Source organism: Comamonas avium (assembly GCF_014836675.1).
Classification (GTDB): Bacteria; Pseudomonadota; Gammaproteobacteria; order Burkholderiales; family Burkholderiaceae_C; genus Comamonas; species Comamonas avium.
In genome coordinates, this window is the sequence record NZ_JACSQK010000001.1 from 89,661 (window position 1) to 146,662 (window position 57,002).

50 protein-coding genes, 4 tRNA genes and 1 riboswitch are annotated in these 57,002 nt (G+C 56.6%); of the genes, 41 read left to right on the forward strand and 13 right to left on the reverse strand.

Translation table 11 applies throughout. The features are described from left to right. Nucleotides 1-128 precede the first annotated feature (128 nt). The 5 genes from H9646_RS00425 to H9646_RS00445 all read left to right on the forward strand — a co-directional run bounded on the left by H9646_RS00425 (nt 129) and on the right by H9646_RS00445 (nt 2,743). Nucleotides 129-204, forward strand: a tRNA-Val gene (locus tag H9646_RS00425). A gap of 53 nt (nt 205-257) precedes the next feature. After that, a tRNA-Val gene (locus H9646_RS00430) sits at nt 258-333 on the forward strand. Nucleotides 334-574: 241 nt separating this feature from the next. Next, nucleotides 575-2,476, forward strand: a complete 1,902-nt coding sequence (locus H9646_RS00435) for a SurA N-terminal domain-containing protein (RefSeq protein WP_191721366.1) — start codon at nt 575-577, stop codon at nt 2,474-2,476. Between the two features lie 65 nt (nt 2,477-2,541). Further along, a tRNA-His gene (locus tag H9646_RS00440) sits at nt 2,542-2,617 on the forward strand. A gap of 50 nt (nt 2,618-2,667) precedes the next feature. Beyond that, a tRNA-His gene (locus tag H9646_RS00445) sits at nt 2,668-2,743 on the forward strand. Nucleotides 2,744-3,174: 431 nt separating this feature from the next. On the opposite strand, the gene bfr is transcribed toward H9646_RS00445, so the two are convergent. Continuing rightward, nucleotides 3,175-3,651, reverse strand: coding sequence for a bacterioferritin (gene bfr, locus H9646_RS00450; protein ID WP_191721367.1), 477 nt, complete (start codon nt 3,649-3,651; stop codon nt 3,175-3,177). Nucleotides 3,652-3,838: 187 nt separating this feature from the next. Between bfr and lgt the strand changes: the two genes are divergently transcribed. The 3 genes from lgt to H9646_RS00465 all read left to right on the forward strand — a co-directional run bounded on the left by lgt (nt 3,839) and on the right by H9646_RS00465 (nt 6,497). Then, nucleotides 3,839-4,651: a prolipoprotein diacylglyceryl transferase gene (gene lgt / locus H9646_RS00455; protein ID WP_191721368.1), complete on the forward strand. Its 813-nt coding sequence runs from the start codon at nt 3,839-3,841 to the stop codon at nt 4,649-4,651. A 74-nt stretch (nt 4,652-4,725) separates the two neighbouring features. Further along, entirely contained in the window at nt 4,726-5,724 is a 999-nt protein-coding gene (locus tag H9646_RS00460) for a Bug family tripartite tricarboxylate transporter substrate binding protein (protein ID WP_191721369.1), read from the forward strand. Continuing rightward, on the forward strand, nt 5,721-6,497 hold the full coding sequence (locus tag H9646_RS00465; RefSeq protein ID WP_191721370.1) for an enoyl-CoA hydratase/isomerase family protein: 777 nt from the start codon (nt 5,721-5,723) through the stop codon (nt 6,495-6,497). Before H9646_RS00460 ends, H9646_RS00465 begins: the two co-directional genes overlap by 4 nt. 332 nt (nt 6,498-6,829) lie before the next feature. On the opposite strand, the gene H9646_RS00470 is transcribed toward H9646_RS00465, so the two are convergent. After that, complete coding sequence (locus H9646_RS00470; protein WP_191721371.1) at nt 6,830-7,273, reverse strand: universal stress protein; 444 nt, start codon at nt 7,271-7,273, stop codon at nt 6,830-6,832. A 110-nt stretch (nt 7,274-7,383) separates the two neighbouring features. Here H9646_RS00470 and H9646_RS00475 point away from each other — a divergent pair, with 110 nt between their 5' ends. The 9 genes from H9646_RS00475 to H9646_RS00515 all read left to right on the forward strand — a co-directional run bounded on the left by H9646_RS00475 (nt 7,384) and on the right by H9646_RS00515 (nt 15,502). Then, nucleotides 7,384-9,807: a heavy metal translocating P-type ATPase gene (locus H9646_RS00475; protein ID WP_191721766.1), complete on the forward strand. Its 2,424-nt coding sequence runs from the start codon at nt 7,384-7,386 to the stop codon at nt 9,805-9,807. A gap of 14 nt (nt 9,808-9,821) precedes the next feature. Then, nucleotides 9,822-9,959: a cbb3-type cytochrome oxidase assembly protein CcoS gene (gene ccoS, locus H9646_RS00480; RefSeq protein WP_191721372.1), complete on the forward strand. Its 138-nt coding sequence runs from the start codon at nt 9,822-9,824 to the stop codon at nt 9,957-9,959. Between the two features lie 64 nt (nt 9,960-10,023). Continuing rightward, nucleotides 10,024-11,463 (forward strand): cytochrome-c oxidase, cbb3-type subunit I, encoded by a 1,440-nt coding sequence (gene ccoN, locus H9646_RS00485; RefSeq protein WP_191721373.1) that lies wholly within the window; start codon nt 10,024-10,026, stop codon nt 11,461-11,463. A 16-nt stretch (nt 11,464-11,479) separates the two neighbouring features. Continuing rightward, on the forward strand, nt 11,480-12,112 hold the full coding sequence (gene ccoO / locus H9646_RS00490) for a cytochrome-c oxidase, cbb3-type subunit II (RefSeq protein WP_191721374.1): 633 nt from the start codon (nt 11,480-11,482) through the stop codon (nt 12,110-12,112). A 13-nt stretch (nt 12,113-12,125) separates the two neighbouring features. Continuing rightward, a complete protein-coding gene (locus H9646_RS00495) occupies nt 12,126-12,263 on the forward strand; it encodes a cbb3-type cytochrome oxidase subunit 3 (RefSeq protein ID WP_191721375.1) in 138 nt (45 codons plus the stop codon). Between the two features lie 26 nt (nt 12,264-12,289). Beyond that, nucleotides 12,290-13,204: a cytochrome-c oxidase, cbb3-type subunit III gene (gene ccoP, locus H9646_RS00500; RefSeq protein WP_191721376.1), complete on the forward strand. Its 915-nt coding sequence runs from the start codon at nt 12,290-12,292 to the stop codon at nt 13,202-13,204. Between the two features lie 71 nt (nt 13,205-13,275). Beyond that, nucleotides 13,276-14,706 (forward strand): cytochrome c oxidase accessory protein CcoG, encoded by a 1,431-nt coding sequence (gene ccoG / locus H9646_RS00505; RefSeq protein WP_191721377.1) that lies wholly within the window; start codon nt 13,276-13,278, stop codon nt 14,704-14,706. Nucleotides 14,707-14,776: 70 nt separating this feature from the next. Then, nucleotides 14,777-15,064 carry a FixH family protein gene (locus tag H9646_RS00510; RefSeq protein WP_225561159.1) on the forward strand — a complete coding sequence of 96 codons (288 nt, stop codon included), beginning with the start codon at nt 14,777-14,779 and terminating at the stop codon, nt 15,062-15,064. 186 nt (nt 15,065-15,250) lie between these two features. Beyond that, nucleotides 15,251-15,502 carry a hypothetical protein gene (locus H9646_RS00515; protein ID WP_191721379.1) on the forward strand — a complete coding sequence of 84 codons (252 nt, stop codon included), beginning with the start codon at nt 15,251-15,253 and terminating at the stop codon, nt 15,500-15,502. Nucleotides 15,503-15,612: 110 nt separating this feature from the next. Here the strand turns inward: H9646_RS00515 and fnr are convergent, their stop codons facing one another. After that, on the reverse strand, nt 15,613-16,338 hold the full coding sequence (gene fnr / locus H9646_RS00520; RefSeq protein WP_191721380.1) for a fumarate/nitrate reduction transcriptional regulator Fnr: 726 nt from the start codon (nt 16,336-16,338) through the stop codon (nt 15,613-15,615). Nucleotides 16,339-16,572: 234 nt separating this feature from the next. Between fnr and hemN the strand changes: the two genes are divergently transcribed. Further along, nucleotides 16,573-17,952, forward strand: a complete 1,380-nt coding sequence (hemN, locus tag H9646_RS00525; RefSeq protein WP_191721381.1) for an oxygen-independent coproporphyrinogen III oxidase — start codon at nt 16,573-16,575, stop codon at nt 17,950-17,952. 5 nt (nt 17,953-17,957) lie between these two features. Continuing rightward, entirely contained in the window at nt 17,958-18,671 is a 714-nt protein-coding gene (locus H9646_RS00530) for a sulfite exporter TauE/SafE family protein (protein WP_191721382.1), read from the forward strand. Between the two features lie 224 nt (nt 18,672-18,895). Here the strand turns inward: H9646_RS00530 and H9646_RS00535 are convergent, their stop codons facing one another. Next, nucleotides 18,896-19,423 carry a cell division protein ZapA gene (locus H9646_RS00535; RefSeq protein WP_191721383.1) on the reverse strand — a complete coding sequence of 176 codons (528 nt, stop codon included), beginning with the start codon at nt 19,421-19,423 and terminating at the stop codon, nt 18,896-18,898. Then, a complete protein-coding gene (locus H9646_RS00540; protein ID WP_191721384.1) occupies nt 19,420-19,632 on the reverse strand; it encodes a DUF904 domain-containing protein in 213 nt (70 codons plus the stop codon). Before H9646_RS00540 ends, H9646_RS00535 begins: the two co-directional genes overlap by 4 nt. Nucleotides 19,633-19,817: 185 nt before the next feature. Then, nucleotides 19,818-20,058, forward strand: a riboswitch (cobalamin riboswitch). 71 nt (nt 20,059-20,129) lie between these two features. Here H9646_RS00540 and H9646_RS00545 point away from each other — a divergent pair. The 14 genes from H9646_RS00545 to cobT all read left to right on the forward strand — a co-directional run bounded on the left by H9646_RS00545 (nt 20,130) and on the right by cobT (nt 34,351). Then, nucleotides 20,130-21,968, forward strand: coding sequence for a TonB-dependent receptor domain-containing protein (locus H9646_RS00545; RefSeq protein ID WP_191721385.1), 1,839 nt, complete (start codon nt 20,130-20,132; stop codon nt 21,966-21,968). Between the two features lie 64 nt (nt 21,969-22,032). Continuing rightward, the gene (locus H9646_RS00550; protein ID WP_191721386.1) at nt 22,033-23,421 is read left to right on the forward strand and encodes a cobyrinate a,c-diamide synthase; all 1,389 of its coding nucleotides are present in this window, start codon (nt 22,033-22,035) and stop codon (nt 23,419-23,421) included. A 12-nt stretch (nt 23,422-23,433) separates the two neighbouring features. Continuing rightward, nucleotides 23,434-24,030: a bifunctional adenosylcobinamide kinase/adenosylcobinamide-phosphate guanylyltransferase gene (locus H9646_RS00555; RefSeq protein WP_191721387.1), complete on the forward strand. Its 597-nt coding sequence runs from the start codon at nt 23,434-23,436 to the stop codon at nt 24,028-24,030. Further along, nucleotides 24,027-24,938 carry an ABC transporter substrate-binding protein gene (locus H9646_RS00560; protein ID WP_225213905.1) on the forward strand — a complete coding sequence of 304 codons (912 nt, stop codon included), beginning with the start codon at nt 24,027-24,029 and terminating at the stop codon, nt 24,936-24,938. The genes H9646_RS00555 and H9646_RS00560 overlap by 4 nt, the downstream gene beginning before the upstream one ends. Before the next feature lie 46 nt (nt 24,939-24,984). Beyond that, a complete protein-coding gene (locus tag H9646_RS00565; RefSeq protein ID WP_225213936.1) occupies nt 24,985-25,959 on the forward strand; it encodes a FecCD family ABC transporter permease in 975 nt (324 codons plus the stop codon). 3 nt (nt 25,960-25,962) lie between these two features. Next, nucleotides 25,963-26,754: an ABC transporter ATP-binding protein gene (locus H9646_RS00570; RefSeq protein ID WP_404813068.1), complete on the forward strand. Its 792-nt coding sequence runs from the start codon at nt 25,963-25,965 to the stop codon at nt 26,752-26,754. A gap of 57 nt (nt 26,755-26,811) precedes the next feature. After that, entirely contained in the window at nt 26,812-27,489 is a 678-nt protein-coding gene (locus tag H9646_RS00575; protein WP_191721389.1) for an energy-coupling factor ABC transporter permease, read from the forward strand. A gap of 117 nt (nt 27,490-27,606) precedes the next feature. Continuing rightward, nucleotides 27,607-28,176, forward strand: a complete 570-nt coding sequence (cobO, locus tag H9646_RS00580; protein WP_191721390.1) for a cob(I)yrinic acid a,c-diamide adenosyltransferase — start codon at nt 27,607-27,609, stop codon at nt 28,174-28,176. Between the two features lie 10 nt (nt 28,177-28,186). Beyond that, entirely contained in the window at nt 28,187-28,900 is a 714-nt protein-coding gene (gene bluB / locus H9646_RS00585) for a 5,6-dimethylbenzimidazole synthase (protein WP_191721391.1), read from the forward strand. Next, nucleotides 28,897-29,964, forward strand: a complete 1,068-nt coding sequence (gene cbiB, locus H9646_RS00590; protein WP_191721392.1) for an adenosylcobinamide-phosphate synthase CbiB — start codon at nt 28,897-28,899, stop codon at nt 29,962-29,964. The genes bluB and cbiB overlap by 4 nt, the downstream gene beginning before the upstream one ends. Further along, a complete protein-coding gene (locus H9646_RS00595; protein ID WP_191721393.1) occupies nt 29,957-30,979 on the forward strand; it encodes an aminotransferase class I/II-fold pyridoxal phosphate-dependent enzyme in 1,023 nt (340 codons plus the stop codon). Before cbiB ends, H9646_RS00595 begins: the two co-directional genes overlap by 8 nt. Then, on the forward strand, nt 30,976-32,463 hold the full coding sequence (locus tag H9646_RS00600; RefSeq protein ID WP_225213906.1) for a cobyric acid synthase: 1,488 nt from the start codon (nt 30,976-30,978) through the stop codon (nt 32,461-32,463). The genes H9646_RS00595 and H9646_RS00600 overlap by 4 nt, the downstream gene beginning before the upstream one ends. 131 nt (nt 32,464-32,594) lie before the next feature. Further along, complete coding sequence (locus tag H9646_RS00605; RefSeq protein ID WP_191721394.1) at nt 32,595-33,125, forward strand: hypothetical protein; 531 nt, start codon at nt 32,595-32,597, stop codon at nt 33,123-33,125. A 146-nt stretch (nt 33,126-33,271) separates the two neighbouring features. After that, nucleotides 33,272-34,351, forward strand: coding sequence for a nicotinate-nucleotide--dimethylbenzimidazole phosphoribosyltransferase (gene cobT, locus H9646_RS00610; protein ID WP_191721395.1), 1,080 nt, complete (start codon nt 33,272-33,274; stop codon nt 34,349-34,351). A 53-nt stretch (nt 34,352-34,404) separates the two neighbouring features. Here the strand turns inward: cobT and H9646_RS00615 are convergent, their stop codons facing one another. From H9646_RS00615 to H9646_RS00625, 3 genes are all read right to left on the reverse strand, one after another. Next, entirely contained in the window at nt 34,405-35,712 is a 1,308-nt protein-coding gene (locus H9646_RS00615; protein ID WP_191721396.1) for an NAD(P)/FAD-dependent oxidoreductase, read from the reverse strand. 287 nt (nt 35,713-35,999) lie between these two features. Next, on the reverse strand, nt 36,000-37,427 hold the full coding sequence (locus H9646_RS00620; protein WP_191721397.1) for a sensor histidine kinase: 1,428 nt from the start codon (nt 37,425-37,427) through the stop codon (nt 36,000-36,002). Further along, the gene (locus H9646_RS00625) at nt 37,424-38,119 is read right to left on the reverse strand and encodes a response regulator transcription factor (protein ID WP_191721398.1); all 696 of its coding nucleotides are present in this window, start codon (nt 38,117-38,119) and stop codon (nt 37,424-37,426) included. Before H9646_RS00625 ends, H9646_RS00620 begins: the two co-directional genes overlap by 4 nt. A 180-nt stretch (nt 38,120-38,299) precedes the next feature. On the opposite strand from H9646_RS00625, the gene H9646_RS00630 reads away from it, so the two are divergent. The 3 genes from H9646_RS00630 to H9646_RS00640 all read left to right on the forward strand — a co-directional run bounded on the left by H9646_RS00630 (nt 38,300) and on the right by H9646_RS00640 (nt 41,449). Continuing rightward, entirely contained in the window at nt 38,300-39,265 is a 966-nt protein-coding gene (locus H9646_RS00630; protein ID WP_191721399.1) for a Bug family tripartite tricarboxylate transporter substrate binding protein, read from the forward strand. A gap of 109 nt (nt 39,266-39,374) precedes the next feature. Beyond that, nucleotides 39,375-39,929 (forward strand): tripartite tricarboxylate transporter TctB family protein, encoded by a 555-nt coding sequence (locus tag H9646_RS00635; protein ID WP_191721400.1) that lies wholly within the window; start codon nt 39,375-39,377, stop codon nt 39,927-39,929. After that, nucleotides 39,929-41,449 (forward strand): tripartite tricarboxylate transporter permease, encoded by a 1,521-nt coding sequence (locus H9646_RS00640; protein WP_191721401.1) that lies wholly within the window; start codon nt 39,929-39,931, stop codon nt 41,447-41,449. The genes H9646_RS00635 and H9646_RS00640 overlap by 1 nt, the downstream gene beginning before the upstream one ends. Nucleotides 41,450-41,626: 177 nt before the next feature. Here the strand turns inward: H9646_RS00640 and nth are convergent, their stop codons facing one another. The 3 genes from nth to H9646_RS00655 form a co-directional block, all read right to left on the reverse strand. After that, a complete protein-coding gene (gene nth / locus H9646_RS00645) occupies nt 41,627-42,277 on the reverse strand; it encodes an endonuclease III (RefSeq protein ID WP_191721402.1) in 651 nt (216 codons plus the stop codon). 318 nt (nt 42,278-42,595) lie between these two features. Next, the gene (locus H9646_RS00650) at nt 42,596-44,296 is read right to left on the reverse strand and encodes a ShlB/FhaC/HecB family hemolysin secretion/activation protein (protein WP_191721403.1); all 1,701 of its coding nucleotides are present in this window, start codon (nt 44,294-44,296) and stop codon (nt 42,596-42,598) included. A 64-nt stretch (nt 44,297-44,360) separates the two neighbouring features. Continuing rightward, nucleotides 44,361-45,593 carry a collagen-like triple helix repeat-containing protein gene (locus tag H9646_RS00655; protein WP_191721404.1) on the reverse strand — a complete coding sequence of 411 codons (1,233 nt, stop codon included), beginning with the start codon at nt 45,591-45,593 and terminating at the stop codon, nt 44,361-44,363. Nucleotides 45,594-45,894: 301 nt separating this feature from the next. On the opposite strand from H9646_RS00655, the gene H9646_RS00660 reads away from it, so the two are divergent. Beyond that, a complete protein-coding gene (locus H9646_RS00660; protein ID WP_191721405.1) occupies nt 45,895-47,091 on the forward strand; it encodes an aminotransferase-like domain-containing protein in 1,197 nt (398 codons plus the stop codon). After that, nucleotides 47,088-47,315 carry a SlyX family protein gene (locus tag H9646_RS00665; RefSeq protein WP_191721406.1) on the forward strand — a complete coding sequence of 76 codons (228 nt, stop codon included), beginning with the start codon at nt 47,088-47,090 and terminating at the stop codon, nt 47,313-47,315. The genes H9646_RS00660 and H9646_RS00665 overlap by 4 nt, the downstream gene beginning before the upstream one ends. A 270-nt stretch (nt 47,316-47,585) precedes the next feature. Here H9646_RS00665 and H9646_RS00670 read toward each other — a convergent pair whose 3' ends face one another. Next, complete coding sequence (locus H9646_RS00670; protein WP_191721407.1) at nt 47,586-50,177, reverse strand: [protein-PII] uridylyltransferase; 2,592 nt, start codon at nt 50,175-50,177, stop codon at nt 47,586-47,588. A gap of 174 nt (nt 50,178-50,351) precedes the next feature. Continuing rightward, on the reverse strand, nt 50,352-51,167 hold the full coding sequence (map, locus tag H9646_RS00675) for a type I methionyl aminopeptidase (protein ID WP_191721408.1): 816 nt from the start codon (nt 51,165-51,167) through the stop codon (nt 50,352-50,354). 248 nt (nt 51,168-51,415) lie between these two features. Between map and purL the strand changes: the two genes are divergently transcribed. The 3 genes from purL to H9646_RS00690 all read left to right on the forward strand — a co-directional run bounded on the left by purL (nt 51,416) and on the right by H9646_RS00690 (nt 56,971). Further along, nucleotides 51,416-55,426, forward strand: a complete 4,011-nt coding sequence (purL, locus tag H9646_RS00680) for a phosphoribosylformylglycinamidine synthase (RefSeq protein ID WP_191721409.1) — start codon at nt 51,416-51,418, stop codon at nt 55,424-55,426. Nucleotides 55,427-55,871: 445 nt separating this feature from the next. Continuing rightward, nucleotides 55,872-56,351, forward strand: coding sequence for an NUDIX hydrolase (locus tag H9646_RS00685; RefSeq protein WP_191721410.1), 480 nt, complete (start codon nt 55,872-55,874; stop codon nt 56,349-56,351). Nucleotides 56,352-56,434: 83 nt separating this feature from the next. After that, the gene (locus tag H9646_RS00690; RefSeq protein ID WP_191721411.1) at nt 56,435-56,971 is read left to right on the forward strand and encodes a P-loop NTPase family protein; all 537 of its coding nucleotides are present in this window, start codon (nt 56,435-56,437) and stop codon (nt 56,969-56,971) included. The last annotated feature ends 31 nt before the right edge of the window (nt 56,972-57,002 follow it).

A 57,002-nucleotide genomic window follows, 5' to 3' on the forward strand; every position in this document is an offset into this window, starting at 1 on the left:
TGCTTAGCTCAGTTGGTAGAGCGGCGCCCTTACAAGGCGTAGGTCAGCGGTTCGACCCCGTTAGCACCCACCACTTCCCACTGTAAAAAGCATATAGAGTGATCTAGATGCTTTTTTTATTTCACAGCGGGTGCTTAGCTCAGTTGGTAGAGCGGCGCCCTTACAAGGCGTAGGTCAGCGGTTCGACCCCGTTAGCACCCACCATTCGCTGTGTGAACATTCTGGCAATCGGATGTTCTGTTTTTTTAGATTGCAGTGGGTGCTTAGCTCAGTTGGTAGAGCGGCGCCCTTACAAGGCGTAGGTCAGCGGTTCGACCCCGTTAGCACCCACCACTTCAATCCCCAAAAGCACCTTTGGCATAAGCCGAGGTGCTTTTTTGTTGTCTATTTGCAGTCTGTGATCGCTGCTACGCAGAGTTGATGCAACTGCTGAATGCATGGAAGGGTTGAGCAGGTAGAATCTTTGAGTTTCCTTATTTGGTTTGCGTGCTGCAAAACGTTTGCGTCTGCGCTATTCCATTAAAAAGGCGAGCGTGGGTTCGCCTTTTTTTATGTATCCTCAGAAAGATTGACTATGCTCGAATCAATCCGCAAGCACTCCAAGTTCGTCATGATCTTGCTGTTCTTGCTGATCATTCCCTCGTTCATTTTTGTCGGTATCGACCAGAGTTACTTCTCGGGCTCCAGCCCGACAGTTGCGCGTGTTGATGGGCAAGACATTACCCAAAATGACTGGGACAACACGCATCGCTACGAGAGTGACCGGCTGCGTGCAGAAAACCCAGGAATGGATTCCAAGCTATTGGACTCGCCAGAAGCGCGCTATGCCAGCTTGGAGCGGATGGTGCGTGACCGGGTATTCCAGATCGCTGCACAGAAGATGCACCTGGTGACCAGTGATGCAGCGCTGGCGCGCACACTGCAGGGCATTCCTGCGATTGCCAGTTTGCGCAAAGCGGATGGTAGTTTGGATGCGGATGGATACCGTGCTTTGCTGGCTGCTCAGGGCATGACGCCAGAAGGTTACGAGGCTTCGCTGCGCCGTGATATGTCCTTGGGGCAGGTCGTTGGCAATGTGATGAATACTGCATTGGCAACCCCCGTGGTGGTGAATGCTGCGATGGACGCTTTTTTGCAGCGTCGCGAAATTCAAGTCGCACAATTCATGGCCAAGGATTTCGTTGGTCAGGTCAAGGTGAGCGATGAGGATCTGAAGGCTTATTACCAGGCGCATCTGGCGAAGTTTCAGCAGTCAGAGCAAGCGAAGGTGGAGTACGTAGTCTTGGATTTGAAGACGGTGCGTGACGGCATCGAGCTCAATGAATCTGATCTGCAGACCTACTACAAAGAAAATGCAGCCCGTTTGGCGGGTGGCCAAGAAGAGCGTCGAGCCAGTCATATTTTGGTGAACGCTCCTAAGAGCATGCCTGCGGCTGAGCGTGAGGCAGCCAAAGCCAAAGCGCAAGCCATCTACGACAAGGTCAAGGCCAACCCTGCCAGTTTTGCCGAAGTTGCAAAAACTGAGTCCCAGGATACGGGCTCTGCAGCGCAGGGTGGTGATTTGGGATTCTTTGCACGTGGTGCCATGGTTCCTGAGTTTGAGCAGGCAGCCTTTTCTATGGAAAAGGGCGCCATCAGCGCGGTTGTGGAGTCGGAGTTTGGATTCCACATCATTGAGCTGACAGATGTGAAGCAGCCTCCTGTTCCAAGTTTTGCATCGGTACGCGAAAAGATTGCAAATGATCTCAAGGATCAGCAGGCGCAACGTAAATTTGCCGAAGTTGCCGAGGTGTTTGCTAATACGGTGTATGAGCAAGCGGAAAGTCTGCAACCTGCGGTAGAGAAACTGGGCCTGAAGTTGCAAACTGTGGATGGCGTTACGCGTGAGCCGCGACCTGATGCCCAAGGGCCTCTGGCCAGTCAGGCTTTCCTGGATGCTTTGTTCTCCGCAGACAGCATTGACAACAAGCGCAATACCGACGCAATTGACCTGGGTGCCAACCAAATGGTCGCTGGCCGTGTAGTCAGCTATCAGCCCACGAAGCAGCTGTCATTTGATGAAGTGACAGAGCGCGTGAAAACTTTGTATATGGACCAGCAGGCCGTCGTACTGGCGCGTGAAGCTGGTGAAGCCAAGCTCAAAGAGTGGCGCGCTGATCCAGCCAAGGCGCAAGGGCTGCTGCCAGCCGTCGTAGTTGCGCGTGACAATCCATTGGGCATGCCGCGTCAGGTGCTGGATGCAGCGCTGCAAGCTAAAACCGATGCTTTGCCTGCTTGGGAAGGCGTTGGTCTGGGTGATGCAGGGTATGCCATCGTGAAAGTGAATAAAATTCTGCCCTCCACGGACAGAAGTGCTGATTCAGCCCGCCAAGCCTCGCTGCAGTATGTACAATTGATAAGTACTGCAGAGGGCGCTGCTTACTATGAATTGCTCAAGAAGAAATTCAAGGTTCAGTTCAAGGTTCCGCGCCCCTGAGTGAAAAAATCATAGCTGGTTCCCATAAGGGGTAAATAAACCAGCTATAATAATAATCTCTTCCGGTGGCTGTAGCTCAGTTGGTAGAGTCCAGGATTGTGATTCCTGTTGTCGTGGGTTCGAGCCCCATCAGCCACCCCATTTTAAGTGTCCAGGTCGCTTTTTAAAGCGGGCTAGATGCACAAGTTACGGCGGTCATAGCTCAGTTGGTAGAGCCCCGGATTGTGATTCCGGTTGTCGTGGGTTCGAGCCCCATTGATCGCCCCATAAAAAAGCCCTAGCAGCAATGCTGGGGCTTTTTGCTTTTCCACAGCTGATTCATTGTTGGTATGTGGCTTGGGATAGCTGCTCACCCCCCGAATGGGCTATGGATGCCTTGCAACTTTTCACCCTGCACAGTACGGAATTTTTTCTCCTGCGATGCAGTTCGGCGAGGCATTCTGCGGGCTCATGCTGCATGCAATCCCAGTGAACTATGGCGATGCATTCCTGCAAAAACACAATGCAAGCCTCCGTTGTGCTTTTGATGATGAGAGCGTGATCTCTGAGTCGTGTGTGAAATGCGTTGGTCACGGCTGCTTGCAGCCGGATCGCTAAACCTGCATGCCGACTTGACATTGATGCGCAGCCGCGGTGGTGCTGCGCGGGCGACTTGCACACAGTAAAAACTTGCCACTGATTTTTACTGTGTGCACTGATTAGGCCGTGGAGCCTATTTGAGATTGCAGGTAGTTGGCTAGACCCATCATGCGAATAAGCCCAAGTTGCTTTTCTAGCCAGTAGGTGTGGTCTTCTTCGGTATCTTTAAGCTGCGCCAGCAACAAATCTCGCGATTGGAAATCATGGTGTTTTTCGCATAGCACCATGGCATTGCGCAGATTGTCACGCACCTGGTACTCCACAGCCAAGTCTTTTTGCAGCATTTCTTCGACGGTATTGCCCGCCGTAAATGGGTGTGGGCGCATATCAGGCTTGCCGCCTAAAAATAGGATACGGCGCAAGATCATGTCCGCATGAGAGGTTTCCTCTGCCATTTCATGATCGATGCGCTGATACAAGCGCATAAAGCCTTGATCTTCATATTGGCGGGAATGGATGAAGTACTGATCGCGGGCCGCCAACTCGCCGCGCAACAATTCGTTCAGGCAGGTGATGACTTCAGGATGACCTTGCATAGTTCTGTTTTCTTATGGGTAGCTGAAGCCACAAGTATGGTGGGGTGTTTGGTTTACTCCAAATTGCAGATTTATAAACCCTAGCCTGCCGCATTGCATGCATGCGAAACGCAGAATCATTCGCGATTGGTTTTTTATGGCACGCATGTGTCATCGCGGTGTTACCGGCTGCGGCACAATGCATAGCATGCTGATGTACCCACAGATTGATCCCGTAGCCCTGCAGTTGGGGCCGATTGCCATCCATTGGTATGGCTTGACATATTTGGCCGCCTTTGGCTTGTTCATGTGGCTGGGCATATGCAGGTTAAAGCATCCTCCTTTCAATCGTTTGCAAGGCAATGCTGCGTGGACGCGCAGGGATGTAGAAGACTTGCTGTTTCAAGGCGTAATCGGCGTGATTGTGGGGGGCCGCTTAGGCTATTGCCTGTTTTACAAGCCTGCTTACTACCTGAGTCATCCTTTAGAGGTTTTCGCAGTGTGGGAAGGTGGAATGAGCTTTCACGGTGGCTTGTTGGGCGTGATCGGGGCTATGTGCTGGTTTGCCTATTCGCGCAAACGATCGTGGCTGTCGGTTGTGGACTTTGTCGCGCCGTGTGTGCCCACAGGTTTGGCTGCAGGGCGTATTGGTAACTTTATCAACGGTGAGCTGTGGGGGCGTTTCTCGAACCCTGATTTGCCCTGGGGGATGGTCTTTCCACAAAGCGGCTCAATGCTGCCGCGCCATCCTTCGCAGATTTATCAGTTTTTACTGGAAGGCGTTTTACTCTTCTTGATGCTATGGATATACGCGCGAAAGGAGCATAGGCCAGGTCAGGTTGCTGCTGCATTCTTGATCGGCTACGGGAGCTTCCGCTTTATCGCAGAGTACTTCCGGGAGCCTGATGCATACCTGGGTATCCTGTCTATGGGTATGAGCATGGGTCAGTGGCTGTGCATTCCGATGATTGTGGGTGGTGCAATGATGTGGATATGGGCACAACGACGTTCAGCGGTGTAAAGGCGAGGTTCTGGCCAAAATAATAGAAAGAAAGTGAGCCCTGCGTGTTAGATCGGCGTGCTTATTTGCAATGCTTGGCCACACTGGCGGCCATGCCGCCCGTTTGGGCACAAAGCGTCAATGGCGCAAGGCCCTCCTTAAATGCATGGCCAAACAAACCAGTTAATTTGATTGTTCCTTTTCCTGCTGGCGGGCCCAGTGCTATTTTGGCAAAGCAGTTGGCGCAGTCATTTGAGCGCAAGACGCAGCAGCCGCTGCGTTTGATATATCAAAGTGGTGCTGGAGGTGTGCAAGGTGCAAACTTCGCGTCAAAAGCTGCGGCAAACGGACAAAATTTATTGCTTGGTGGCAGCTATTTGGCCGTGGCACGTGCACTGACCAGCAAAGATGAGTTTGATTTTATTGATGACTTGCGGCCACTCGCCATGGTGGCGGCCGTTCAGCAAGTAATTTTGGTTAATCCAGCACGCATGCGCTCGCGCACAGCGATGGAGCTGCTTTCAGATTTAAGTCGTAAGCCCGCACGCTATCGTATGGCGACTGCTGGCATTGGCTCGTCTAGCCATATCTCTTCCGAAATCTTGAAACATCAAGAATCCTTGCATTTTGAGTTCGTCCATTTCCGTGGGGCAGGCCCGGCCCTGCAGGATTTGCTTGTGGGCTCCGTGGATATGATGATTGATGGCCTCGTTTCCTGTTTGCCACATATTCGCAGCGGTCGCCTAAAACCACTGATGATCACGGGAACTCAGCGTGCCAATGTTTTGCCGGATGTGCCATGTGCGCAAGAGCTCGGTGTTCATTCCCTTGAGAGAGTGACATGGTATGGATTATTTGCACCGCAGCAATTATCTGATGCGCAAGCTGCCACTATGGTGGATGTTTTTGAGCGTATGGGCAGCGACACGGTGATGTCTTCCAATTTCGAGGCGATGGGCATCCGGTGGGGGGGCGTGTATGGCGACGCTTTTACTGCGCTGGTAAAGCAAGACACGATGCAATGGGCTCAGCGTCTGAAAAGTATGGGGCTGACGAATCTTTTTTATAAAAACTCTGAAGAGGCTGGCGCATGAGTGGAGAAATCACTATTGAGCCATGGTCACAGATTCAGGGTGAGGATGCGGGGATATTCAGTGTTGAAATAGTCAATCCTGAAAAATTAAATGCTATGACGCGCAAAATGTGGCGTCAATTGAAAGCTATATTCGAGGATATTCAGAAAAACCACATGGCACGCTGCATCGTCGTTCAAAGCCATGGAGGAAATTTTTGCGCGGGAGGTGATATTGCAGAATATCCCGCATTTCGATTTGACCCTGATAGTCTGGCTGCATTTCATGAAGAAGACGTATGGGGGGGCTTGAATGCCATGCTGTCCTGTGATGTGCCGATTGTGGCAAGCATTGCTGGGGTTTGTATGGGGGCAGGCGTTGAAATTGCCAGTTGCTGCGATGTGCGATGGGTTTCAGAAAATGCTAGCTTTGGTGCCCCGATTGCTAAGCTGGGTTTTCCTATGGCACCCAAAGAGCTGCATTTGGTCGCTTCTGCTGTGGGAGCGCATACTGCAAAACGCATGCTACTGGAGGCGGCAGTGTTCTCTGCCCAAGACATGGCCGCGACGGGATGGTGCGCACAGCCTTTACCGGCGCTGCGATTGCACGAACGGGTGGAAGGTGTGGCAAGGCGCATTGCAAGCTTGTCACCACAAGCGGCGCGTTTGAATAAACAGGCTATGCGAAGTCTGTCCCTTAATGAAGCTGTACCTGCTCCTTATGCTTACGCTGCGTCGGCAGAACACTGCGAAGGCGTGACGGCATTTATTGAAAAGCGCTCAGCGAATTTTTGAGCATCGGATGTATTTTTTTGCTTGTGTGAAAAATAAATGTCGTTGTGGTTGAATTTATTTTTCAGAAGAATGGTATTAATTTCGTGTAATTTTGGTAATAGAGATTCTGCGAATTATATTTTGAATTCTCTATTTTTATTGTTGATGCCCGTGATGACGTTGCGATAGTTTTTTAACGTATCTTGCTCACATATTCTTCAAAATTTTGAAGCAGGGTTCGGTAGCAATGTGTCTGAGTTTTTTTTCGATTTGGTCCTTGGCTTTTAGCTTTTATAAATTTGCATGCGTAAATAAAAAAAGGTCCATAAGGACCTTTTTGCAAATTGGCTTATTTAGCGTAAGACCAAGACGGGCACTTGAGAGTGCGTCAGTACGTGCTGTGTTTCGCTGCCTAGCAGCAGACGCTTGATGCCTTTGCGCCCATGTGATGCCATCACAATCAGGTCAACGTTTTGTTTATCAGCCGCGGCAATGATTGACTCTGCAATCAGATCAGATTTTGCAACGCTGGTCTTGACGGTAACACCCATTGCTTTTCCGTCCGCTTTGATCTTGTTCAGTACGGACTGTGCTTGGTCTGCCCATTGCGCTTCGATGCGCTTGATTTCTGACAAGTCAATCGTTGCACCGCCCTCCAAATAGCTGCGGGGATAGCGTGGTATGACCTTTAAGGCAACGACAGAGGCTCCGCTCAACTTTGCAAGCTCCATGGCATGGCTGACAGCCTTGTCGGACAGTGAGGAGCCATCGGTAGCAACCAGAATGCGTTCGTACATTTTTTATCTCCAAGTTTTCATTACTGACGTTTTAAAGCATAAATCGTGTGGCTTGGTCGGTCTTGATGTAAGTCAATGTCTCTAAGTGGTTTGTGGGTACCCTTGCGGGCATGCCCCAAGACCTTCCGCAGTCTCCTTTTGCTCAGGAGCAAACAGCATCTGATGCAGACGTTTCTTCAGCCAGCAGTGGTCTGCATCTGCTCGATGATCCTGCGGAGTGGGTGAGTTTCGGCAAGCCCTATGGAGAGCAGAAAATCCAGGCGTTCAAGCCGCAAGACATCGAAGTGTGGGATTCACAGGTTGCCATAGAGGGCATGTATTGCGCAACTTGTGCTCTAGTGATTGAAGATGCGCTGCGTGCTGTTCCAGGGGTTGTACAGGTTGACGTAAGCGCTGCGGCCAAACGCGCGCGCCTGGTATGGCGGCCCTCTCAAGTGCTTCCTTCGCAGTGGATGGCGGCAGTGCAAAAAGTTGGTTATCGGGCAGTACCGGCGCGAGATGCAGTGGCTCGTGAAATGCGGCAGGCACAGTATCGCAAAGCCTTATGGCGCTGGCTGCTGGCAACGTTTTGCATGATGCAGGTCATGATGTATGCGTGGCCGTCGTATAACGCGCAGCCGGGTGATTTGCTCATGGAGTTTGAGCGGCTTTTGCGATGGGCCTCATGGGTTATTTGTATACCCATGCTGATCTTTGCGTGCGGCCCATTTTTTAGTGGTGCATGGCGCGATTTAAGAAATCGTCGCGTGAGTATGGATATGCCTGTAGCTCTGGGCATGATCATCACATTTATTGTTAGCACGATTGGCACATTCTCCCCTGAAGGTATTTTTGGTGAAGAGGTTTTCTACGACTCTTTGACCATGTTTGTAGCTTTTTTGCTAGCAGGGCGTTGGTTGGAAATTCGATTGCGTGACCGTACTGCCGGGGCGCTTGATGCTGTGCTTAATCGGCTGCCGGACAGTATTGAAAAACAGGCTTGTGATGGTCAGTTTCACCGCGTTGCGCTGAGAAACATTGGGGTGGGTGATGTGCTGCGTATCCTGCCGGGAGAAGCATTTCCTGTAGATGGTGTCGTTATAAAAGGCCATACGCAGGCAGATGAGGCTTTGCTGACTGGAGAGTCACGCCCTGTGTCTCGCGCTGAAGGCGATCAGGTTATTGCAGGCAGCTTTAACCTGACAGCGGTTGTAGAAGTGCGGGTCGAGCGAATTGGGGGGCAGACCAAGTTCGCACAGATTGTTGATTTGATGGAAAGCGCGTCCACACAGAAACCGCGTTTGGCGCAACTGGCGGACAAGGTTGCGGGGCCTTTCTTGGTGGTGGTGCTTGTTTTGGCTATCGCATCTGCAGTGTATTGGTGGCCCGTAGACCCTGGGCGGGCTCTCATGATTGCGGCTGCAGTTTTGATCGTCACCTGCCCCTGCGCACTTTCTTTGGCAACACCTGTGGCCATGTTGACGGCTGCCGGAACCCTTGCTCGTCATGGCGTGTTGGTGCGCAATTTGCAGGGGCTGGAAGTATTGGCATCAATTGACACATTGGTCTTTGACAAGACTGGAACTTTGACACGCGATGGGATGCAGGTTTCCCGCATGTCAGTGCTGGATGAGTTAGATGCCTCCTTGTGGCAGGGCTTGGCCGCGGCCGTGGCGAAAAATTCAATGCATCCGGTGTCCAAGGCAGTCGCAGGCTTTGGAATGTCCTGCGTGTCCAAGTGGAAAGTTCTGTCAGTGCAGGAGCTCAGCGGGCATGGATTGAGGGCGCAGGTTCAGGCCGCGACAGGAGATGATGAAGCACCTATATGGGTGCGGTTGGGATCACGTTCCTTTGTCGCTGGAGCCAGTGCTTGGCCAACCGGCGTACAAGCTGTGTATTTGGCATTGGAAGCATCGCCAACAAACATTCAAGTCCTTGCTTCTTTTGAATTGGACGAAGGTGTGAGAAGTGAGGCGATCCAGGTACTAGATGGGCTGCGACAGCTTGGCGTAGGTGTGCAACTGCTTTCTGGTGACGGGCCGCATGCCGTGTCGCGGGTAGCCGCAGAGCTGGGTATTGAGGACTACAAGTCAGAGTGCTCTCCGCAATCCAAGCTGGAGCGCATTCGTGCTGTCCAGGCAGCGGGGCAATGCGTTGGCATGGTTGGAGATGGCTTGAATGATGGCCCTGTTTTGGCTGGTGCTAACGTCTCATTCGCTTTTGGTCGATCTGTGCCGTTGGCTCGGGCGCAGTCAGATTTTGTGGTGCTGGGTGATAACTTGGAGCTGGTGCTGCAAACCGTTTTGCTGGCACGCAAGACGCTGCGTGTGGTGCGTCAAAATTTATTTTTCTCTGCGTTGTACAACGCAGTTTGCATCCCTTTAGCCATGGCGGGATTGATGCCTGCCTGGCTGGCAGGGCTTGGAATGGCTTTGAGCTCTGTACTGGTGGTGCTGAACGCAGCCCGGCTGGTGAAACCATTGCCGCTATCGGGTGCTGCGAATGCGGATGAGCAGCCCGTACAGGCGCTTGGTGTGAGTGCCGTGGCTGCCTGATTGAAAGTCCTGTCGTGGAAATTCTCTATCTCTTAATTCCGATGTCCGTGGTTCTTGTCCTGATCATCGCCGCAGGCTTGTGGTGGGCGATTTACCGCGGACAGTTTGAAAGCGTCGAGCAAGAGGCTGAACGCATTCTTCGAGACGATTGATGTTTGTCAACAACGTAAAAACCATAACAGTGAACACTTTCGACTGCATATTAAGAGGTGCCCGATGGATTCTCTAAAAACTAGTGCTGCACACTACAGTGATACCGTAGTTAGGCAGTTTTCTATCATGGCCGTGGTGTGGGGGGTCGTAGGCATGTTGGTCGGCGTTTTTATCGCTGCCCAATTGGCCTGGCCCGAACTCAACTTCGGTATTTCTTGGCTTAGCTTTGGACGCCTGCGTCCATTGCATACAAATGCGGTAATTTTTGCGTTCGGCGGATGCGCCTTGTTCGCAACAAGCTACTACGTGGTGCAGCGTACCTGCCAAACCACGTTGTTTCTGCCAAAGCTGGCTGCCTTCACCTTCTGGGGCTGGCAATTGGTGATCGTGGCTGCAGCAGTGTCTTTGCCTCTGGGCTTTACTTCTGGCAAGGAGTACGCTGAGCTGGAGTGGCCTATCGATATCTTAATCACCTTGGTGTGGGTGTCTTACGCCATCGTGTTCTTTGGAACGATTGGCACACGCAAGGTCAAGCACATTTACGTGGCCAACTGGTTCTTTGGTGCCTTCATCATCGCCGTAGCCTTGCTGCACGTTGTGAACAGTGCAGCCATTCCAGCAGGCTTCATGAAGAGCTACTCTGCCTATGCCGGCGTGCAAGACGCGATGGTGCAGTGGTGGTACGGACACAATGCGGTGGGCTTCTTCCTGACCGCAGGCTTCCTGGGCATGATGTACTACTTCGTACCCAAGCAAGCAGGTCGTCCTGTGTACTCGTATCGCCTGTCGATCGTGCACTTCTGGGCTTTGATCTTCACTTACATGTGGGCCGGTCCGCACCACTTGCACTACACCGCGTTGCCTGATTGGACGCAGTCCGTGGGCATGGTGTTCTCGCTGATTTTGCTGGCACCTTCCTGGGGCGGCATGATCAACGGGGTGATGACGTTGTCTGGCGCCTGGCACAAGCTGCGTGAAGATCCCATCTTGCGTTTCCTGATCGTGTCCCTGTCGTTCTATGGCATGTCCACGTTCGAAGGTCCCATGATGGCCATCAAGACTGTGAATGCGCTGTCGCACTACACAGACTGGACGATCGGCCACGTGCACTCTGGTGCTTTGGGCTGGGTTGGCCTGATCACCATGGGTTCGTTGTATTACCTGATTCCACGCTTGTTCGGTAAGACCGAAATGCACTCCAAGTCGGCCATTGAGCTGCACTTCTGGATGGCAACCATCGGTATCGTGCTGTACATCGCTGCGATGTGGATCTCCGGTGTGATGCAAGGCCTGATGTGGCGTGCTGTGAATGCTGACGGTACTTTGACGTACACCTTTGTGGAAAGCGTGAAGGCTTCTTATCCCTTCTACGTAATTCGCATGATCGGTGGTCTGCTGTACTTGATCGGTATGCTGATCATGGCTTGGAACGTTATGAAGACAGTGGCTTCGGGTCGTTCTGTGAAGGTGGCAGTGCCTGCCGTTAACCCTGCTCACGCCTAAGTACGAGGAGCCAAAAATGTCTGTAAATAACGATAAGGCCTCCAAAGGTTTTACCCACGAAAAGGTAGAAACCAGCAACTTTTTGATGATCGTTCTGATCTTGCTGGTAGTTGCTGTGGGTGGCCTGGTGGAAATTGTGCCCCTGTTTTTCCAAAAATCGACCACAGAAGCTGTGCAAGGTGTTGAGCCTTACCAGCCACTGGAGTTGATGGGTCGTGATGTCTATATCCGCGAAGGTTGCTATAACTGCCACTCGCAGATGATTCGTCCCTTCCGTGCAGAAACCATGCGCTACGGCCACTACTCTGTTGCTGGTGAGTTCGTGTATGACCACCCCTTCCAGTGGGGCTCAAAGCGCACTGGTCCTGACCTGCACCGTGTGGGCGGCAAGTACAGCGATGAATGGCATCGTATTCACTTGAACAATCCTCGCGATGTGGTTCCAGAGTCGAACATGCCTGAGTACCCATGGCTGGAAAAAAATGCGGTGGATCACACTGTGGTTGCACAGCGCATGACAGCGTTGCGTACGGTTGGCGTGCCTTACACCGATGAGCAAATCGCCGGTGCTGCTGAGCAAGTCAAGGGCAAGACCGAGATGGAAGCAGTGATTGCCTACCTCCAAGGTCTGGGCACCGCGCTTAAGTAAAAAGGATCAGTCTATGGACATCACCACCATGCGCATTGTTGCAACGTTGGTTTCGATGGCGCTTTTCATCGGTATCTGGTGGTGGGCGTATGCCCGCCGCAATCAGGCACGTTTCGATGAAGCAGCGCAACTGCCGTTCCAACAAGACTGATTTCTCCACCAGAACGAGAACATCCCATGAGCGATTTCGTAAATAACTTCTGGTCGGTCTACGTCGCAGGCATCACCATTGTGGGCATCGTCGCCTGCTTGGTGCTGCTCATCATTACTGCCCGTAAAAAGGTGGTCTCTGATGGCGACAACACGACTGGCCACGTGTGGGACGAAGACCTGCGCGAACTGAACAATCCTATGCCACGCTGGTGGATCTGGATGTTTGTGATCACCATCGTGTTTAGCTTGCTGTACCTGCTGGCATACCCCGGTTTGGGTGCTTATGCTGGCAAGATGCAGTGGAGCCAAGTGGGTGCCTATGAAGCCGAGGTGGAGAAAGCCAAAGCTGAATTGGAGCCTATGTATGCACGTTTCACGGCCATGAGCACAGAAGATGTAGCCAAGGATGGCCAGGCTATGGCAATTGGTGAGCGCTTGTTCATGAACAACTGCGCTCAGTGCCATGGCTCTGACGCACGTGGCGGCAAGAGCTTCCCTAACTTGACTGATGCTGACTGGCTGCACGGTGGTGCACCAGAAAATATCAAGCAGACCATTACCCAAGGCCGTATGTCCATGATGCCGCCTCAGGCTGAAGTGGTTGGTACCGCCGAGGATGTGCGTAATTTGGCGCACTACGTCTTGAGCCTGTCTAACAGCCCCCATGATTCTTTGAAGGCATCGCTGGGCAAGTCGAAATTTACGGCTTGCGCGGCTTGCCATGGCATGGATGGCAAGGGCAATACCTTGTTAGGTGCGCCGAATCTGACGGATGACATCTGGCTTCACGGCTGGGGCGAAAAAGCCATTGTTGACATCATCACGAATGGCAAGATGAACGAAATGCCTGCGCAGGACAAGAAGTTGACACCTGCACAGATTGACGTTCTGACCGCATATGTTTGGGGCTTGTCTAACAAGCCTGGAACAGCTAACTGAGCATCGTAATGATGTCTAAGGCGGCACTGTGTGCCGCCTTTTTCTTTGGTGCGATTTAGGGAGTGTGACCCATGAGTTCCGAGCAGAAAAAACCGCAAAAAACCATTCCTATCAAAGCGGAAAGCCAGGAAAAAACCGTATCGTTTTTTGAAGCGCATAAAAAGATTTATCCGCGCTCCATCAGCGGAAAATTCATGAACTGGCGCTGGGCAATGGTGTGGCTGACGCAGTTGTTTTTTTATGGTTTGCCGTGGCTGGAATGGGGGCAGCGGCAGATGGTCTTGTTTGATCTGGGTGCCCGCCGTTTTTATTTGTTCGGCTACGTGCTGTATCCGCAGGACTTCATCTACCTCACAGGCTTGCTCATCATTAGTGCTTTGGCGCTGTTTCTGTTTACGGCGGTAGCGGGTCGGCTGTGGTGTGGTTTTGCATGCCCGCAAACTGTGTATAGCGAAATCTTCATGTGGATTGAGCACAAAGTCGAAGGCGACCGTAGTGCGCGTATCCGGTTGGATCAATCCGGCTGGACCTTGGAGAAGGTCTGGCGCAAGACGCTCAAGCAGTTTTTGTGGATTGCCATCGCTTTATGGACAGGGTTTACTTTTGTTGGCTACTTTGTACCTATCCGTGAGCTGGGTGGCGAGTTGTTGGCTCTGGAAGGTGGCTGGCAGATTTTCTGGGTACTGTTTTATGGCTTTGCCACTTACGGCAATGCCGGCTACATGCGTGAGCAAGTCTGCAAATACATGTGTCCTTACGCACGCTTTCAGAGCGCGATGTTTGACAAGGACACTCTGGTTGTTAGTTATGACGCACTGCGTGGTGAAAATCGGGGTCCTCGCAAAAAAGAAGTAGATTACAAGGCGCAAGGACTGGGCGACTGCATTGACTGCAAGCTGTGTGTCCAAGTCTGCCCCGTCGGCATTGATATTCGTGATGGTCTGCAGTACGAATGTATTGGTTGTGGCTTGTGTATCGATGCATGTAATAACGTCATGGACAACATGCATTACCCACGGGGCCTGATTCGCCTGACCACACAAAATGCAGTCAGCAAAGGTTGGCCAGGCTCCCAGATCTGGAGACGGATTGCACGCCCCAGGGTGTTGATTTATGCAGCCATCTTGCTGGGACTGTCCGCGGCAATGGTGTTTAGCATGGCGGTGCGAGAGCCATTGAAAGTCGATGTGATCCGAGATCGTGCATCGCTGGCGCGTATTGCGGCGGGCGGGAAGCTGGAGAACGTATACCGTCTGCAAGTCATGAATGCCACGGAAGAAGCGCAAACCTATACGGTGACTGTGGATGGCCTTGAAGGCATTGAGCTGGTAGAGGGGCGCGAGGTGGCTGTGGATTCGGCGCAGACGCGTGGCGTTGCTGTACGGGTGCAAATTCCGTATGGAACTGCAGATTCAGGCTCGCATCCAATTGAGTTCGAGATTTCTGCGCAAAGTGGAAAAGGTCACGTACGAGAAAAGTCTGTTTTCTTGGTGCCCCGCTAAGAAAGTGTTATTTGCGGTGAGCAGGGCGCAAGCTCTGCACACCATGTCTAAAGATGAAAGAAAGTTTGGCATGTCTCAGAACGTAAAAAAACTGGAAACACGATCTGGCCCATGGTGGAAATATGGCCACGTGTGGCTGGTCTTGTCTGGACCGGCGATTGTGGTGGTGGCTGGTATTTTGACGGCGGTGATCGCTGCGCGTGGTGCTGATCCAATTGTCGATGCGGATTACTACCAAAAGGGTGTGAACATCAACGAACAGTTACGCAACCAGGACAAGAGCTATGCGCCAGCCAATGCGGTGCGCAATCACGCAGTAACACCGGATGCGGATTTGCCTGATTTAACACCTAAATAATTTAAATTTACTGCTAAAGATAGCTGCTTGCGCTTATGTTTCAAGGGATTCAGGTATTAATGACTTTGAAATCCTTTGTTAATAAGCGCAAGCAGCTATCTTTTTTATTTGGTATTTGTCCCACGCTGATATTGAAAATACTGTGTGCACAATAAAAGCGTTAAACCAAACCACAAAGGAAGACATATGTTGGCACAACGCTGGATGTGGATTGCTTGGCCTGCTTTTTTGGCAGCAGGTGTGATGGAAATGCTGGTTTTTTCTGTGTTTGATCCTATGGATATGTCTTGGTGGGGGCAAAGTGTTGAGTTATCACGCAGCGCTGTCTATACGATTGCCTTCTTTATTTTCTGGGCAGTATTTTCAGTGGCGGGCTATTTGACAATGCTGCTGTCCATACCCGCAGCGAAGGTCAACGGAGAACCTTCCATATCCTGAGGGAGGTCCTCGATGTGTTCTATCGATGCCAGGTAGGGCAGCCATAAAAAAAGCCTCCCAAAGCGATAGCGTGGGAGGCTTTTGGGCTGGCTGAACCAGCCTGCAATTTCTTATTTATTGCTTTCGTGCTGGCTGTTCACCAGACGCTGCAATGCTGCGGTGTCCAGAATGCGGACGTGGCGTTGCTTGACTTCGACCATGCCTTCTTCCACAAACTTGGAGAAGGTGCGGCTCACTGTCTCCAGCTTGAGGCCCAGGTAGCTACCGATTTCCTCGCGTGTCATGCGCAGCACCAGCTCTGACGAGGAAAAACCCCGAGCGTGAAGGCGCTGTACCAAGTTCAAAATAAATGCTGCCAAGCGTTCTTCAGCACGCATGCTGCCAAGCAGGAGCATGACGCCGTGCTCGCGCACAATTTCCCGGCTCATCACTTTGTGCACATGGGTTTGCAGGGCAGTCACTTCGCGCGAAATTTCCTCCAGCCCATCAAATGGCATGACGCAAACTTCCGCATCTTCTAGTGCGACGGCATCGCAAGTGTGGTGATCATTGACGATGCCATCCAGGCCGATGATCTCGCCTGCCATTTGAAAGCCCGTCACCTGATCCCGGCCATCTTCGGTTGCCACGCAAGTTTTGAAAAACCCCGTACGAATGGCATACAGCGACGTGAAGGCTTCTCCGTTGCGAAACAGCGTTGCTCCACGTTTGACTTTGCGGCGCGTTGCCACAATGTCATCAATGCGCTGCAACTGCTGCTCGCTCAGGCCCACGGGCATGCAGAGTTCGCGCAGATTGCAGTTGGAACAGGTTACTTTGATGGATGGTGGAGTCATGTACTCAAAAGCCCATATGTCTATGAGTAAGACGTAGGCTAGATGTTAAAAAATAGAAACGGAACTATCAGAGTGAAGAGCGCAGCCATGAATGATTTGAATCAAAGTGTGGCATTGGTTTTACGAATGATATGAATCAAATTGTGGCATTGCTTTTACATCGCCCTCTTGATTCAAGTCAAGGATAAACGTGGCTTATTGTTGCAAAGTAGGGGCAACAAGGAAAAAAGATTCATGACTGTAGTCACCCCCGAACTCTTGCGACGCTATGACGTGCCTGGTCCACGCTACACCTCTTACCCCACTGCTGACAGGTTTGTGGAGGCATTTGGTGATGATGACTATATCTTGGCGTTGAAGCAGCGCAAAGTGACCGCTGCGGCAAAGCAGCCAATGTCGCTCTACGTGCACATTCCTTTTTGTGAGTCCCTGTGCTACTACTGCGCCTGCAACAAGATTATTACCAAACACCATGAGCGTGCTGTCACCTACATGCGCTATTTGGAGCGCGAGGTGGATTTGCACCTGCAGCACTGTGGTCGTGGGCAAGTTGTCAGCCAGTTTCACGTCGGTGGGGGTACGCCCACTTTCCTTACGGATGAAGAGTTGCGCGAGCTGTGGCGCATGCTGGGTCAGCGTTTTGACTTTGATCCTGCTGGCGAATATTCGATTGAGGTAGATCCAAGGACGGTGACGCGTGAGCGCTTGGCGGTGCTCAAAGAGATCGGGTTTAACCGCCTTAGCTTTGGTGTTCAGGATTTTGATCCTGAGGTTCAAAAAGCGGTGCACCGTGAACAGCCTGCAGAGCAGGTGTTTGATCTGGTGGCAGCATCTCGTGAGCTGGGCTTTGAGTCGATCAATGTCGATTTGATTTACGGCTTACCCAAGCAGAATGCAGAGTCATTTGCCCGCACATTAAAGCAGGTTGCGGCGTTGCGCCCAGATCGTATTGCCCTGTATGCCTATGCACATTTGCCCGAGCGTTTCAAGCCGCAGCGCCGTATCTTGCAAGAAGACCTTCCTTCTGCGCCCGACAAAGTAAGCATGCTGTCTTCTTCCATCGAGAGCTTCATCGCTGCAGGCTATGTGTATGTGGGGATGGATCACTTCGCCTTGCCTGAAGATGCGCTGGCGATTGCTAAACGGCAAGGACGCCTGCACCGTAACTTCCAGGGCTATAGCACGCAACCGGATTGTGATTTGATCGCGCTGGGTGTGTCTGCAATTGGTCGTGTTGGGGCCACTTACAGTCAGAATGCGAAGACCTTGGAAGAGTATTACGACTTGCTCGATCAAGATCGTCTGCCCGTTGTTCGAGGTTTGGCGTTAACGCGAGACGACACCATTCGCCGGGCCGTAATCATGACCATCATGTGTCAAGGCGAAGTACTCTATGAATCCATTAACAGCGCTTGGCTGATCGATTTTAAAAAGTACTTTGCGACAGAGATTGAAGCTCTGGCCTCTCAGCAAGAAGAGGGTCTGGTTGAGATCGTGGACGACTGTATCAAGGTAACAGCCAAAGGCTGGTTCTTTGTTCGCGGAGTTGCCCTGGTGTTTGACCGTTATTTGCAAGCAGACCGCACCCGCGCAAGGTTCTCGCGGATCATCTGATCCTTATGGAATTTTCACTGGTCTGGACTGCATTTTTCATGGGGCTTGTTGGGGGGCCTCATTGTCTTGCAATGTGCGCTGCCCCTTGCCATGCAGTCATACACGGGCATCACAAAGCCGTGCAAATGCACAGCATGCAGCAGAGCCATCCGGCGGCATTCAACTGGAGTGCCTTTCAATTTCATAGTGGACGTCTCGTAGGCTATGGCCTGCTGGGTGCGATTGCTGCATTGGCCATGGAGCAGATTGCATGGCTGTCTGATCGAACGTCTGCTTTGCATCCAGTGTGGGTGCTGATGCATCTGGCTATTTTGGCGTGGGGCCTGCTGATGCTGTTTCAGGGGCAGCAGCCTGTCTGGCTGGAACGCGCGGGCAGGGCGATGTGGAAAACCGTTCAACCGCTCCTGTCGATGCGCGGGGGTGTCCTTTTTGCGGGCATGGCTTGGACACTGCTGCCCTGTGGCCTGCTTTATTCCGCAATTTTGGTGGCAGCTCTCAGTGGCACCGCGTTGACGGGAGCGGCCAGCATGGTAGCTTTTGCTTGTGGCGGGGCGCTGTGGCTGATTGCTGCGCCTTATGCATGGCGCTGGCTGAGTGGGCGATTGAGCCTCTTGCGCTCTGGCTGGGGCGTGCGTGCAGCGGGGTTTATGCTGGTTGCTGTTTCTTTGTGGGCGCTGTGGATGGACTTGATTTATAAGCCATCAGTGTGGTGCCGCTAGATGGGCTGTCACTCAGCGAGAGTTTGCTGAAAAGCAGTGAAAGGTGTCTGCAAAGCCACCGGGCCCTCAACCTGAACCGGGGGTTCAGGTGGGCGAGAGCAGCCCAGCGTTGGGTTCGTCTAACGCGAGACGATCACGCTTGCTAGGCAATATATCAAGCCCGTGCTCAATGAGCATTGGTTCAAGGCAATATAAAGCCCGGCGGTTTGCAGACAGGATCGATTTTACAGACTTTTTGATGCAGGCTGCACCAAGTCCATGTGCATGTCGTTGTCTAAGCTGGCACTAACCGTTTCCAGATCAGCACGGGGTGCAGATGCCACATTCTGCGACTCAGGATTCGCTGTTTCATCCAAATTTGCAGACGTTGTGCTGGCGGTTTCACTGTCCAGCACCTGGTTCAAACGTTGCAACAACTGATCTGCTACTGTGAGATCGTGGGCGGCCTGTAATTCCAGGCTGGTCAAGCGCTGCGCATCAATTTCTAAATCATTGCTTGGCATCGTGCCTTGCAGGGTTGCCAGCTGTTGCTGGAGAGCCTGAAGCTGATGGCGCAGTTCCAGATTTTCATAGGCCAAGTTCACGGCCAGCAAAACGCCCACACGCTCGCGCGAGCGCAGTTTGCTGCTGTCGCGCATTTGTTGGAACTGCTGGTCTACGCGTTCCACTGCCTCCATCAACTGTGACTCGTGGCCGTCAGGGCAGGTGAGCAGGTAGTCTTGGTGCAGGATCTGAATTTCTAGCTGGCTCACGGGGTCTCCTGATTGGCAGGCAGACGTTCAATCAAGTCACCCACGCGTGCGCGCGCTGCCTTTAGGCGCGACCGAAGCGAATCTCGCTCTTTATGCAAAGCTTCAATCTCTTGGTTGAGCAAGTGATTAGCGTGTTGCAGCGCTTCATACTTTTTCAATAGCAGCTCTACGCGCTCAGCAATGGGCTCAAGAATAGATGGTGTCGTCATGGATTGCTCTAATTGTAGGACTGCCACTTTGGCGTGAATTGCAAATTTATGGCAGATGGCAAGATATAGCTACCTGAGCTTGTTTCAAGCTGTCAATTGAGCCGCTGTTTTGCGCTGCTAAGTCAGGTGCCAATGTTGTTCACACGCACACATGCTTGGTGCCTGGTCTTGTCTGCCCCGTTAGAATCGACGTCTCAAATGTTGGTGCTCGCAACTTGGTTCACAAGTTTGCAGTTCAACGGGAAGCAGGGTGATGGTGCTGGCCTTCAGCGCCACCTAGCCTGCGCTGCCCCCGCAACGGTGAGTTCTTAGCGTTAGTCATACGCTCACCCATCATTTAAGCCACTGAATGCCTTGAACAAGCATTTGGGAAGGCGATGGCGTTGATGAACCAGCCCGGATACCGGCCAACACAGGTGTGTCTATTTTTGATGGACATGGTATTACCCATTGCTGGCGGGGAGGTCAGTACGGGTGGATTTCTCTGAATTTCTCAAATGAGTTTGTTTGAACAACGACGCTTGTGCGTCGCGTCGTCGTGTGCCTTGCGCCCTGTGAGCTTGGCGGTTGTCTTGGCTGCAGCACCATGGATCTCGTCCATGGCCGCTTCGCTGGATGAGGTGGTCGTCTCTGCCACACGCACAGAACAGCGTTTGTCAGACGTGCTGGCTGACATGACGGTGATTGGCCATGAGGAAATTGAACGCAGCGGCTTCAGCGATCTGGCGTCGATCTTGGCCCGTCAGCCAGGTGTGCAGCTGGTGCGTACTGGTGGTATGGGCTCGAGCACCAGCTTGTTCATGCGCGGCGCTAACAACCAGCACACAGCGGTGTTTGTGGACGGGATTCGCGTGGACTCTCAGTCCACAAGTGGCGGTATGGACTGGCAGACCATTCCCTTGGCAAGCATTGATCGCGTGGAGATATTGCGCGGGCCTGCGGCCGCTGTCTATGGCTCTGATGCCGTGGCAGGTGTGATTCAGATTTTCACTAAAAAGGGTGAAGCCGGTTTCTTGCCGCATATTGCGATTGGTTTCGGCAACCAAGGTACCCGCAAGGCAGATGCCGGGCTGTCGGGGGGGCAAGGCGCGTGGGACTACGCAGTTGGCGTGCAAACCGAGCGTACTGATGGTTTTGATGCAAAGACGACTGCCACCAGCAACCCGGATAAAGATGACTATCGCCTGCATGCAGCCAACGCGAAGCTGGGGTTTCAGCTGAACCGCGACCATCGCTTGGAAGCCACTGCGTTAACCAGCCAGTCCAATAGTGGCTACGACTCCACGCTGGCAGATGATCGCAGCAAGCGCAAGCTGGAAACTTTGGGGCTGTCATGGGCTGCGCAATGGAACCCGCTCTTGTCGAGCCGCATTTCCGTGAGTGAATCGAATGTGAAGTACGAGACTGTGACCAAGAGTCCCAGCTACACCGAGACAACGCTGCGTAATTATTTGTGGCAAAACGTTTTCAAGCATGGCAATGCAACGTTGACGGCCAATTTAGAGCGCCGTGAAGACAACTTGCAAAACAAGGATCTGGACGTGTCTGAGCGGGAACGTTCGCAAAATGCGCTGGCCCTGGGTTGGGGTTACCAGGGCAGTGTTCATTCGCTGCAATTGAATGTTCGCCACGACGATGACAGTGAATTCGGCGGGCAGAACACGGGCAGTGCAGCGTACGGGCTGGCGTTGTCTCCCACATGGCGTGCAACGGCCTCTGCGGGAACTTCTTTCCGTGCGCCCACGCTGTATCAGCGCTTTCACCGCATCTATGGTTCTGCTTCCCTGCAGCCTGAAGAAGGAAAAAATGCCGAAGTCGGACTGCATTGGAAGCAAGGTGGTGACAGCTTCTCTATGGTGGCCTATCGCAACCGTTTGACAAACCTCATCGAATACAACAGCAGCAGTAAAAAATACCAGAACGTTGCGCAGGCTGAACTGCAAGGCATCACCTTCGCCGCTGCCACACACTGGCTGGATGTGGACTGGACGGCTTCTGTCGATTTCCAAACACCACGCAACCAAGAGACGGGGCGCATTCTGGATCGACGAGCCAAGCGTTACGCCAATGTCAGTGCATATAAGCAGTGGCTGGGCTGGATGCTTGGCGCCGAGATGCAGCTGGTGAGCAAGCGCAGTGAATTTGATTCCAAGAACAAGCGGTATGACTGGGCGGGTTATGGCTTGTTCAATCTGTCTGCTTCCAAGCCACTTGCCAGAGATTTCACGCTGACAGCACGTGTCGACAATTTGATGGATCGCGATTACGTGCTTGCCAAAGATTACGCTGCGGCAGGGCGCACTTTTTATGTGGGTCTGAAGTGGATGCCCCAGTAACTTAGCAAGGGCTGAACGCAGCAAGGCATGCTGTCATGCCCTGCTGCGAAACGAACAAGCGCGTATGAATTCCTCTCTTTCCTCTCATCGCTGTGTGGCACTGCTGGTGGCTGCGCCAGCCTCTGGGCAGGGCAAAACCACCGTGACCGCTGCTTTGGCGTGTTGGCATACGCGGCAAGGGCGCCGTGTTCGAGTGTTCAAGTGCGGGCCTGATTTTCTCGATCCTTACTGGCACCAGCTGGCCAGCGGTGCGACGGTGCACAACCTGGACGGCTGGATGGTCGGGATGGATGAAGTGCGTGCGCGTCTGTCGGCAGCAGCAGCAGAAGCTGACGTCATCTTGATTGAAGGCGTGATGGGGCTGTTTGATGGCAGTCCGACAGCGGCAGATCTGGCGGTGCAGCTGGGTATTCCCGTGTTGCTGGTGGTTGATGCATCAGCCATGGCTGGCAGCTTTGGTGCCTTGGTGCTGGGCATGCAGCAGTACCAGCCGGATGTGCCTTGGGCGGGCGTGCTGGCCAATCGTGTGGGCAGCAGCATGCATGCACAGATGCTGCAAAACAGCTTGCGTGATCCAGCGCTGTGGCTGGGGGCAGTACAGCGAATGGGTTCAGGCAAAGATGCTCAGTTGCTGCCCGAGCGACATTTGGGTCTGGTGGCTGCGCATGAGCTGCCTGATGCCATGGCGCGGCTGAATGCGGCCGCCGATGCGCTGGCTGAAACCCCGTTGGGGCAGATGGACTGGACAGATTGGCAGCGCTGGTCGGTGGAGTTTTCAGTGCCGGCCGATGGTGCCCTCACTCCACCCGAGCCTTGGCTGCAAGGGCGCACGGTGGCCGTTGCCAGTGATGCGGCGTTTAGCTTTATCTATCCTGCAAATCTGGATTGTTTGCATGCGATGGGGGCTAGCCTGGCCTTCTTTTCCCCCTTGGCGGGTGAGCGGCTACCTGTGTGTGATGCTGTGTGGTTGCCTGGTGGCTACCCAGAGTTGCATGCCGATAAATTGATGGCCAATGTGGCGCTGCAGGCGGATTTGCTCGCCCATGTGCAAGCGGGCAAGCCCGTCTGGGCAGAATGCGGTGGCATGCTGGCGCTGGGCCATGGCATTGCTGATGCGCAAGGTGAGCATTCGCCCATGTGGGGTATTGTGCCGGGCACCGCACAGATGCAGCCACGTCTTGCCGGCTTGGGTATGCAGCAATGTGCGCTGCAAGCGGGCGTGCTGCGGGGGCACACCTTTCATTACTCGCGGTTTGTGTGCCAGGCCCCTGAAGTGGCGCGCACCAGTCGTGCTAACCAACGGGTGCAGCCCGACAAGGGCGAAGCCGTGTACCAGTACGGCAGCGTCTATGCCAGCTATTTTCATGCATGGTTTCCATCGCACCCACGAGCTATTGCAGCCTTGCTGGGGGCGGAAACTGTGCAATGGGATGAGCCCGTGCCGTCTGCATAATTGACAAACGATATGAATACTCTCAATAACAGCGCGATCGAGCCTTGGCAGGAATTGATTCTGGGCGGCCAAAAAAGTGGGAAAACCCGCCGTGCAGAGCAGGCAGCACGCGCATGGATGGATGGTGCGCAGGGACGGGCGGCGGTGTATGTGGCAACGGGCCAGGCTTGGGATGCTGAAATGCAGCAGCGCATTGAGCGCCACCAGGTTGACCGTGCAGCCCGTGTGCCGGGTATGCGTACGGTAGAGGTGCCACGGCAACTCGCGCAGGCATTGCAAACCCACAGCACACCACAGACCTTGGTGGTTATCGATTGTTTAACGCTGTGGCTGACCAATTGGATGATGCCCATGGACATGGAAAGTAATGAAGACACCCAGCCGCCAGTCCATGACTGGAGCACGCAACGTGCTTTGTTTTTAGATGTTCTGCCGCGTTGCCCCGGTCCGGTGGTTGTGGTGGGCAATGAAATCGGTTTGGGCGTGATTCCCCTGGGTAAAGAAGTGCGTGCCTTTGTCGATGCCCTGGGCACTTTGAACCAAGACGTGGCAAGCGTATGCAAGCGCGCAACTTTGATGGCGGCCGGATTGCCAGTGCCACTGAAATGATCAAATTCGTACGCACTGGCCTGGGCGTGGCTGCCATGGTATGGGCGGCTGTACTGGGCAGCGCCCATGCGGCAGATGTCACCCTGGATGCACAAAAAGATGACCGAGGTCGCCCGGTTGTCATGGCGCAGCCCCCGCAGCGGATTGTGAGTTTGCTGCCTTCGTTGACCGAAACCGTATGTGCCCTGGGGGCCTGTGAAAAACTGGTTGGTGTGGACCGGTATTCCAACTGGCCTAAAACACTACAGACCACGCTGCCCGTACTGGGCGGTGGGCTAGATCCTAACGTGGAAGCGATTGTGGCGCTCAAGCCCGATGTGGTTCTGCTGTCCAACTCTTCGCGGGTGGTCGAACGGCTGGAGGCGCTGGGCTTGCGCACGGTGGCTCTGGAACCCCGCACGCAGGCGGATGTATACCGCGTGCTGCACAGCATCGGTATGCTGCTGGGATTGCCGCCTGAGCAAGGTGCTGAGCGCGAGTGGCAGCGCTTGCAAGCCGGTGTGGACGCCGCTGCGAAGTCTGTGCCTGCCGGGGTGCAAGGGGCGCGCGTGTACTTTGAAGTCAGTCGTGGCCCTTATGCTGCGGGCCCATCCTCTTTCATCGGCGAGCTGCTGACGCGCATGCACGTGGACAACGTGGTTCCAGCAGAGATGGGGCCCTTTCCCCGTTTGAATCCTGAATTTATTTTGCGTGCCCGGCCCGATGTCATCTTGATGGGCAACTACAGCATGCAGCTGGCTCATGCCTATCCGGGGTGGGCGTCGCTGGATGCTGTGAAGCACCGGCGTGTGTGTGCGTTCAATGCGGAAGAGTCCACCACCGTTGTGCGCCCTGGCCCGCGCATGGATGAGGCGGCCCGCATCATTGCCCGCTGTTTGGCTGAGAAAGCACCGCGTCGTGTCAACTAGAACCTCCAACGTGCCGACAGCAGCGGCCCGCAGTCACTGGCTGGCAATGCTCTTGGTGGCGGTTACCGCTGGTTTGGTTGTGCTGGGTGTGTGTGTGGGCAGCACAGGGTGGGAGAGCGTGTGGCGCATGCGCAGCGACCCCGTTGCGCAGCAAATTGTGTGGGACATCCGTTTTCCTCGCACCTTGGGTGCATGGCTTGCCGGGGCCTTGCTGGGGCTGGCGGGTGCGGTGGCTCAGGGGCTGTTTCGTAACCCGCTGGCTGACCCATATTTGCTGGGCAGTGCCTCGGGCGCTGCACTGGGTGGGGCAGCTGCCATGGTGTTCAGTGGCACAGCGGCCATTGGCATGGAATGGATGCAGCGTCTGGGTATGACTGGCATGGCTTTTGCCGGCGCTGCGATTGCCGTACTGCTGACGCTGACACTGGCGCAAGGTGTGCAAAACAGTTTGCGCATGCTGCTGGCGGGTGTGGTTGTGGGGGTGGTGCTGGGGGCTGTGCGCGACATGCTGGAGTTGCGCTACCCAGACATCCTGCAGCCCATGAAGGCTTTTGGCCTGGGCAGCACCGCTTTTATTGGCTGGGCCGCGTGCCTGCTGATGGTGGGGGCTTGGGCATTGTGTGCTCTGGCGGCATGGTGCCTGTCCAGAGTGCTGGATGGTTTGACCCTGGGTGAATCTACGGCGGCCAGTCTGGGTCTCCCTTTAGCGCCCATGCGCGCTGGCTTGATCGCCGTGATGGCGTTGGCCACTGGCACTGCGGTGGCGCAGACAGGCTTGATCGCTTTTGTCGGTCTTGCAGCACCGCACCTGGTGCGCAGCATGGTCAACGTGGGGCATGCCCGCAGCACGCTGCTGAGCAGTTTGATGGGCGGTGTGGTGCTGCTGACAGCAGATATTTTGGCGCGCTGGGTGATGGCTCCAGAAGAGCTGCCTGTCGGTGTTTTGACGGCCTTGCTGGGCGGCACCTACTTGCTGTGGCTGATGCACCGTGGCCATGCCGCACGGCAAGGAAGGGGCTGAGCAATGACATTGCCTGTAATGCATGGTGCAACGGCTTTGCAAGCCCGGGATCTGTTTGTCCAGATCGGCAAGCAAAACCTGCTGCATGGGGTGAATGTGCAGTTGCCTGCCCAGCAATGGACGGCGATTGTGGGCCCCAATGGCGCGGGCAAATCAACGCTGCTGCGCGCTTTGGCGGGGCTGCACCCACGCAAAGGCTGGCAGGGGCAAGTGGAGCTGCTGGGTCAGCCGCTGGCTGCGTGGCCAGTAAAAGATCGCGCCCGTACCTTGTCCTGGATGGGGCAAAACGAAGCCGTGTCTCAAGAGCTGTGCAGTTACGACGTGGTCATGCTGGGGCGCTTGCCACACCAGCCATGGCTGGCACCCCCCAGTGCGCAAGACCATATGGTGGTCGAAGCCTGTCTGCACACCACACAGGCCTGGGATTGGCGCCACCGGCCTTTGGCTGAACTGTCTGGCGGAGAGCGACAGCGTGTCTTGCTGGCGCGGGCCTTGGCAGTGCAGGCGCAGGTTTTGCTGATGGATGAGCCTCTGGCCAATCTGGATCCACCGCATCAAAGTGAGTGGATGGACACGGTCAAAGGTCTGGTCATGCATGGGCACACCGTGGTCAGCGTGCTGCACGAGTTGAGTATTGCCCTGCAATCAGACCACATGGTGGTCATGCAAGCTGGCGCTGTGCTGCATCAGGGTGCAACCCACGATGTCACCACGCATGCCGCTTTGGAGACGGTGTTTGACCGCCGCATCCGCATTCGGCAGATTGAAGGCATGTGGATGGCTTTACCCGGCTGAACGTTTTATTTTTGAAACCCACTTCTTCGTAAGCCCTAACCTTGAAGGAAATTTGCCATGCATATTGAACCCGGTTTAGTAGATGGAACCAAGCTGCTGCTCAGTTACGCCACTGCCACGGCGGCGCTGGCTTACACGGCCAAACTGGCCTGGGGCATGGTCAAGCACAGCGGTGCTGCGGCTTTGCTGTTGCGCTCGGTCATTGCTTCGGTGCTGGTATTTGTCTTTTTTGAGGTATTTCCGCACCACCCCGTGGGAATCTCAGAAGTGCATCTGATTTTGGGGACTACGCTACTGCTGATTTTTGGTGCAGCTCCAGCTGCGATTGGACTGGCAACTGGATTGCTGGTGCAAAGCGTGTTTTTTGCACCGCAAGACTTGCCCCAGTACGGCATGAATGTGACCACCTTGCTGGTGCCGTTGTTTGCCACCGTGGTGCTGGCGCGCAGGGTGATTCCAGAAAATATGGCCTATGTTGATCTGAGCTATGCCCAGACGTTCAAGCTGTCCGTGGCTTACCAGGGCGGTATCGTGCTGTGGGTGGGCTTTTGGGCTATTTATGGCCACGGCGTAGGTGCTGAGAACCTGACCAGCATCGGCAGCTTTGGAGCTGCTTATATGACCGTAGTGCTGCTGGAGCCCCTGATTGATCTGGGTGTGCTGGCCATGGCCAAGTCTTGGCGCCGCCTGCAAGGCAGTGCCGTGCTGGAGCGCCGGGTGTACCAGGCGGCTTGATGGGCTGTGATGCGCCTGCTGCTTTGGCAGCGCGCAGATTCCGACTTTGTTTTTTCTTGTGCCGGGCGGGCTGCTCAAAGGCCCGCTCTTTTTTTGAATTTCAGGCTGATCCGAACCATGCAAATTGAAACCCCACCTTCCACCAAACCCTACGAAAAGCCAGAGGGCGAGCGTCGTGGGCTCATTTTGGTCAACACCGGTGACGGCAAAGGCAAGACCACAGCGGCTTTTGGCCTGGCATTTCGCGCCACAGGCCGTGGCAAAGCCGTGAAGGTGTTCCAGTTCATGAAAGTGCCGACGGCGCGTTTTGGCGAGCACCGTCTGGCTGATCAGGTGGGCATGCCCGTGCAAGGTCTGGGCGATGGTTTCAGCTGGAAGAGCAAAGATCTGGAGCAGTCAGGCCAGATTGCCCGCGATGGCTGGGAGCATGCCAAGGCCGCCATTTTGTCGGGCGAGTATTTTCTGGTGGTGCTCGACGAGGTGACGTACCCGCTGATTTATGGCTGGTTGCCCCTGCAGGAAGTGCTGGACACCTTGAAGGCGCGTCCGAAAGATGTGCATGTCTGCGTGACGGGCCGCCGCTGTCCGCAAGAAATCATTGACATAGCCGATACGGTGACCGAAATGACGTTGATCAAACACGCTTTTAAGGCGGGCGTACCCGCGCAGCGGGGCATTGAAGACTGACAATCAGGGCATGAGCGAAACACACGATCTGGGGCACTACCAAACCATTGCAGCCACGCCTTTTTCACAGCAAGAGCGTGCTGCGGTGTACCGCGCCATCCATGAGCGGCGTGATATGCGTCACTTTGTGCCGGGCGCAGTCAGCGATGAGGTATTGCTGCGCCTGCTGCGAGCAGCGCACCATGCGCCCAGTGTTGGGTTCATGCAGCCATGGCGCTTCATCCGCGTGCGCGATTGCAGCATGCGTGAAGGCATTCATGCCCTGGTGGAGCAAGAGCGCGTGCTCACGGCCCAGGCGCTGGGCGTGCGCCAGGAAGACTTCATGCAGCTGAAGGTGCAAGGCGTGCTGGATGCCGCCGAGGTGCTGATCGTCGCCTTGCCGCCGGGCCGCGAAGCCCATGTGTTTGGCCGCCGCACCATGCCCGAGATGGATGTGGCCTCTGCAGCCTGCGCCATCCAGAACATGTGGTTGGCGGCGCGGGCTGAAGGGCTGGGCATGGGCTGGGTGTCGATTTACGACCCGCAAGCGCTGGCGCAACTGCTTGAAATGCCCCAGGGCAGCTACCCGCTGGCGGTGCTGTGTCTGGGGCCTGTGCAGGCCTACTACGCCGAGCCCATGCTGCAGCAAGAAAAATGGGCGCTGCGTGCGCCCCTGCAGGACATGCTGTTTGAGGAGCGCTGGGGTCAGTCACCAGCTCCGGATCAGACGGTGGGCCCGGCATGACGGAGATTCACCTGACGGCGGTTTTGGCTGTCGCTTTAAGCCCGCTGGCCTGGGTGTACCAATGGTGGGACGCAGACAGTGCTGGGCAGGCCTTTTGGGCACAGCAAATCATGGCAGGCACTTTGGCCGTGCTGGTGGCCTTGCTGCTGGATCGCATGTGGGGCGAACCCCCCGTGTGGCTGCACCCGGTGGTGTTGATGGGAAAATTGCTAGGGGCTTTGGGTAAATGGATAGCGCCTAGCGTATATAAACCAAGGGATTTCAAGTCTTTTGTATTGGGAATGATTGCCTGGTGTGCGTTGGCAGCTCTCTTTTTTGTGGTTTATGCATTATGCCAATGGCTGTTGCCACCCTCGCAATGGTGGTGGCAGGGGCTGGTGCTGGGCGTGCTGCTCAAACCGCTGCTGTCGTGGCGCATGCTCAAAGAAGAGGTGCTGGCGGTAGAGGCTGCGCTGCAGCAATCCCTGCCTGCTGGGCGCGAGCGGCTGTCGTGGCTGGTCAGTCGCGATACCTCACAGCTGGATGCAGGCACGGTGCGGGAAAGTGCGATAGAGACGCTGGCGGAGAATTTGAGCGACTCCGTCATCGCGCCGCTGTTCTGGTTTGCATTGCTGGGCCTGCCCGGGGCAGCCGTCTACCGTCTGGCCAACACCGCCGATGCCATGTGGGGCTACCCCGGCTGGCGCGGGCAGGGCGCACAACGCCGTTATTGGCAGTGGGCTGGCAAGTGGGCAGCGCGGGCCGATGATGTGCTCAACTGGCTCCCTGCACGGCTGACCGCATTGCTGATAGCTTCCATGGCACGCGGCCTGCCGTGCAAGGCATTGCGCCAGGATGCACGCGTCACGCCGTCGCCCAACGGTGGCTGGCCCATGGGCGCCATGGCGCTGGCTTTGGGCGTGCGCCTGGGCAAGCCCGGCGTGTATGTGCTGAATGCACAAGGCGATGTGCCCGGTGCTGCACATGTTGCGCAGGCTGTGCGCTTGGCAGCAGGTGTGGTCACCATGGTTGCGCTGCTCAGCACTGCGCTGCTGGTGGCTGCGTGCGTGGTGGCCTATGTCTAAGGGCTGGGTGCACGGCGGCACAGACGCTCTGGGCGTGCCAGCCCATGATTTTTCAACCAACCGCAACGCCTGTGGCCCTTGCCCGCAGGCTGTAGCCGCTTTGCAAGCGGCGCATTGCGCGCAATACCCTGACCCCAGCTATACCGAGCTGCGCCAGCAACTGGCGCGCTTTCATGGGGTGGATATGCAGCGCATTGTGGTGGCTGGCAGTGCCAGTGAATTTATTCACCGCATCACCATGCATGCCGTGCGCCAGGGCGCACAGTACGTGAGCTTGCCGCCGCACCACTACGGCGACTATCCCCAGGCCGCGCAGGTCTGGGGCTTGCCGGTGGTGGACCGTGCCAGCCATGCTGCAGGCCCTGGTCTGCATTGGGCCTGCGCTCCATCCAGTCCTTTGGGGCTGAATGAAAACCTCGACATGCATTGGACAGATACCGCGCCGGCTGCTGCCTGGCGTGTGCTGGACTGCGCCTACGCACCGCTGCGCCTGGTGGCCGGGCCACGATTGCCGTTTTTAGACAGCGTGTGGCAGATGTGGACGCCCAATAAAGCCCTGGGCATGACCGGAGTGCGCGCAGCCTATGCGATTGCCCCGGTGCATGCCGACGCACATGAGCTGGCAGCACTTCGGCAGTTGGCCGCGTCCTGGGTGGTTGGTGCCCACGGTGTGGCCATGCTGCAAGCGTGGATCACACCAGCTGTGCAGCAATGGCTGCAAGCCAGTTTGGAGCAGTTGCGGCACTGGAAAGCACAGCAACTGCAGCTGTGTGCAGACTTGGACTGGACGGTATTGCCCGGCCATCAGGCCAATTACTTTGTCGCACGCTGGTCAGCCAGGCTGCATGCCCGCATGCCAGAGCATTTGGCCGCCTTGCGCGGACAGGGCATCAAATTGCGCGATGCCACCAGCTTTGGTTTGTCCGGTTGCGTGCGCATGGGGGTCTTGCCGCCTGCATCACAGCAGGCCTTGGCACTGGCATGGACGCAACTTCAAGAGAGGGAAATGGCATGAGCCAACGGATGCAAGCAGGCGTGAATTTGCCGCTGCCGCAAGCAGGGCAGGCCACCGCTTTGTGTGTGATGGTGCTGGGTACCAGCAGCAACGCCGGAAAAAGCTGGGTCACGACCGCGCTGTGCGCTTGGTACCGGGCACAGGGCTACAAGGTAGCGCCGTTCAAAGCGCAGAACATGAGTAACAACGCCCGCGTAGTGGCCACGCCAGATGGGCAATGGGGTGAAATTGGTACGGCTCAGTATTTGCAAGCCTTGGCCGCAGGCCGTGTGCCTGATGTGCGCATGAACCCTTTGCTGCTCAAGCCCGAGGCTGACACCCGCAGCCAGGTGGTACTGATGGGGCAGGCCAATGCACAACTTTCCAGCATGCCGTGGCGCGAACGCAGCCGTCATGTATGGCCAGATATTGCCGCAGCGCTGGACAGCTTGCGTGCTGAAAACGAGGTGGTGGTCATCGAAGGCGCAGGTTCACCGGCAGAGATCAACCTGCACAGCAGCGACGTGGTGAACATGCGCGTGGCCAAGCATTGCCACGCCCATTGTTTGCTGGTGGCAGACATTGACCGTGGGGGCGCTTTTGCACACCTGTATGGTACGTGGGCCTTGCTGCCGGCCGATGAGCAGGCATTGATCCAAGGCTTTGTGCTCAATAAGTTCCGCGGAGACGCCAGTTTGCTCGCCCCTGCACCGCAGATGCTGCAAGACAGGACAGGGGTGCCCACGGTGGCGACGATCCCCATGCAGTTTGACCACGGGCTGCCTGAAGAGGATGGCGTGTTTGACGCCCGCAGCACAGGGCGTGGCCACATTCACACCACCATTGCCATCGTGGCGTATCCACGCATGAGCAACCACGATGAGTTTCAGCCCTTGCTCAGCGTGCCCGGCGTACGTGTGATCTGGGTGCGCAGCCCGGCAGATATGGCAGAGGCAGACTGGGTGATTTTGCCGGGCTCTAAAGCGACTGCCTCAGATCTGGAATGGATGCGCAGCCAAGGGCTGGATGCGGCAGTGGCTGCCCATGCGCAGGCCGGTAAACGCATTCTGGGAATTTGCGGGGGCCTGCAAATGCTGGGTGAAGCGTTGATTGATTTGCACGGCGTGGACGGCAATGCGGCGGGGCTGGGCTTGCTCCCGCTAGTGACCCTGTTTGAGGCGCAGAAAACAGTGCGCCGCGTCACCGTGCAGCTACCTGCTTTGCGAGGGGTGTGGGCTGCGCTGCACGGGGTGGAACTGGATGTTTACGAAATTCACCACGGCCAGACCCAGCTGCGCGCTGATATGGAGGCTGGTCACTCGCAACGCGCAGATGAACCTGTGCCAGGGTTGGTCTGGCAAAGCGCCCAAGGTCATATCTGGGGTACGTATTGGCATGGCATGTTTGAGAACGCCGCGTTTGTGCAGGCTCTATGGGGAACGCAAACACCATCTCTGGATGATGTCTTTGAACGGATGGCGCACGGTGTTGAACAGTGGTTTTGAATCAAAATGTGAGCGTGTGCTCTGGGTGTAGGCCTGAGACTGCAACTGTTGGCGTGCTGTGCCGATAGGCGGTGCCCCGCATGGAAAGGATGCTTGATGCATTGACTTTGCCATTCAAGGAGTACACATCAATGAAGCTGCAATGGACCTCTTCTTTGCGCATGGGCACATGTGCTATCGCCTTCATGGGCGTTATCGCCGCGCAAGCACAGACACAGCCAGCACCAGCAATGCCTGGTCAGCCCCCCGCTGCCGCAGAAATGCACAAGCCCCAGCCCAAGCGGATGCCTAAGCAAGAAGGGCATCACAAAGCCGAGAAAAAGAAACATGCAACGCCGCAGCAGCATGAAGCAGCAGCCGTTGCGGCTGAACAGCGTCGCGGCATGGGGCCGGCAAATGCGCCCGGGGCACAGATGAGTGACCTTGAACGCAATGCTCTGCGTCGCTGTGAGATCTTTAAAACCAATGATGACCGCATGGCCTGTGTGGAACGGGTGCGCCAGCCACAGATTTCGGGCAGTGTGGAAGGCGGCGGCGTGATTCGCGAATACACACAGACGATTCAGGTGCCTGCTGCACCGCCAGCACAGTACAACGCGCCACCCATGGCACCCCAGTCGCCCCATATGGTGCATCCACAAGTTGAGCCCATGCGTAAATAAAGATGGAGCAGAGATGAAAAGACCCGGCGTTGCCGGGTCTTTTTTTATGGAACGTCTGGACGCACAGCCCGTGCCAGTAGCACTGAACGCGGCATACTAGCTACAAGGCGCTGTGGCGCTGTCTTTGTTTGCTGTGAGGTTTGCCAATGTCTACCGTGATCCCCGAGGTCGTTTCCATCCACGATGCCAGCTTTGCTGCCCATGTGCAGTCTTTGCTCGATCACAAGACAAAGCCTGTCGGCTCGCTGGGCATGCTGGAGCAGCTGGCGCACCGCATCGCCTGTATCTTGGGGTCAGAGGCTCCGCAGCTTCAGGAGCCGCAGATCGTGGTGTTTGCTGCAGACCATGGTCTGGCGGCGCGTGGCATCTCGGCTTACCCGGTGGATGTCACTTGGCAAATGGTGGAGAACTTCATGGCCGGAGGCGCTGCGGTGAGCGTGCTGGCGCGCCAGCATGGCATTGCCTTGAATGTGGTCGACTGTGGTGTAGCACGCGATTTTGCGGTGCGCGAGCAAGACCCGCATGACAAGCTGCCCAAGCCCGGTCAACCGCGTTTGTGGCGCCGCAAAGTGGCCTATGGCACACAAGACTGCAGCCAAGGCCCGGCCATGACCGAACAAGAGTGCGCGCTGGCCATTCGCAATGGCGTGGAGCTGGTCAAAAAGTTGCCCGGCAACGCCCTGCTTCTGGGGGAAATGGGCATTGGCAATACATCGACTGCATCGCTGTTGCTGGCCAAATTGTGTGGCACTTCTGTGGCAGAGGTGACGGGCATGGGCACCGGCTTGGATGCCGACGGTATTCAGCGCAAGGTGGCTGTTTTGCAGCAGGTGCTGGCTTTCCATCAAGACATCACCGACCCTTTGCAAATACTGGCTGCCATGGGGGGGCTGGAAGTGGCCACCATGGTGGGGGCAATCCTGCAGGCTGCCGTTGAACGCCGTGTGATTGTGGTGGATGGTTTCATCACCACAGCGGCAGTGCTGGTGGCCAGCCGATTGCAGCCCGCCGTGCTGGAGCGCTGCGTGTACGCCCACCGCTCGGGTGAGAGGGGCCACACTTTAATGCTGCTGGAGCTAAGGGCACAGCCTTTGCTGGATTGGCATTTGCGCCTTGGCGAGGGCTCGGGAGCGGCCACCGCCTGGCCTTTGCTGCCTGCTGCGTGCGCCATCTTGCGTGAGATGGCCAGCTTTGCCTCTGCTGGTGTCGCCACCAAAAGTGACTGACCTGCGCTGAGCGCCATGCACAGCGGCGTGCCCTGTGGCACGCCGTTGTTGTTTCAGTCCAGCCGGATGGTGGGTCGCAGGCGGGAGTTCATCAAATCGACCAGCCACAGCAAGCCGCCGCGCCAGAATCCGTACAGGCGCGCCTGGTGCGAGCGATACAGCCAGATATGGCTGAGCATGGCCAAGCGACCACGGATGACACCACCATTGAACAGGCCAAACTTGCCCAGTGAGCCGTAAGCGTCATAGTTAGACAGCGAGACCAAGGCCCCAAAGTCACGGTAGGCAAAGCCTTTGCCCGTATACGGGTGGGGGCTGGACAGAACCTTGGGCAGCAGCTCAATCAGATACCGCGCTTGCTGGTGGGCCACCTGCGCCGTAGGCGGGAGCGGGTGTGTTTCACCCGGAAGGGTGTAGCTGGCGCAATCGCCTACGGCGTAAATGTGGGGGTCCGCTGTTTGCAGGTCGTCGTTGACGATCAACTGGTTGCCACGGTTGGTGGGCAGGCCCAGTGTGGACAGAAAATCGGGAGCTTTCACGCCGGCAGCCCATACGCTCAGCCCGGCGGGCACCAGCTCCTCACCATCCAGCACCAGACTGTCTGCACGGGCGGCCTGTACGCGGCGGTTGACCAGCACTTTCACGCCCAGCGTTTCCAGGCGTTTTTGGGTGGCCACAGAAATTTCTTCAGGGAAGCTGGGCAGAATGCGTGCGCCTGCTTCGATCAGGACGATCTGGAACTTGGCCGCTTTGCCAAGTGCGCCATAGGCTTCGGCACTTTCAGACAGTTGAACCAGCTCTGCGGCCAATTCCACGCCAGTAGCTCCGGCTCCCACGATGGCCACCTGCAAGGTTTCACCGCCAGTCATGCCGCGCAGCATGCGCAGGCGGATTTCACTGTTGAAGTCATCGGCTTTGCGGCGCGAATCAATCATGAAGCAGTGCTCGAGTACGCCGGGTGTACCAAAGTCGTTGGCACCACTGCCCACTGCAATGATCAATTTGTCGTAGCTGATACGGCGTGCGGGGACGACCTGGCGCCCGTCCATCGACACGATGGGGTCCAGAATAATTTCCTTGCTCTCGCGGTCCAAGGCCGACATGGCCCCTGGCTGATAGGCAAAGTTGGCATCTGCTGCCTGAGCAAGGTAGGTGGTTTGCTGCTGGGCCAGATCGCGCGTGCCAGCTGCAATGGTGTGCAACATGGGCTTCCAGACATGGGCAGAGTCAGCGTCGACCAATGTGACAGAGGCGATGTGCGGATCACCTAGCTTGCCGAGCGCGGAGGCAATTTCCACGCCTGCTACGCCACCGCCTACCACCAGCACCCGTGCTGCTTTCACCTGTTCTTGAGCGCCCATTCCAGATTCCTTGCCTGTTATGTCAAATGTATTGGCTTGTGCATGGCGTGTATCCACGCCAGCAGCCAGCGATTGTGATTCCTTTTTTGATAGCTATCAGTGCTTGTATTTACTGGTTTTGATTGAGATTTATGTCTTACATGAGACTGCTACGCAATGCATAGCTACAACATAAACACCCATGGGCCCATGCATTTGGACTTGGCACTGCAAGCTGCAATGCACGGCTTTTGACCATGCAGTGTTTCAGGGTATTGCGGTCCTGTGTGTGAGGGAATACGCCAGATTCAAGTCGTACCAGCGATGGGAAGCGTGGTCATCGCCACCAATCCTTCGACAGCGCCCGCCTGCTCGCGGTTGCGCAGCTCCAGGCTGCCACCCAGCGCTTGTACGATCTCCAGGCAAATAGCCAGTCCCAGGCCAGAACCGTTGCGGCTATCGCCGGCGGAAAACGGTTGATACAGGCGTTGAATGAGTTCTTCAGACAGCCCCGGGCCTTGGTCGATGATGTGCAGACATGCTTGCCGGTTGTGGTTGGTCAAGCGCAGCGCCACCCATAAAGCGCTGCCGCTGGGCGCATGGCGGATGGCGTTGTGCAAAAGATTGCGCACCAGTTCGCGCAGCATCCATTCGTGGGCATGTACCCAGACCGGGGCATCAGCTTGCAGCTCAAAGTCGAGCATTTTCTCGGCGATCAATGGCGCCAGGTCCAGAGAAACCTCGCGCACGATGGCATCCCATGCCGTGGCTGGTGCTTCTTGCTGGCGCAATTGCTCTACTTTGGCCAGCGATAGCATCTGGTTGGCCAGATTGGTAGCTCTGTCGACTGTGGCCTCGATTTCCTTGAGTGCTTCGTCGGCGGGCAAGTCACCTCTGCGTGCGGACTGTACCTGCACTTTGAGCACCGCCAGCGGTGTGCGCAACTGGTGGGAGGCATCGCGAACAAAGCGTTTTTGGTGCGTGAGCAGCAGTCGCAAGCGCTCCATGACGCGGTTCATGCCGTCAATCAGAGGCTGCAGCTCACGCGGCACGGACTCTATGTACACCGGCCGTAAATCATTCGATTGACGCTGTCCTATGGCATTGCCCACTTCGCGTACAGGCCGTGTCACGCGTTGCACCACCACCAAGACGGTGCCCACGATCAGCAGCAAGAGCACGCCGTGTTGCCAGATGGTTTCTTTGAGCAGTCGCCATGCGGGGTTGCGGCGCAACTGCAAGGTTTCGGCCACTTGAATGACGGCCATTCCCCGCCCTGTGGCGCTGGCCACGGGCTGCAGCAGCACGGCGATGCGCACTGGCTGATCGCGGAAGGTGCTGTCGTAAAAATCAACCAATGCAGCAAAAGGCGGCTGCGCTGGAATCTTGCCACTCCATGTGGGCAAATCATTAAAGCCAGAGATCAGACTGCCATCGAGATTGGAGACGCGGTAGTACATGCGCGTCTGCGTGTCTGCCTCGAAAGCCTCCAAGGCCGAGTAGGGCACCGTCGCTTGAATGTGGGCCTGGTCATCGTAACCGTCCACGGTCAGCTGCTCACTGATGGTTTTGGCCGAGGCCAGCAAGCTGCGGTCATACGCGGTATGCAGCACTTCCAGGGAGGATTGATAGTCCCACCAGATATTGAGCGCAATGCATGCGGTGACCGGTAACAAAATGCCGGTGAGCAGCTGTCTGCGCAGAGACCACGAACGCGTGGCGTGTGGCGTGTTCATGGCGTCTGGCCGGGCTGAGACAGTTTGAGCAGGTAGCCCAGGCCGCGCAGGGTCACCAAATCAATGCCCGTTCCAGTGAGTTTTTTACGCAATCTGTACACCACCACTTCAATGGCCTCGTACTTCACATCTATTTCTCCGGGAAAGACCAGTTCGTACAGCCTTTCTTTGGCCAGTGCCTGGCCGGGGCGCACCAGCAATGCCTGCATCAACGCACGTTCCCGTGGTGTGAACTCCAGAGGTGCTCCCAGATGATAGATCGCACCGCTGGAGCGATCGAGGCGCAGGGTGCCAAAAACGGTTTCATGTGCAGAGGGGCTGGACATGTGGCTGGGTGAGCGGCGTACCAAGGCGCGAAGACGAGCCTCCAGCTCATCGAGATCAAAAGGTTTGGCCAGATAGTCGTCAGCTCCCGCATTGAGGCCCAGCACCCGGTCGCCCACTGTGCCGCGTGCGGTCAGGATCAAGACTGGGGTGATTGAGTTCTGGGCACGCATGCTTTCCAGCACTTGCAGGCCGTCTCGTCCGGGCAGGCTCAGATCCAGCACCACAGCATCGGGCTGCAGGCTTTGCCAAAGGGCGCCAGCGTGAAGCCCATCTGCGCACAGACTGACCTGCATGCCTCTGCGTGTCAGGGCGCGCTCTAAACTGGCGCGCATCGCGGCGTCGTCTTCAACCAAAAGAATATGCATGGCCGGCACGTTAGCACTGTGCGCAGTGCGCAGCGCTTGTGCGGTGAACTTTCCTCGGGTTTTCCCCGTCATTGCAGGACAGCCTTTTGACAGGCGTGGCGCGCATCATGCATGCAAGCAGTGCGGGCCTGGGCTGGTGCTGCCCATCCTGACATCTCATTTATAAACAGGAGACAAGAAATGCGACGCGATACCTTTTTGAAGAGCATAGCCGCCATGGCCGCAGCCGGTTTGCTGCCAGCGACCAGCTGGGCACAGCAAGCAGTGGCCATGAAGATGATGTTGCCAGCCAATCCTGGCGGTGGCTGGGACACAACAGGCCGTGCGCTGGGCAAAGCCTTGCAAGATGCGGGCGTGGCTTCATCAGTCACTTATGACAACAAGGGCGGTGCTGCTGGGGCGATTGGCCTGGCGCAGTTTGTCAACGGCAGCAAGAACGATCCCAACGCCTTGATGGTGATGGGCGCGGTCATGCTGGGCGGCATCATCACTGGCAAGCCCCCTGTCACGCTCAAGCAGGTGACACCATTGGCGCGTATCACCAGCGAATACAACGTGTTTGTGCTGCCCACCAATTCGCCTTTCAAGAACATGGCCGAGGTAGTGGCGCAGCTCAAGAAAGACCCCGGCAGCGTGAAGTGGGGCGGTGGTTCACGTGGATCGACCGAGCACATTGCTGCAGCCATGATTGCCAAGGCCGTGGGTGTGGACCCTGCCAAGATCAACTATGTGGCTTTCCGTGGGGGTGGAGAGGCCATCTCCGCCATCTTGGGCGGCAACGTCACCGTGGGCGGCAGTGGCCTGAGCGAGTTTGCCGAATACATTGCCACCGGCAAGATGAAGCCCATTGGCGTGACCTCTGGCCAGCGCTTGCCAAGCATCGATGTGCCTACGCTCAAAGAGCAGGGCATTGACGTGGAAATCGGCAACTGGCGCGGCGTCTATGGTGCCCCAGGCATCAGCAAGGCACAGCGCGATGAGTTGGTGGCCAAGCTGGAAAAAGCCACCAAGAGTGCAGCATGGCAGGAAGCCCTCAAGAAAAATGACTGGACACCCGCATGGCTGGCCGGCGATGCGTTTGCAAGCTTTGTTGACAAGGAGTTTGACAGCTTGCACGACACCATGACCCGCTCCGGCATGGTTTGATGTTGGAAGCTTCTCGCTGCGCAGTCCGCAGTGAGAAGCTTTTTTTGATAGCTATCAACGCTTGTTCATCAGGCGTTTCAGCCTATTTTGATTCATAAAGGAGCTCTGCATGACTGAGAGCTTGCAACAGGCACAACCCCCTGAAGCTGTGCCAAGCACGATTCCACCCGCCCGCTGGCAAGCCGCCGTGGGTGTTGGCGTGGTAGGGGTAGCGATTGGCATGGGCGTGGGTGCCAACATGATTCCGGGCAATGCTGGCTATGGCGGAGTGGGGCCCAGCTTCTTGCCGTGGCTGTGCGCAGTCGTTTTGGCGGTGTGTGGCCTGTGGCTGATCTGGGAAGCCATGACGGGCGGCTATCGCAAGGCCGGTGAAGCGGGCGGCAGCGACCGCGCGGACATTGGTCCCTTTGTCTGGGTCTCTGCGGGCTTGCTGCTCAATGCAGGCTTGATTGAGCACATCGGCTTTATCGTGAGCTGCACGCTGTGTTTTACCTTGGCGGTGCAAGGGCTGCGTCGTGCGCAGGGACAGGCAAACACCTTGAGTGGAAAAGCTTTGGCCAAGGATGCAGTGATTGGCTTGCTCATCTCCGCCCCCGTGTTCTGGGCCTTCACACAATTTCTGGCCATTAATTTGCCAGGACTGACGCAGACAGGGTGGCTGTAATGGAACTCTTTGACGCATTAATGCAAGGCTTCGCCACTGCGGTGACGCCGATTAATTTGCTCTGGGCGCTGCTTGGCTGCGCTTTGGGAACTGCCGTTGGTGTCTTGCCAGGCATTGGCCCGGCGGTGGCCGTTGCCATGCTGCTGCCCATTACGGCCAAGGTGGAAATCACCGCCTCCATGATTTTCTTTTCTGGCATCTACTACGGTGCCATGTACGGAGGCTCTACCACCTCCATCTTGTTGAATACGCCAGGTGAAACCGCCAGCATGGTGACCGCCATGGAAGGCAACAAGATGGCCAAGAATGGCCGCGCCGGCGCAGCGCTGGCGACCGCGGCCATTGGCTCGTTTGTGGCGGGCACGGTAGCTACGGTGATCGTGACGCTGTTTGCACCGGCAGTGGCTGATTTTGCCGTGCGCCTGGGGCCGCCCGAGTACTTCATGCTGATGGTGCTGGCGTTCACTACAGTGAGCGCCGTCTTGGGGCAAAGCAGCTTGCGCGGTATGACGGCATTGTTTCTGGGGCTGGCGCTGGGTTGCGTGGGGATGGACCAGATCTCTGGCGCTGCCCGCTATACCGGGGGCAAGATGGAGTTGATGGATGGCATCGACATCGTGCTGGTGGCCGTTGGCTTGTTTGCGGTGGCCGAGGTGCTGTACGCTGCGCTGTACGAAGGCAAGGTGGTTGCCTCGCAGAACAAAGTGACACGCGTGCACATGTCGCGCCGAGACTGGAAACGCTCGGTCCCAGCCTGGATACGCGGCACAGTGATTGGTACACCGTTTGGTTGCATTCCCGCAGGTGGCACTGAAATACCGACATTTTTGAGCTATGCCACCGAGAAAAAGCTGGCCAAAGGCGAAGACAAAGCAGAGTTTGGAACCAAGGGTGCGATTGAAGGTGTTGCAGGCCCAGAGGCGGCGAACAACGCGACGGTGACTGCTGCCTTGATTCCGCTGCTGACCTTGGGGATCCCCACCAGCAATACCACGGCGGTGCTGCTGGGCGCATTCCAAAATTACGGCATCAACCCCGGGCCTCAGCTGTTTACCAGTGCAGGCGCTTTGGTGTGGGCGTTGATTGCATCGCTGTACATCGGCAACCTGATGCTGCTGGTGCTCAATTTGCCCATGGTGGGCATCTGGGTGAAGTTGCTGAAGATTCCGCGTCCTCAGCTGTACGCGGGCATCTTGATTTTTGCCACCGTGGGAGCCTACGGTATGCGTCAGAGCACATTTGACCTGTTCTTGCTTTACGGCATCGGTCTGCTGGGTGTACTGATGCGTCGATTTGACTTTCCTACCGCTCCCGTGGTGGTTGGCATGATTCTGGGCCCCTTGGCAGAGGCGCAAATGCGCAATGCGGTGGCAATTGGAGAAGGCAGCTTTGCCATCTTCTTGCAGCGCCCCATGTCGCTGACGCTGGTCATTATTGTGTTGCTGGTGCTGGTTGTACCGCGTGTGCTGCAGCATTGGGCCACAAAGCGGGCGGCCAATAATGTGCCGCTTGCCACGTAGCACGTACTAGAGCAATGCTTTGTCAAAAAACAGCCCTGCAAGACAGGGCTGTTTTTTTATGCAGATCCGCTCTGCTTGGGTTGTCTGCGGGCAATGGGCATGCAGCCCATCGTGATCAGCCAGTCGTAGGCAGTCATCAATTATGTTGATGAAGCCTTGGGCGACATTCGTGGGCATTTATTTGCTGGACTTTGGCGCTTCACTTTTGGGCTGAAAGTCGCAGTATGGGGTGACCAGACATTCCCAGCATCTTGGCTTGCGCGCTTGGCAGACATAGCGGCCCAGCAAAATCAGCCAATGGTGGGAGTCCACGGCGAACTCAGCGGGGACACGTTTGAGCAGCTGTTTTTCAACCTCTAAGGGCGTCTTTCCCGGTGCTAAACCTGTGCGGTTGCTTACGCGAAAAATGTGCGTGTCCACCGCCATGGTGGGCTGGCCAAAAGCAACATTGAGCACGACGTTGGCCGTTTTGCGGCCTACACCAGGCAAAGCTTCCAGCTCTTGGCGCGTATGGGGCACCTTGCTGTCATGGCGTTGCACCAAAATACGGCAGGTTTCCATCAAGTGCTTGGCTTTGCTGCGGTACAGGCCAATGGTCTTGATGTAGCTCTCCAGACCTTCGATGCCCAAATCCAAAATGGCCTGCGGCGTGTTGGCGACGGGGAAAAGTTTTCGCGTCGCTTTGTTAACACCAACATCAGTGGCCTGAGCAGACAGCAACACAGCCGTCAGGAGCTCAAAGTCCGAGGTGTATTCCAGTTCAGTTTTGGGGTGCGGGTTCGCTTCGCGCAAGGTGGCGAAAAATGGCGCAATGTCAGTTTTTTTCATGGTCAGCAAAAGGGTGCAGCTGCATTCTCTACGAAGACACGCGCTTGCAAACTGCGGCGTCAGGCTGCGGTGACAACGGCCAGGGCTTTGCAGGCCGGGCTCAGGCGTAGACAGCGTTTCCCTTTGCCTCAAGCTCGCGCACCGCGGGCACCACATTCGCACGCTTTTACCTCCTGCGCCAGCTCTGCCGTGTGGGCGTTTAGGCTGCTTTCACCTTGATGGCCGTAGCGTTTGCTTGCGATACGGCGCATGCTGCCTGCGGTTTCGTTTCGATTTTGAACCGCAGGCCCTGGGTGGGCGGGGTGGTGCTGCCTGCTCTCAGAGGTCTAGCTGGTAGGTCAGGCTCAGGCTGTAGCGCACCTTTTGCTCTGGGTTGTAGGGGCTTTTATCTCCCTGTGGCTTGGAGACTGCAAGGTCCAGCGCGTAGTAGCGGTTGTCACCCAGCCGGATGCCGAAACTGCTGGAGCGCAGTTTTTGACCCATGAAATCGGATGCATGAAACCATGTCTTGGCGTGCTCGTACATCAGGTAAGGCTCCCAGTGCTTGAGCCACTTGCCATCTTTGATGGGAAAGTGCCGGTTGATTTCCAAGCTGACACCCAGCCCCTGGTCACCAGCAGCCTCTCCTGCGCGATAGCCTCGGCCATAGCGCGCTCCACCAAAAGCAACGCGCTCGGAAATCGGCAGACTGTGCGGCGTGTACTGTCCTCCCACACCCATGGCCAGGCCCATTTGGTTGAGAAAGCGCCACCGGACGGCATAGTCCATGGACAAGCGTGAAAAGTCGAACTTGGCGGGATTGATGCTGTTGACGAGGTTGGCGTTGTTGAGGTTTTTCCAGCCTGCGCCCCAGATGTTCAAGCCCTGCGTAAAACTTGCACTCAGGTTCTGCTGCGACTGGGGTGACGTTTTTTGCCAGATCAAATGGGCTTGCAACGCGCGTACTTTTTCACGGCTATTGAGCTCTATGCCTAAATCAGGAAAGTTGTACGTCTTTTGATAATTCAGGCCAAAAAAGCCCGCACCGATCACTGTGCTGCCGGTGCTGGAAAGCTGCAAGGGGTGCATGACCACTAACTCCGCTTTGCGCTGCGTGGTGACGTCCTGCAAGGTATTGCCCAAGAAGTTGTCATGCCCTTTGAAATCTGAAATGCTCGCCTGCAGCGTTGTGCCCTGGGCGTTGAGCCACTGGTTCATGCTCAACGAGATAAAGCGCTCATCTTTGGGATCATCGATCAGGCTGGATAGCTGCCACTGAGAGCCTGCCCAGAGTGGGTCGTTGAGGGTCAGGTTGGCAACGGCCTTGGGATCGCCCTGGCGCAAGTCAGCCCCCACAGTAAAGACGATGGGGTCTTGCTTGACATTGAGCAAAAGAGGGGTGGCGCCATCCGTGGTGGTTGGCATCGCCGCCTGAGCACCGACCTGAAGGCTGAGCATGCGCGCCATGAGCAGCGTCTGTTTGGTGAACACCTCGCCTTCTAGGGGCCTGCTTTCCAGCAGGGGCTGCGTCAGCTGGGCCAGCAAGGCCCCCGATTTTCCCGTATCGCCTGTCACTTCTACACGTGAAATGTGCCCTTCCACCGCAATTACTTTGACGATGCCCTGGTCAAAACTTTGCTCGGGCAAGTAAAAGAAAGACAGAGGAAAGCCCGCCTTGTGATACAGCGCAGTGGCTTGCGTAGCGGCGGCGGCCAATTGCTCAATGCTCGCTTGCTGGCCCGACAGCGGCTGGAACAATGCGGCAACATCGTCGAAAGCAATGGTTTTGACCCCAGAGATATCAATCCGGTTGACCTGCAATGTGGTGCTGAGAGTTAAGCGGGTTTGCAGCTGCTTGCTTAGCTGGAGGGCAGATGGGGTGTCTATTTCTGCGCTGATGTCGCTGCTGGGGCGTGGCGATGATGGCTGCGGAACGTTGACGAGTGGGCCTCCTGTCGGAGCTTGTCCAAAAACAAAAGTGGCTGTGCAAATGCTGCACAGCCAAACCAAAAGCCGGGGGTCTGTTCTTTTTATGGGCATAAGCTTCCTGCTGGTTACAAGGGGTGAGCCATTGGCTCACCCCCTCATGACTGCGGTTGGTTGGTTAGCGCTTGGGGAGCAGGCCGCCAAGCAGTGACGTCAATGGCGAGAGCAGCCCTCCTGTGGTGCTCGTAATATTTGAGCCGCTCGCAGCACTTACGGCTGTACTGGTATTCCCGCCTATCAGGACGCCACCCGACAAGAGGCCACCGGACAAAAGTCCGCCAGAAAGCAGGCCACCCGTTGCGCCGCCAGAGGTACCCCCACCTGCCAATGCGCCGCTGAGCAGACCACCCGAGAGCAGGCCGCCCGTTGCGCCGCCAGAGGTGCCCCCACCTGCCAATGCGCCGCTGAGCAGACCACCCGACAGTGCCCCGCCTCCCAAGAGGCCACCGGGTGTGCTGGTGCCTGATGTTGCTACCCCGCCCAGTGCACTGACAGCGTTGCCGACCTGTCCAACCAGATGACCAACCGGGGAGATGACCGGCACCTGTGTGCTTTGCACGGTTTTGCCGGTGGTTGTCACAACGCCACCGACCAAGGTGAGCAGGTTGTTAATCGGCTGTCCAAGGCCCGTGGTATCGCCCACCTGCTGCACAACCCCCAGCGTTGTACCTAGCACAGGCGTGACGACGCCATTGACCGTGGTGGTCAAACCAGAGACTGGGGCACTGGTCACGATGTCACCCGTCTTGTATCCCACGGAGCTGACAACCTGACCCACTTTGTCAACCAGGCCGCCTGTAACTTGCAGCACAGGTTTGACAGGGCCAAGGTTGGTGCCCAGTGCCTGCACGAGGTCGCCCGCGCTGGAGACTGCCTCGCCCGTGTTCACGATCAGCCCCTCGCTACTGGCCAAAGTGGTACCGATTGGGTCTGATGTTGAGCCAATTTTCCCAAGGCCTGTCTCCAGTCCCAGTGCCAAAGAATCGACTCCCTCACCCACGTTGGTCAAAATTCCCTGCGTCGGGGCAGCAGCACTGGCCAATGGCGTTTTGCTGATGACACCGCCCAGCGTGCCGCCTAAATCCTCGGCAATGGCCGGAATCGCGCGAGAGCCTTCGGCGGTTTCCTGGATCACTTCCTGAATGGGGGTGAATGGCGTTTTTGTCGTCGTGATCGGGGTGCCGCCGCCACCGCCGCCGCCGCCACCGCCGCCAGAAGAACCTCCGGCACTCGATTTCACAGAACCGCTGGAGCCGCAGGCACTGAGCGCCAAGACCGCGGTGGAAACCGCTACTATCTGAGCGGTGCGCGAGAAAAAATCTCTTGCAAAAGGTGTTGCGCTGGAAAGCATGATGGGCTCCATGTTGTAAAACAAAGTAAGCACATGCTCTCAATGCTGTAAATAGTGTGCCAATTAATATTCTTATGGCAATAAATAGATGTGGATAGATTTATTTAAACAAATTGATAATGCTTGTCTTTTATATTTTGTTTATTGATAGATTTATTAAAATTAATAAAAAACGATTATCCCTCCTCACGGATTTTTGGGAAAGATTAACTAATAAAGCAAAATCAACGTGTCGGGCAATGTTGATTTCGCAAGCAGGATTTGATAAGGCATTGAATTTTTAAATGAAAGGAAATTCTTAATGCAATTTGCTAAACGTCTGGATAACGTAGAAACATCCGCCATACGTGAATTATTTAAACTGCTGGGTAAGCCGGGAATTATTAGTTTTGCAGGCGGATTTCCCGACAGTGCCATGTTTGACGTTGCGGGTATTCAGGAGGCTGCGAATAAAGCGCTGACAGAAAACCCGGGCATGGCTTTGCAATATGGTGCAACAGAAGGTTTTGGCCCTTTGCGTGAGCAACTGGCGGCTTTCATGGCAACCAAAGGCGCCAAAGATGTATATGCCGACAACCTGATGGTCACCACGGGCAGCCAGCAGGCGCTGGACCTGCTGGGCAAGTGCATGATCAGCCCGGGCGATAAAGTGATTGTGGAAGGGCCAACCTTTCTGGCCACCATTCAGTGCTTTCGCCTGTATGGCGCTGAAGTCATCAGTGCGCCGGTCGATGCCAACGGCGTCATCGTGGAAGAGCTGGAAAAGCTGATTGCCGAGCACAAGCCCACGCTGGTGTACCTGATCCCCACTTTTGGCAACCCCAGCGGTGCCACGCTGAGCCTGGAGCGGCGCAAGCGCGTGCTGGAGCTGGCCGTGCAATACAAGACGCTGGTGGTGGAAGACGACCCCTATGGTGATCTGTACTTTGATGCGCCACCGCCGGCCAGCCTGCTGGCTTTGTCGAGCGAGGTACTGGGCAGTCGTGAATGGCTGGCGCACTGTGGCTCGCTGTCCAAAGTGCTCAGCCCCGGCTTGCGCATTGGCTGGCTGATTGCACCTGCCCAGTTACTGAGCAAGGCGGTCATGTGCAAGCAGTTCAGCGATGCGCATACCAGCACCTTCGCCCAGGCCACGGCTGCGCAATATCTGCTGGCGGGCCACATGCCCGCCACGCTGGCCAAGATGCGCAAGGTGTATGCCTCGCGTGCGCAAGCCATGATGGATGCACTGCGCGCTGCGCTGGGCGATGCGGTGGAATTTACCGTGCCCCAAGGGGGGCTGTTCCTGTGGGTGCGCCTGACAGGCAAGGGCGGTCAACTGGCCGATGCCAGTGTGCTGGCCAAGAAGGCGATTGAAGCTGGTGTGGCGTTTGTGCCCGGCGCGCCGTTCTTTAGCCAGAACCCCGATATGTCCACTCTGCGCCTGTCATTTGCAACGGCGGACGAAGACAAGATCCGTGACGGCGTGGCGCGTCTGGCCAAGGCACTGGCAGCATGAACGATCCCATGTCGATAGAAACGCTGGAAGCGCGCGTGATGGATCTGGAGGTTAAAGCCAGTTACACCGACGACTTGCTGGAGCAACTGAACATGACGATTTACCGTCAACAGCAGCAAATTGATGCGCTGATCAATGAAGTGCGACAGCTGCGCCAGCAAGTACCCGAGGGTGGGCACGGCGGGCCAGGCAATTTGCGCGATGAACTGCCCCCGCATTACTGAAGCTGCAGTTATCTAAAAAAATAGCGCCTTTCGCTGGTGTTTTAAGGGTTTCAGATAGTTTTATATCTGAAGTGCTTATAAAACCAGCGATGGGTGCTCTTTTTTTATAAAAATCAACTTGGTGCAGCGAGATGTTGCCTGACGCTACAGCACTGCGGTGCAGTCAAAACGCATTGAGCGGCGTCTTTGCTGCAAACGTCAAGGCGAACGCAAAGGCAAATGCAAATGCAGGCCCGGGCCGTGGTCGTTCTGCAGGCTCTGGGGCTGCGCTCACTCTTCCAGCATTTGCACCAGCTGCGTTTCAATCTGCAGCTGCTTGGCGTTGTTGTTCAGGCTGGCGCCTTGCACCAGGAAGCTGTCTTCCACCCGCTCGCCCAGGGTGGTGACTTTGGCCAGCTGCACGCTCAAGCCGTGTGCACCCAGAATGCGTGCAACGGAGTACAGCAGACCAGCACGGTCGCTGGCGGAGATGTTGAGCAGCCAGCTTTGTGCCTTTTCATCGGGCGTGAGCGTCACGCGCGGCACCATTGGAAAGCTGCGCACGCGGCGCGACAGACGGCGTTTGATGGGTTCGGGCAGCGGCGCTTTGCTTTGGATGGCCTGGGGCAGGCCGCTTTCAATCAGCGTGGTCAGCTCGCGGTAATGCATGTGCAATTGCTCAGAGGCGATCTGGAACGTATCCAGCGCATAGCCGTTGCGAGCGGTGTGAATGCGGGCGTCCACCACGGTCAGTCCGGCGTTGTCAAAGTAGCCGCAGATGCGCGCAAACAAATCGGCCTGATCGGGGGCATAGACCAGTACCTGCACCCCTTCGCCGGCCAGAGACTGGCGTGCGCGCACGATGGGCACGGGGCTGCCCACGTGGCGCGACAGCTGGCGCGCATGCCAGGCAATGTCAGACGGTTCGTGGCGCATGAAGTAGCTGACGTTGAGCGTGTCCCACAGCGCTTTTTGTGACTCGTAGGGCTGGGCAGACAGGGCCAGCTGCACCAGTGCATCGCGCTTGCGTGCCTCTACCAGTGATTGCGCGTCAGGTGCGCGGCCACCCAGAACGTGCATGGTGTTGTGAAACAGGTCTTCCAGCAGTTTGCCCTTCCAGGCATTCCAGACCTTGGGGCTGGTGCCGCGAATGTCGGCCACTGTCAGCAGGTACAGGGCGGTCAGCTGGCGCTCATTGCCCACACGCTGGGCAAAGGCGGCAATGACGTTGGGGTCAGACGTATCTTGCTTTTGTGCAACAGTGCTCATCTGCAGGTGTTCGCGCACCAGAAATTCCACCAGCTCGGCGTCTTCGCTAGCCATGTCGTGCTGGCGCGCAAAGCGCTTGACTTCAATGGCGCCAATTTCTGAATGGTCGCCGCCACGGCCTTTGCCAATGTCATGAAACAGCGCCGCCAGATACAGCAGCCAGGGCTTGTCCCAGCCGCTGGCCAGCTGCGAGCACAGCGGGTATTCGTGGGCATGTTCGGCCATGAAAAAGCGGCGCATATTGCGCAGCACCATCAGCGTGTGCTGATCGACCGTGTAAACGTGGAACAGGTCGTGCTGCATCTGCCCGACGATGCGGCGAAACGACCACAGGTAGCGCCCCAGCACCGAGGTGGCATTCATGAGGCGAAAGGCGTGGGTCTGGCCGTGTGGCTCCTGCAGGATCTGCATGAAGGTGTCGCGGTTGACCGGGTCCTGGCGGAAGGTGTTGTCCATCAAGTCGCGAGCGCTGTACAGCGCTCGCAGCGTGCGTGCCGACAGATCGCGCAGGCCGGGGGATTTTTGGTACGTCAAAAAAGTGGCCAAAATGGCCTGCGGGTCTTTCTGGTACAGGTCGTCGCTGGCAACTTCGATCAGGCCGTCTTTGTCAAAAAACCGGTCGTCGATGCGCTTGAGGGCGACGTTGTCGGGATACAGGTGCTCTTGAATGTTCAGCAGCAAAATTTGCTGCAGCTGCATGACGGCCTTGGCGGCCCAGTAGTAGCGGCGCATCAGCACTTCGCTGGCGCGCACGGGCATGGTCTCGCCCGCCGGGGTGTGACTTTGAATGCCAAAAGACTCGGCAACGGCCGTTTGCAGGTCAAAGATCAGCCGGTCTTCATGGCGCCCTGACAGCGCATGCAGCTTGGCGCGGATCAGGCTCAAGGTGGCCTCATTGCGCTCTAGCTGTGTGGCTTCAAACTCTGTGGCAATGCCAGAGGCGGCCAGTTCGCGCCAGCTGTTGCCCAGGCCTGCTGCCTGTGCCACCCACAAAATGGTGTGCAAATCGCGCAGACCACCGGGGGACTCTTTGCAGTTGGGTTCCAGCGAATACGGTGTCCCGTCGTGCTTGATATGGCGCTGCTGCAGCTCCAGCGTTTTGGCCGTGAAAAACGCCTTGGGGTTAAGGCTGGCGCGAAACTGCTGGCGAAAGTCTGCAAATAGGGCCGCATCGCCATCAATCAGGCGCGCCTCCAGCAGCGAGGTCTGTACGGTCACATCTTGCCGGGCCTCGGCCACGCATTCGCTGATGGTGCGCACGCTGGAGCCAATCTCCAGCCCCGCATCCCAGCACGCGCCAATAAAACGCTCCAGCGTTTCCCGGATGTGTGCATGTGCTTCAGTGGACTGACCGGGTAGCAACAGCAAGACATCCACATCTGAGGCCGGAAAAAGCTGCTCGCGCCCATAGCCGCCAACAGCCACCAGTGCCACCTCAGGGGGCAGGGTGCTGGCCTGGCGAATGGCCGATAAATGCGTGTCCGTCAGCTGTGACAGCTTTTGCAGCACTGCCCGAATGCCACGGGTGCTGGCGGCGGGGGTGCGCAGGCCATCGGTGATGGCGGCTTTGTCTTGGCGGTAAGCAGTACGCAGGGTACCGAGTTCGTTTTTCATGGCGCAATCAACCTGTCGGACATAACTGGGCAAAGAGCAAGCAAGAAATATGCGCACTGCAGTGGTGCATCTCATCAGCACCTCATCAACGCCTCTCAGTGTGCACTACATGTGGCCAAGAAAAAGGCAGTCTGCCTTGCGGTCAGACTGCCTGTGCAGCGATGGCACCAGGACTCAGGTGCGAATGCCCTGAACAAAATCGGGTGGCGTGGGAGAGCCTTCTGACCAGGTCAGCACGTCGTAGCCGGTTTTGGTGACTGCCAGCATCAGCTCCCACTGGGCCGACAGGCTGCGATCCTTGGTGATGATGGTCCAGCCGTCCTGGCCCAGCTCCTTGACATCGCGCTTGCCCAGGTTGAGCATGGGCTCAATGGTAAAGACCATGCCTTCCTCCAGTACCGGGCCGGTGCCGGGCTTGCCGTAGTGCAGTACCTGTGGCTCTTCATGGAACTTTTGGCCAATACCGTGGCCGCAGTATTCGCGCACTACCGACAGGTTGTGCTTTTCGGCATACGTCTGAATGGCGTGGCCAATGTCACCCAGCGTAGCGCCGGGCTTGACTTGCTGAATGCCCAGCCACATGGATTCAAACGTGAGTTTGGACAGGCGCTTGGCGGCAATCGACACTTCACCAATCAGGTACATGCGGCTGTTGTCGCCATACCAGCCGTCTTCAGTGATGACCGTCACATCCACATTCAGGATGTCGCCCTTTTTCAGAGGCTTGTCGTTGGGAATGCCGTGGCAGACCACGTGGTTCACCGAGGTGCACAGGTGGCCCGGGTAGGGGGGGTAGCCGGGCGGCTGATAGCCAATCGTGGCCGACTTGGTGCCTTGCTTTGCCATGCATTCGGCACCCAGACGGTCGATTTCAGCGGTGGTGATGCCGGGCTTGATATGGGGGGTGATGTAGTCCAGCACTTCCGAAGCCAAGCGACCTGCAACGCGCATGCGCTCGATTTCTTCGGGGGTTTTGATGGTAATGCTCATGGTGCCGATTATTCCACTGGCTGGAGTTGAGCGGTGACGCAGGGGGCACTTGTTGACATTGCTAGCAGGGTGTTGGGGATTGCGTGCAAGACATGGCTCTATTCCCCCTGCTCATATAGTTTTCCGTATATAGGCTATTCAGCCCGGTAAAATAAGCCCTCTCTCTCGATTCAGCGTCCACAACCCTTGCGGTTGCCCCAAGGGGGCTTGGGCGCTTTTCACCAGCCTTCACATAAACAGGCCGCCACGTGACCTTGCATCTGACTCAGTTTGAGGGTGGAAACGCCCTGAGCTCGTTCCGCGCCCAGCAACTCCTGACCGATCTGGTCGCTATCCATCCCAAGATCACGGGCATTGCCGCCCGATTTGTTCATATTGTCGCCACCGAGGCTGCCCCCACTGCAGAGCAATCGCAGCGTCTGGCGGCTCTGCTGACATACGGAGACCCCTATGAAGGTGGCAACGACGGCTTGGCGCTGCTCGTTACACCCCGTCTGGGCACGATCTCACCCTGGGCTTCCAAAGCTACGGACATTGCCCGCAACTGCGGCCTGTCGATCCAGCGCGTGGAGCGCATCACCGAGTTCCGTGTGGCGCTCAAATCTGGCTTGCTGGGTGGCACGCCGGAGCTGAGCACGGAGCAAATCGGTCAGATTGCAGCGCTGTTGCATGACCGCATGACCGAGTCGGTGGTGGCCAGCCGTGACGAAGCGCTGCAGCTGTTCACCACGCTGGACGCCAAACCCATGGAGTTTGTGGATGTGCTGGCAGGCGGCGCAGCCGCGCTGGAGACCGCCAACAAGCAATGGGGCCTGGCACTGGCGGAAGACGAAATCGAATATCTCGTCAAAGCCTTCAACGGACTTGGCCGCAACCCCAGCGACGTCGAGCTGATGATGTTTGCGCAAGCCAACTCTGAGCACTGCCGCCACAAAATTTTCAACGCCAACTTCACCATTGATGGCGTGGCGCAAGACAAATCGCTGTTCGGCATGATCCGCAACACCGAAGCCGTCTCGCCCCAGCACACGGTGGTGGCGTATTCGGACAACGCCTCGGTCATGGAAGGCCATGAAGTCGAGCGTTTTGTCGCCCGATTTGACGCGAGCGCCGGCACCGTCAGCGCTCCCAGCTACCAAAAACAAACCGCCACCAGCCATGTGCTGATGAAGGTCGAGACGCACAACCACCCCACAGCCATCTCGCCGTTCCCCGGCGCATCGACGGGCGCGGGCGGTGAAATTCGTGACGAAGGTGCCACCGGCCGTGGCTCCAAGCCCAAGGCGGGTCTGACGGGCTTTACCGTCTCCAAGCTGTGGGGCAGTGAAGTGGGCAAGCCTGAGCACATTGCCAGCCCGCTGCAGATCATGATTGAAGGCCCCCTGGGTGGCGCGGCGTTCAACAACGAGTTTGGTCGTCCCAACCTGACGGGCTACTTTCGCGAGTACGAGCAGCAAGTAGGTGACATCACCCGTGGCTACCACAAGCCCATCATGCTGGCCGGTGGCCTGGGCGTGATTGATGCTGAGCAGACCAAAAAAATTCTGTTCCCAGCGGGCACGCTGCTGATTCAGCTGGGTGGCCCCGGCATGCGCATTGGCATGGGCGGCGGTGCAGCCAGCTCCATGGCTTCGGGCACCAATGCAGCGGAGCTGGATTTTGACTCCGTGCAGCGTGGCAACCCCGAGATTGAGCGCCGTGCGCAAGAGGTCATCAACCACTGCTGGCAGCAAGGCGCGGCCAACCCCATTTTGGCGATCCACGATGTGGGCGCAGGTGGTCTGTCCAACGCCTTTCCTGAGCTGACCAACGACGCAGGCCGTGGCGCGCGCTTTGATCTGCGCAAGGTGAATCTGGAAGAGTCCGGCCTGGCCCCCAAGGAAATCTGGTCCAACGAGTCGCAAGAACGCTACGTGATGGCGATTGCACCCGAATCGCTGGCGCAGTTCACCGCGTTCTGCGAGCGCGAACGCTGCCCGTTTGCCGTGATCGGCACCGCCACCGAAGAGCGTCAGCTGGTGCTGGAAGACACGGCGGTGGAGTCGGGCGACCAGAAGTACCCGGTCAACATGCCCATGGACGTGCTGCTGGGCAAGCCGCCCAAGATGGTCAAGGACGTCACCACCGTGGTGCGCGAGCTGCCCGCCATGGATTTGAACGGCCTGCCGCTGGAAAAAGCCGTGATCGAAGTGCTGGCCCACCCCACCGTGGCCTCCAAGCGCTTCCTGATCACCATTGGCGACCGTGCCGTGGGTGGCTTGACGCACCGCGACCAGATGGTTGGCCCCTGGCAAGTGCCGGTGGCTGACGTGGCCGTCACTTTGGCTGACTTCAAGGGCTTCAAGGGTGAAGCCATGGCCATGGGCGAGCGCACGCCGCTGGCGGCCATCAACGCGCCTGCATCGGGCCGCATGGCGGTGGCTGAAGCCATCACCAACATGCTGGCTGCGCCGATTGAGCTGTCCAAGGTGAAGATGTCTGCCAACTGGATGGCCGCTTGCGGCGAGCCCGGTGAAGACGCTGCGCTGTACGCCACCGTGAAGGCCGTGGGCATGGAGCTGTGCCCGGCGCTGAATATTTCGATCCCTGTGGGCAAGGACTCGCTGTCCATGCGCACGCAGTGGACAGAAAACGGTCAGGTCAAGAAAGTCACATCACCTGTGAGCTTGCTGATCACCGGCTTTGCGTCGATTGACGATGTGCGTACCACGCTCACACCGCAGCTGGATGCCGATGTGCAAGACAGCTCGCTGGTGCTGATCGATCTGGGCCGCGGCAAGATGCGCATGGGCGGCTCCATCATTGGCCAGGTGCTGAACCAGTCGGGCAACGAAACGCCTGATCTGGACGATGCCAAGGACTTGATCGCGCTGGTCGATGCCGTGAACGCGCTGCGTGCCCAGGGCAAGATTTTGGCCTACCACGACAAGGGTGACGGCGGCCTGCTGGCCACCGTGGCCGAGATGGCCTTTGCCGGCCATGTGGGCGTGGCGCTGAATGTGGACATGCTGATCACCGAAGGCGACGGCATCTCTGACAGCCGCATGGACTCGGGCGAAGGCAAGAACTGGGGCGCGCAAGTGTCCGGCCGCCGCGAAGAGCAGACCCTGCGCGCACTGTTCAACGAAGAGCTGGGTGTGGTGCTGCAAATTCGCACAGAAGACCGCAGCGAAGTGCTGCAGGTGCTGCGCGAGCACGGCCTGATTCAGTGCAGCCACATTGTGGGCAAGACGCGCCCGGCTGCATCGGCGATGGACGTGGGCAAGGGCGAGCTGCAAGTGTGGCGTGATGCCAAGAAGGTGTTTGGCGCCACATTGAGCGATCTGCACCAGGTGTGGGATGCCGTGAGCTGGAAAATTACCCAGCAGCGCGACAACCCCGTGTGTGCCGACAGCGAGCACGCCGCCGCTGGTGTGCCCAATGACCCCGGCATGCACGTGCACCTGACGTTTGACCCGCAAGAAAGCGTGGCCGCGCCTTTCGTTAACGTGGCTGCCAAGCCCCGTGTGGCGGTGCTGCGCGAGCAGGGCGTGAATTCGCACGTGGAAATGGCCTACGCCTTCACCGAAGCAGGCTTTGAAGCCGTGGACGTGCACATGACCGACCTGCAGTCGGGCCGTGCCCAGCTGGCAGACTTTGCCGGCGTGGTGGCCTGCGGTGGCTTCAGCTATGGCGACACACTGGGTGCCGGTATTGGCTGGGCGCGCTCCATCACGTTCAACGATCGCCTGTCCGAGCAGTTCCAGGCCTTCTTTGGCCGCACCGACACCTTCGGTCTGGGCGTGTGCAACGGCTGCCAGATGTTTGCCGAGCTGGCCGATATCATCCCCGGCGCGCAAGACTGGCCACGCTTTACGCAAAACCAGAGCAACCGCTTTGAAGCGCGTCTGAGCATGGTGCAAGTGCTGGAGTCGCCCAGCCTGTTCCTGCAGGGCATGGCCGGCTCGCGCCTGCCGATTGCGGTGGCACACGGTGAGGGGTACGCCAACTTCAAGTTCCGTGGCAACCCCGATCAGGTCATTGGCGCAATGCGTTATGTAGACAACTTTGGTCAGCCGACCGAGCAGTACCCGTTCAACCCCAACGGCTCCGCCGGTGGCCTGACCGCTGTGACCACGCAAGACGGCCGCTTCACTGCCATGATGCCGCACCCTGAGCGTGTGTTCCGCAACGTGCAGATGAGCTGGACATCGGGCGACAAGTCGCAGTTCAGCCCCTGGATGCAAGTGTGGCGCAACGCCCGCAAGTGGCTGGGTTAAACGTTAGGCGCTGAGGGCGCAGTCCAAAAAGGCTCTGCAATCGCAGAGCCTTTTTTATGGATGCTGGATAAAAATAAGAGCTTGTAGCGCTTACCCAATGGTGGTTTCAGATATAAAACTATCTAAAAGTGTTATAGGGTAAGCGATGTAAGCTATTATTTTGTTTTTGTGTATGGCCGCACTGCTTGGGCGCTTGCAACTGCGCAGGAGGGTTTGTTCACCCCTGTCTGCGGCCTGTTTTTGCTGCGAGCTGGGCTTTGTGCGTCTTCCGGTTTACAGGGGAGCTCGTTTTGATGCTTCGTAGGCAGTGCGCAGCTTTCGTCTGGCCGTGCCCACTGTCTTGCTGATCAGGCCATGGCTCGATGGCTGCAATTGGCCATCAGCAGTCCTTGTCCTTGCGGCCACAATTGCACGTAACTTAATCTTCATTGGCGAGAGACAACGCATGATCCCACCAAAGTGGAGACCTCCGGCACACATCAAAGTCAAAGCACTTGGACTGCACTGGCGAGAAGACAAGCTCCTTGCTGCAGAGGTCTTTGATGACCAGGGCCGCCTTCAAGGTGTTCGCCCGCTTGGAGGCAGTATCGAGTTCGGCGAGCAATGGCAATCCGCACTCATGCGCGAATTCAAAGAGGAGCTGAGCGTTGACGTTGAAATAAAAGGCTCTCCCCTGATCATGGAGAATATTTACACCCATGAAGGAGAGGTCGGCCATGAAGTCCTTTTCATTTGCGAAGTAGTGTTCAGTACCGCCATGTTCAGGCAGCACAGCAGCATCGAGTTCCATGAAGACAGCGGAACACCATGTACTGCAAGATGGTTTGATCTGGCGGAACTCGATTTGCCAGGCGGGCCTGCACTTTTCCCAGCAGGCCTTAAGACAGCGCTTCAAGGCTGGCTGCGTAGCTCATCTAATACCTGAATGGAGTCGACCATAAACAGCCGGCGCCCAGGCTTGGCACGCGTTCTCAGCGACTGGCAGTGATGTAAAAGCAAAGGACAACGATGCGCTATTTGGTGATTGGCACAAGTGGGGCGGGCAAGTCTACCTTTGCTAAGAAACTGGCAGTTCAGACTCAGTGCCCCTACATTGAATTGGATTCTTACTACTGGGGGCCAGGCTGGCAGGCAGTTGCACCCGAGCAGTTCAAGCGTTGCGTGGTTGAAGCGACGCAAGGAACACGCTGGATAGCCGATGGCAACTACAGCGCTGTCCGAGAGGTGCTCTGGTCACGAGCCACGCATGTTGTGTGGCTCAACTACAGCCAATTTACGGTATTTTCTCGCTTGCTCTGGCGCACTCTCAGCCATGGCATCACTGGCAAGCGCCTGTCGCACGGAAACCGTGAGTCGCTGCGCATGGCGCTCTTTTCCAAAGACTCGATACTTCTGTGGTCACTGTCTAGCTATGCAAAAAACCAGTCAAAGTTTGCGGCTCTGCGCAAGCATGAAGATTTTTTGCATCTCCAGTGGGTAGAGATAACCAAGCCTTTAGAGGCCAGGGCGTTCCTCAAGTCGATCGCTTCTTCACCAGAGCGCTGACAAGGCTTGATATCCACTGTCTTGCGGCAGC

Excerpts from the sequence above, each read along its gene's own strand:
- H9646_RS00435 (WP_191721366.1), top strand. The coding sequence starts at position 575 with ATGCTCGAATCAATCCGCAAGCACTCCAAGTTCGTCATGATCTTGCTG.
- bfr (WP_191721367.1), bottom strand. The coding sequence starts at position 3,651 with ATGCAAGGTCATCCTGAAGTCATCACCTGCCTGAACGAATTGTTGCGC.
- lgt (WP_191721368.1), top strand. The coding sequence starts at position 3,839 with ATGCTGATGTACCCACAGATTGATCCCGTAGCCCTGCAGTTGGGGCCG.
- H9646_RS00465 (WP_191721370.1), top strand. The coding sequence starts at position 5,721 with ATGAGTGGAGAAATCACTATTGAGCCATGGTCACAGATTCAGGGTGAG.
- H9646_RS00470 (WP_191721371.1), bottom strand. The coding sequence starts at position 7,273 with ATGTACGAACGCATTCTGGTTGCTACCGATGGCTCCTCACTGTCCGAC.
- H9646_RS00475 (WP_191721766.1), top strand. The coding sequence starts at position 7,384 with ATGCCCCAAGACCTTCCGCAGTCTCCTTTTGCTCAGGAGCAAACAGCA.
- ccoN (WP_191721373.1), top strand. The coding sequence starts at position 10,024 with ATGGATTCTCTAAAAACTAGTGCTGCACACTACAGTGATACCGTAGTT.
- ccoO (WP_191721374.1), top strand. The coding sequence starts at position 11,480 with ATGTCTGTAAATAACGATAAGGCCTCCAAAGGTTTTACCCACGAAAAG.
- H9646_RS00495 (WP_191721375.1), top strand. The coding sequence starts at position 12,126 with ATGGACATCACCACCATGCGCATTGTTGCAACGTTGGTTTCGATGGCG.
- ccoP (WP_191721376.1), top strand. The coding sequence starts at position 12,290 with ATGAGCGATTTCGTAAATAACTTCTGGTCGGTCTACGTCGCAGGCATC.
- ccoG (WP_191721377.1), top strand. The coding sequence starts at position 13,276 with ATGAGTTCCGAGCAGAAAAAACCGCAAAAAACCATTCCTATCAAAGCG.
- H9646_RS00510 (WP_225561159.1), top strand. The coding sequence starts at position 14,777 with ATGTCTCAGAACGTAAAAAAACTGGAAACACGATCTGGCCCATGGTGG.
- H9646_RS00515 (WP_191721379.1), top strand. The coding sequence starts at position 15,251 with ATGTTGGCACAACGCTGGATGTGGATTGCTTGGCCTGCTTTTTTGGCA.
- fnr (WP_191721380.1), bottom strand. The coding sequence starts at position 16,338 with ATGACTCCACCATCCATCAAAGTAACCTGTTCCAACTGCAATCTGCGC.
- hemN (WP_191721381.1), top strand. The coding sequence starts at position 16,573 with ATGACTGTAGTCACCCCCGAACTCTTGCGACGCTATGACGTGCCTGGT.
- H9646_RS00530 (WP_191721382.1), top strand. The coding sequence starts at position 17,958 with ATGGAATTTTCACTGGTCTGGACTGCATTTTTCATGGGGCTTGTTGGG.
- H9646_RS00540 (WP_191721384.1), bottom strand. The coding sequence starts at position 19,632 with ATGACGACACCATCTATTCTTGAGCCCATTGCTGAGCGCGTAGAGCTG.
- H9646_RS00545 (WP_191721385.1), top strand. The coding sequence starts at position 20,130 with ATGAGTTTGTTTGAACAACGACGCTTGTGCGTCGCGTCGTCGTGTGCC.
- H9646_RS00550 (WP_191721386.1), top strand. The coding sequence starts at position 22,033 with ATGAATTCCTCTCTTTCCTCTCATCGCTGTGTGGCACTGCTGGTGGCT.
- H9646_RS00555 (WP_191721387.1), top strand. The coding sequence starts at position 23,434 with ATGAATACTCTCAATAACAGCGCGATCGAGCCTTGGCAGGAATTGATT.
- H9646_RS00560 (WP_225213905.1), top strand. The coding sequence starts at position 24,027 with ATGATCAAATTCGTACGCACTGGCCTGGGCGTGGCTGCCATGGTATGG.
- H9646_RS00565 (WP_225213936.1), top strand. The coding sequence starts at position 24,985 with ATGCTCTTGGTGGCGGTTACCGCTGGTTTGGTTGTGCTGGGTGTGTGT.
- H9646_RS00570 (WP_404813068.1), top strand. The coding sequence starts at position 25,963 with ATGACATTGCCTGTAATGCATGGTGCAACGGCTTTGCAAGCCCGGGAT.
- H9646_RS00575 (WP_191721389.1), top strand. The coding sequence starts at position 26,812 with ATGCATATTGAACCCGGTTTAGTAGATGGAACCAAGCTGCTGCTCAGT.
- cobO (WP_191721390.1), top strand. The coding sequence starts at position 27,607 with ATGCAAATTGAAACCCCACCTTCCACCAAACCCTACGAAAAGCCAGAG.
- bluB (WP_191721391.1), top strand. The coding sequence starts at position 28,187 with ATGAGCGAAACACACGATCTGGGGCACTACCAAACCATTGCAGCCACG.
- cbiB (WP_191721392.1), top strand. The coding sequence starts at position 28,897 with ATGACGGAGATTCACCTGACGGCGGTTTTGGCTGTCGCTTTAAGCCCG.
- H9646_RS00595 (WP_191721393.1), top strand. The coding sequence starts at position 29,957 with ATGTCTAAGGGCTGGGTGCACGGCGGCACAGACGCTCTGGGCGTGCCA.
- H9646_RS00600 (WP_225213906.1), top strand. The coding sequence starts at position 30,976 with ATGAGCCAACGGATGCAAGCAGGCGTGAATTTGCCGCTGCCGCAAGCA.
- H9646_RS00605 (WP_191721394.1), top strand. The coding sequence starts at position 32,595 with ATGAAGCTGCAATGGACCTCTTCTTTGCGCATGGGCACATGTGCTATC.
- cobT (WP_191721395.1), top strand. The coding sequence starts at position 33,272 with ATGTCTACCGTGATCCCCGAGGTCGTTTCCATCCACGATGCCAGCTTT.
- H9646_RS00615 (WP_191721396.1), bottom strand. The coding sequence starts at position 35,712 with ATGGGCGCTCAAGAACAGGTGAAAGCAGCACGGGTGCTGGTGGTAGGC.
- H9646_RS00620 (WP_191721397.1), bottom strand. The coding sequence starts at position 37,427 with ATGAACACGCCACACGCCACGCGTTCGTGGTCTCTGCGCAGACAGCTG.
- H9646_RS00625 (WP_191721398.1), bottom strand. The coding sequence starts at position 38,119 with ATGCATATTCTTTTGGTTGAAGACGACGCCGCGATGCGCGCCAGTTTA.
- H9646_RS00630 (WP_191721399.1), top strand. The coding sequence starts at position 38,300 with ATGCGACGCGATACCTTTTTGAAGAGCATAGCCGCCATGGCCGCAGCC.
- H9646_RS00635 (WP_191721400.1), top strand. The coding sequence starts at position 39,375 with ATGACTGAGAGCTTGCAACAGGCACAACCCCCTGAAGCTGTGCCAAGC.
- H9646_RS00640 (WP_191721401.1), top strand. The coding sequence starts at position 39,929 with ATGGAACTCTTTGACGCATTAATGCAAGGCTTCGCCACTGCGGTGACG.
- nth (WP_191721402.1), bottom strand. The coding sequence starts at position 42,277 with ATGAAAAAAACTGACATTGCGCCATTTTTCGCCACCTTGCGCGAAGCG.
- H9646_RS00650 (WP_191721403.1), bottom strand. The coding sequence starts at position 44,296 with ATGCCCATAAAAAGAACAGACCCCCGGCTTTTGGTTTGGCTGTGCAGC.
- H9646_RS00655 (WP_191721404.1), bottom strand. The coding sequence starts at position 45,593 with ATGCTTTCCAGCGCAACACCTTTTGCAAGAGATTTTTTCTCGCGCACC.
- H9646_RS00660 (WP_191721405.1), top strand. The coding sequence starts at position 45,895 with ATGCAATTTGCTAAACGTCTGGATAACGTAGAAACATCCGCCATACGT.
- H9646_RS00665 (WP_191721406.1), top strand. The coding sequence starts at position 47,088 with ATGAACGATCCCATGTCGATAGAAACGCTGGAAGCGCGCGTGATGGAT.
- H9646_RS00670 (WP_191721407.1), bottom strand. The coding sequence starts at position 50,177 with ATGAAAAACGAACTCGGTACCCTGCGTACTGCTTACCGCCAAGACAAA.
- map (WP_191721408.1), bottom strand. The coding sequence starts at position 51,167 with ATGAGCATTACCATCAAAACCCCCGAAGAAATCGAGCGCATGCGCGTT.
- H9646_RS00685 (WP_191721410.1), top strand. The coding sequence starts at position 55,872 with ATGATCCCACCAAAGTGGAGACCTCCGGCACACATCAAAGTCAAAGCA.
- H9646_RS00690 (WP_191721411.1), top strand. The coding sequence starts at position 56,435 with ATGCGCTATTTGGTGATTGGCACAAGTGGGGCGGGCAAGTCTACCTTT.